Raw genomic sequence first — 54131 nt, 5'->3', positions numbered from 1 at the left:
GAGGATTGTCTGGGCAAGAAGGCGATCCGCAATTACATGCCCATGCAGATGGGCGATGTGCCCGCAACATGGGCGGATGCGACCTTGCTCAAAGAGCTGACAGGGTATCAGCCCCAAACCGATTTCCGCGACGGGATCGCGCAGTTTGTCGATTGGTTTCGCGATTACTACCGCAAATAACGGGTTTCCCCCAAGGCGGAACCGGGCCCGCGCGCGCTGCGTTGTATGGGTGAGGTCGGGCGGACAGCTTGGCCACTAACGTGCAACTACGCGGAAGGAAACCGAATGTCAGACGAAATGAACGTCACGCCCAAAGCGGATAAGGTGAAAACCGGCATCACGAAAACCAAGGCATTGGCCGATAGTTTGGCTAATGCTGTTGCCGATACCTACCGGCTTGTATTTAAAACCCATGCCTATCATTGGAATGTTGAGGGGCCGATGTTCTTCTCCATCCATCACCTGACCGAAGAGCAATATAACGATATGTTTGCTGCCGCCGATGTGGTGGCCGAACGTATTCGGGCTTTGGGGCATCTGGCGCCGATGTCGCTCTCGGCGATTATGGATATGTCGGTGATCAAGGATTTGAAGGAAACCCCGTCGGCGCAGGAAATGGTTGAGGATCTGGCGAAAGACCACACCACTGTTGCCCGCCGTTTCCACGAGCTTATCACATTGGCCGAAGAAAATGGTGACCCTGTGACCGCGGATCTGGCCACGGCACGCTCGGCCTTTCATGAGCAGGCGGCATGGATGTTGCGCGCCACGTCCAAATAGGCCGCATATAAAAAGGCCCCCGAAAGCGGGGGCCTTTCCGTGCAGGATTAAAGCGGGGGCCTTTCCGTGCAGGATTTTAGGCGTGCAGCGTTTCGGTGCTGGCAAAGAACATGGCCTGGCTAACCGCCGAGCGCACCTGATCTTCGGAGAAGGGCTTGGTGATCAGGAAGGCAGGCTCTGGCTTGTCGCCCGTTAGCAACCGTTCCGGGAAGGCAGAGATGAAGATCACCGGAATATCTGCAAATTGCGCCAGAATATCATTTACCGCGTCAATCCCGGAGGAGTTATCAGCAAGTTGGATATCTGCCAAAATCAGATCAGGCTTTTCCGAGGAAGCGAGCGTAACAGCCTCGGTGCGGGTTCGGGCGATGCCGGTCACTGTATGGCCCATTTCGCCGACGATGGCGCTGATATCCATTGCGATGATGGCCTCATCCTCGATAACCATGACACGGCCTGCAAGGGCGGCCTCCATCTCTTCCATGGCGATAGCGACAAGGTGAAGGGCCTCGTCTGTGTCAACGCCCATGATTTGGCCGACCTCGGCGGCGGTAAAGCCCTCAATAGCCTTGAGCAGCAGCGCCTCACGGGAATTCGGGGTCAGGGCGGCCATATGGGCCTGTGCGATGGCCGAAAACCGGGTGTCGGGTTCGCCGACAGGGGCCCCTGCACTGGACCAGACGATATGGAACGCGTGGAACAGGCCAACACGGGGATCGGCGCCAAGCGCCTCGGTATTTTCCAAGACCGCCTCAAGTGTGGCGGCGGCATAGCGGTCACCGGTTTCTTGGCTCCCGGTCAAAGCCCTTGCATAACGCCGCAGGAAGGGCAGCAATTTGCCTATGGTGGCGGCAAGATCGTCGCTCGCGGTATGTGGCATTTTTATCCTCATTAATATCGATGACTGTTTTTTTCCCGATTTCATGGGAACCAAACGCATCCCGCCGCGTTTGGTTCCCATATATATTGCGAAATCAGCGCCGGACCAGCGGAAAGAAGTTTTCATTATGCCTGACAGTGACCCAAAAGCCAAACTGCGCCTACAAATCGACCGGAACCTGAAGCGTGTCTATCAGGAGGCGCTGGACGAGGAGGTGCCGGACCGGTTCAAGGATCTGCTTTCGAAATTGCGTGACAAGGACAAACTGCGCGAGGCCAAATCATGAGCGGCGATTCAGAAAGTTGTGACCCGCGCGACGAGATTGTCAGTTGTTTGCCACAGATGCGGGCCTTTGCAATCAGTCTGACGCGCAATGTTCCGGCGGCGGATGACTTGGTGCAGGACACTATCGTAAAGGCTTGGACGAATTTTGATAAATTCCAGACGGGCACCAATTTGCAGGCTTGGCTGTTCACGATCCTGCGCAATACGTTCTATTCCAGCCTTCGCAAGCACAAGCGCGAGGTTTCGGACCCTGAAGGGGTGCATGCAAGTCAGCTCTCGGTGAAGCCGGACCATGACGGCAAACTTGCCTTTACCGATTTCCGCCATGCTTTTGATCAGTTGTCCGTTGAACACCGTGAGGTGCTTATTCTGGTCGGCGCCTCTGGCTTTACCACCGAGGAGGCCGCTGAAATGATGGGCGTCGCCCCCGGCACGGTCAAAAGCCGGACCAGCCGCGCCCGCAAACATCTGGCTGAATTGCTGCAACTGGGGGAAGGCGAAAGCGCTGTCATTGACGGGGTAGAGGCATTGTTGCCGCGTGGGATGGATGCTGCCTGATGCCAATGTCCGTCGCTGCGAAATGGTTTCCTGCTTCGCAGCGTCTTGGCGTGCGGCTGGCAACTTTGATGGTGGTGGCGCTTTTGCCCCTAGGCATCGTTGCCTATCTGCAAACCAGCAACCTGACCCGGGAGGCGAAAGGCCGCTCTGACGAGGCCCTGATGGGCGCAACATTGCGCGCGGCTTTGGGGGAGATCCGGGTGATCAGCCGTGCTGAAGGCCTGGTCGCCGGTGCTGCTGTGACCTTGCCCGATCTAATCAAGGACAATACCGCCTGCGTGAACCGTTTGCGCAAGCTGGCCTCTGATATGCCAGAGCTGACGCTGCTGTCTTTCGTACCGGAAAATGGTCGGATGACGTGTTCCTCGAGCGGTGAATCCTTTGACTATTCCGATGTGGCGCTGTTCAAGACGCTTATCACCGCGCGTGAACCGACGTTTACAATGACAGGCGAGGGGCCGGTTTCGCGGACCTCGGTGATCGGCGTGCTGCGCCCGATCTTTGACGCGCAGGGTGTCTATCTTGGGTACCTCGGCGCTTGGGTGCCCCATTCCCGTCTGCGCATCCTCGAGGATAAATCCGGCGAGGCGGATCAAAACGGCGTCAACTTCTGGTCGTTCAACCGCGACGGAGAGGTGCTGACCGCCAGCATGGGCTTCGACAAGGTTGATGAGACGATCCCGGCGACCAGAGATCTGGCCTCTTTCGTTGGCGAAAAGCCCAGACTCTTCACCAGCTTTTCAGGAGCCGGAGAGCGGCGGACCTATGCGACCTTACCTGTCGTGCGAAACGAGCTTTACGTGATGTCGAGCTGGATCAATCCGCCAAATGCCAATCGCAGCTTTCTGGGTGTTCGGCCGATGGTCTTTCCGATCCTGATGTGGGTGGCGGGGCTTGTGGTGTCGATCTGGGCGGCCGAGATGCTGGTGGTGCGCCATGTGCGTTCCCTCAACCGTTCCATCGCCTCTTTTGCGCATGGGATGCGCAGGCACCCCGATTTGGTGTTGAAGGATGCGCCGCTGGAATTGCGCGAAATGGCGCAGGCCTATGCGGCAATGACCGATGATATTATCCGCAACGAGGCGAGCCTTGAAGACGAGGTGCATCAAAAAGAAGTGCTGCTGCGTGAGGTGCATCACCGAGTTAAAAATAACCTGCAACTGATCGCCTCGATCATGAATATGCAAATGCGCCAAGCCCGCACGCCAGAGGCCAAGGGCCTGTTGAAAAGCCTGCAAGAGCGGGTGATGAGTTTGGCGACGATCCACCGCGGTCTTTATCAGACCACAGGTCAATCGGATGTTTATGCAAATGAATTGCTGTCCGATATCACTCGTCAGACGGTCGCGCTTGCCTCTGCTCCGGGTCGTCAGGTCAAGGTGGATACGGATTTCGATGACATCTTGCTAACGCCGGATCAGGCGGTTCCACTGTCCTTGCTGATGACCGAGGCGCTGACCAATGCGCTGAAATATGCCCGCGGGGTGGGGGGCGCTGTTCCGACGCTGTCCATTAGCATGAAGCGAGTGGATGACGGGCAGGTGGTCTTGCGCATTGTGAACAGCATTGCAGATCATGACGCGACGCGCGATGGTGAGGCGATGAACACCAGCACCGGACTTGGCGCGCAGCTGCAAATGGCTTTTGCCCAGCAGATCGGGGGCACGTTGAGCCAGGGCCAGGATGGTGATAGCTACCGGCTGGAGGTAATTTTCAGGGTGTCGGATTTGATGAAAGCGGAAAACCGTGCGGCGGCCGGGACTGATCCGTCGTGAGCGACCAGATCTTGCGCGCCGTTCACGTGACCGCAGCCCAGGCGTATCCCGCCCTTGAAGAACATTTCCTCGATGCGGAAAGCAGCATTCTGGCAAGCTTCATGGTGTTCGACCTTTCGACCCGCCTGCGGTCAAAACGCGGGCGCGCGATAGGGGCGACTTGGTTTGATCTTGTCCATCATACTTTGGCGCGCGGGGTGAATATATCCATCTCGATCAGTGATGTGGACCCGATTGGCCGCCCCAAAATGCACCGCGCCGCCATGCGCACCCGCCGCATGTTTCTGGCCGCAGCGGGGGTCAGCAACCATCCGGGCCGCTTGCAACTGAAGGTGCTGCGCCATCCCGCGCAGACAGGCAGGCTGATCCGTCTGGCGATTTGGCCCTATATCCTCAAGCGGCTTTACGGCGTGTCAAAATGGCTGAACGGATTGACCAAGGCTGAACGCAGGGCCACCCTGCGCGATATGCCGGGGATGGCAGAGGCGTTGACCCTTCGGCGGGGCAGGCTTTGGCCGCGGCTCTTTGTGCTTCCGGCGCTATATCCCTGTTTGCACCACCAAAAGCTGGCGGTGTTTGATGAAAAGCGGCTTTATATCGGCGGGCTGGACCTGAATGAGCGGCGGTTTGATACGCTTGATCACAATCAGGATGGCGACCAAACGTGGCATGATGTCCAGCTAGAGGTAGAGGGTGCAGGCGTTGCCGCCGCCGTTGCGCATCTGCGCGGCTTTCACGCCCATACAGCGGGGACAACCGCCCCCGCGCCCGAGGCCCCCCCGTTCTTGCGCACGCTGTCCACCCGTCGCCGGATCAATTGGGCACACTTTGGCCCGCATCACGCGGTCGATGAGCTTCATAAGGCCCATTTGGATGAAATCGCGCGGGCGGAACGGCTGATCTATATCGAAACCCAATATTTTCGGGACCGCGCGCTGTCACGTGCCTTGGCGCGTCGGGCCCGTTCGGCACCGGATTTGCGGGTGATCCTTGTTCTGCCCGCCGCCCCTGATGATGTCGCATTTGAGGGCAAGCGCGGGTTCGATGCGCGCTTTGGGGCATACCTGCAGGCACGCGCTTTGCGCCGTTTGACGCGCGCATTTGGCAATCGTGTGTTGGTGACCTCACCAGCGCAAAGGCGGCAGGCGGCTGGGGACGGCCCCGACCGATTGCACGGCGCGCCCTTGATCTACGTGCATTCCAAGGTTTCGCTGTTCGATGACCGCGCGGCGATTGTTGCCTCTGCCAACTTGAACCGCCGCAGCCTGTTTTGGGATACCGAGGCGGGGGTCAGGCTGGACGCGCCAAAAGATGTGGCGGCCCTGACGGGCCCGCTGTTGCGCCATTGGTGGCCGGAGGGTGCGATCCCGCAGAGCGAGACACCCCGCGCGCTTTATGACCGTTGGCGCACCGCGATCTGGGCCAATGCCCGGCGTGCGCCGTCTGACCGTGAATGTCTGCTTTTGCCGCATGATATCGCACGGGCCGAGGCGTTCGGAAAACCGGTCCCGATACTGCCCGAAGAAATGGTGTGATTCCGTGGGGTTTCGGGGGTGCAAGCGGGAACCAGAGCCATATCCACGCGTTATCCCTGTATAGAAGGCCAGCGCAGTGCAGGCCGTTTGCAAGGAGGAAGACCCGATGAATATGGATCAAATCAAAGGCAAGTGGAAGCAGATCAAAGGCGCCGCAAAAGAGCAATGGGGCGAGCTGACCGATGATGAGCTGGACCAGATTGAAGGCAATCGTGACCAGCTGGTCGGCAAGGTGCAAGAGCGCTACGGCCGCTCCAAAGAGCAGGCAGAGCAGGAAGTGGATGACTTCCTCAACAAAGCCTGATCTTGCGAGATTTGCGATCTGAATGAACGAACGGCCCCTGCGCTCCGAAAGGACGCGGGGGCCGATTTCTGTGCAAAGGGCGCTGCCCCTAGTCCGGTTCTTCCGGTGTAGGTTTTTCGGTGGCTTTCGCATTTTTGCGATACTCATCCAGCGCTTTGGTACCGAATTGGCGCAGGGCATCCCCTGCCAAGACCACTGCCGCCTCTTTTGCGGTCGTGGTGTGGCGGCGCATGGATTGCGGGCGGCTGCCCCCCGCTGGCGCAAGGATCGCGGCGGCAGCCAATTCTAGCGCGACGGTCGAGAGCTCCGCAGACAAGCTGTGCTTTTGGGGCGCGACGGGGGGGGCAGGGCTTGCTTTTGGGTCGGCAGGTTTGGGCTTTTTGAACACAGCCCAGCATATAACCGCAGCAACCCCTGCGCCGACTGCGGCGATTGTTCTGGGCCGTATCGCCAATTTTGCGGCGCGGTCCTTGGCTGAGGCAAGCACCTTTGCATCCAGCAATTGTTGTGGGTTTAGCCGTTTGGACAGGGTTGATGCCGTTTTGCCAAGGGCTTGGGTTTCTGCGGCGCGGAGGGCTTCTAACTGGTCACGGTTCATTGTGTGTCCTCCGCCTTGGTGGCTTTCACCACGGCGTCGACGTCCCCGGTCAGCCGCGCGTAAACCCGCGCGGGCAGGCCGGTCACACGCCGCAGCATTGCCTGCGCCCGCAGCAAGGCCGCTATGCCAAGGACCATCAGCGAAGCACCCGCCACGAATTGCGCCACCCAAGGCGGCAGCCCCAAGGCGATCAAGCCGCTGGCCAATGCCATCCCCAAAAGCAGGACAGACACGAGCGCAAGCAGAACCGCCAGACAACAAAAAACGGCGGCCATCGCCGCCGCCTGTTTCGCGGACCGTAGGTCCAGCCGCATCAATCCTGCCTCGGCCGCAAAGATGCGGCCAAGGTGAGATGCTGCCTGACTGAGCAATTCACTGACAGGCGGTTGATCTTCTTCAGGGGGCATTACGCGTCCTTTGGTGCCGCATCATCGGTTTTACCTTCGCTGCGCAGAACGCGGGTCAGGGCGTAGCCCGCCAGTGCGACTCCGGTCACAAAGAGGGCGGGGTGGTCCTTGGCAAAGGTCTTGGTGCGCGCGGCGATATCGCTGAACGAGGTGTCGCGCAGTGCTGCGGTGGCTTGTTCCACGTTCTGGGCAAGCACGGCGCGGGCTTGTTCAACATGGTCTTGCGCTTCGGTTGCACCTGCCTCGGCCATCTCCTTGGCTTTTTTGGTGGCGGTGTCCACCGCGTCCTTGCCTTGAGCGGCGATCTCTTCGGCGGTGGCTTTGCCGCTTTTGATCATGTCGGATGCAGTTTGATCATGTTTGGTCATTTCAGTCTCCGTTGTTGATGTTATGCGCGGGGCAGGGAGTTGAATAGGGCTGTAAACCTATTTCTGCGCCCGCGGCCCGAAAAAAAACCAGATGATAAAGCCGAGAACCGGCGCAAAGATCACCAATAGAGCCCATAAAACCTTGCGGCCCATGGTGGCATTTGACCCCGCGATTGCCAATAATGCCCAGACGTCCAGCACCAGAATAATCAATCCGCCGATGCCGGAAAATTCGAACATGTTCAGCTCTGTCATTTGGATCTCCTGTGGGTTTTCAGGAAATAAACGTCTTTGGGTGCGTCTTGGTTCCCAGTGGTGGCGGCAGAATTTATCGGGAACCGCCGAGCTAAAGGTTGCGTTTGTTCGGTATCTGACGACGAAACCTTTTGCACCTGAAGGAGATGACACATGCTAGGTTGGGCCCTTACTTTTCTGATTGTTGCGCTTATTGCGGCGGCCCTTGGATTTGGTGGTATCGCAGGCGCTTCTGCCGGGATTGCCAAGATTCTGTTCTTTATCTTTATCGTTCTGTTTGTGGTGGCAATGATCGCGCGCGCGTTGAAGGGGCGTCCTCCGCTCTGACTGAAACCGCTGCTTTGACCTGATCTTACGTGCGCCCCGTTCCTTGAGTTCGGGGCGTTTTGCATGTGTCGGACCCCCTGCAGCGCGCGCATGGTTTCGCAAATCTTAATGGATCCGGCACAGGGTGTCGTGCAAACCCTATGACCGGAGCAATGCCCATGTCTGACCAATCCGCACGCTTGTCGCTACCCTATCTGGCACCCTCGCAGGCCCAAAAACATGTGACCCATAACGAAGCCTTGCAGATCCTTGATTTGCTGGTGCAACCGACCGTTCAGGCCTTTGGCGCGATCACGCCGCCAGTGTCGCCGTTAGTCGGCCAGGTCTGGGCGCTGGGTGCGGCACCGACCGGGGATTGGGCTGGCCAGCCAGAGACGCTTGCGGCCTGGAACGGTGATGCATGGCTGTTTCTGACCCCGCAAGAGGGATGGCAGTTCCTGGACATCACCGATGGTAGCCTTTGGCGTTTTGGTACGGCTGGCTGGGCACGTCTTGCCCCGGCAGAGCTGGTGAACCTGACAGGTGTTGGCATCAACGCAGGCTACGATTCCACAAACCGGCTTTCAGTCTCATCTGCCGCTACGCTTTTGACGCATGAAGGCGCGGGGCATCAGCTCAAGATCAACAAGTCGGGTGCCTCTGATACTGCCAGCCTGTTGTTTCAAACCGATTGGTCCGGCCGCGCCGAGATGGGCACGGCAGGGAACGATGATTTTTCGATCAAGGTCAGCCCTGATGGCGCAAGCTGGACCAATGCGCTGAGCATTGCAGCCGATACCGGTTTGTTGACCGGTGAGGCGATCACCGAAACGGCAACGGATGCCCGCGCAGGCCGCCTGCTTACGGTTGGCAATTTCGGGCTTGGGTCTGTTAGCCTGCCGATTGTTGCGGATGTCGACGCCGTGGCGATACCAAGCGGGACCTATGGCACTGATGGCACCACAACCGGCACTGTGCCTGCGGGCGGGCCCGACGGGATTTTGCATCATACCACATTGGCTGCGGGCACCGCGACCCAGCGCTGGCAAAGCGCGCTGAGCGATACGATGTATCACCGCAGCTATCGCAGCGGCGCATGGACTTCTTGGGCCAAGATCTATGATGCAACGAATACCACGGTGGACAGCAACGGTTTTATCAAGGCCGCCTCTCCGATCCTGCGTTTGCATAATGATCATATCGAGGATCCGGTCGAGCCGGTTCCAGCCGTATTCACCCGCGTGGGCAAGGGGCATTACACCCTTTCAGGGGTGCAAGAGCTTGCTGATCAGGGCTGGCAGATCGAGGTGCCACAGGATGAGAACGGCAACCGGTTGGTTTTTGTGCAAACATCCTATGATGCGCAGAGCCAGACCCTAGAGGTAAAGACCAGCACCGTGGTTTGGAAATCGGGCTGGGCAGCAGGTAAGCCGGTGGATATTCCGCAGGGCCGCTGGATCGATCTGCGTTTTGCCTATGCCCCGGCGGCTTGATCCCTAGGCGCAATAGATTTTGTCCCCGCCCCGCAGATGATGCCGGGCGGGGTTTTACTATGCACGGGCAATGTTAGCCCTTTGGCATCGTCAGGCTTAGCATTCGACCGCTTTTCTTATAGCGCACTTCTGTCGTGGTAATCGCGGCAACAGTGCCCCCATCCACACGGTCACCAACGCGGACTTTCTGGTAGCGCCCCGAGGAGGTGCGAACGAGCGCATACCGCTTTTTCTTGGAGCCATAGACCCCGATGAGGTTGGTCTTTGACAGGTTGATTGCATTTTTGAAGGTGGCTTGCTTGGCCACGCTTGCGCGTGTCGGGATGCGGGGGGCGGCAGAGGCTTTTACCTCGGGCTCGGCTGCTTCTTCGGGATCAGCGCTGCGTTGTTGTGCCGCCTGATTGCGCGAGGTTTCGCGGGCGGCGGCAGAAACAGCAGCAGCAATCGCCCCCGAAAAATCGCTCGGCCGCGCTGCGGGCCGCGGTGACATGGCGACCCTGATCAGGTCATCTTGGGGGCGCGCGCTGGCCATGAGGGACGCGCCGGATGCGGACTCGCGGGCAATTTCGGCGGCGGTCAGCACGGGTTCCGGGCGGACTGGCGGCCGCAGGGATGCAAACTGCAAGAGGTCAGGCCCGGCATCTGTCAAGGCGGCGTCATCTTCGGGCTGGGCGGGCTCTGCGGCAGGAACAACGTCAAGTGCTGCGGGGCGGCCACGGGGCTTGCGGTCTTCGGCGTTCTGGTCCGGACGGAATGTGCCATCCGCCACTGGCGGCGTCAGGCTTGGAGCGGCGGTTTCTTCGGGCGCGGGCGCGGGCGCGGGCTCTGGCGTCGCGCGGGTCGGTGGCACAACTGGCGGGCGTGCCGCAATCAGCCAGAAGCCTTCGGGCATGATCACGCCATTGGCGGTGGCAAGGATACCACCGTTTTCATCAAACGTGTATTCGGTCCCGAAGGGCGGTGGCGGCATCGCCGGATCAGGTGCCCCATCAGGGCGCGCACGAGGAAGCGGTCTGGCGACAGGATCAAATGCCGGAGGCCGTAGATCTGTGCCTGCAAGCATGATCTCGTCTTGTGGGCCGCGCCCCGGGCCTTCGGCTTGAACCTCGACATCGCTTGCGGGGACATCAGGGCCAGGTTCGGGCACATCGGCAGGCTGAGGTGCCGCCTCGACGGGGGCAGTTGGTTCGCTTGGCTCGGGCGCTTCGGCGATCAGGGTTTGCTCTGCCTCTGATGTGTTGCGGGACAAATAAACCGAGGACCAGGCCGCGATCGAGGCCAGTACAGCTAGCAAGATCACTGTCAGGATCAGCCCGAGGAAACGCGGCTTGCCACGACGAATCGCCAGTTTCGCCCCCATCTCCCCCATGCTCGCATCGCCCGAGGCTGCTGTGCGCGGCACATCAGGGGGATTTTCCGAAACCTTGGATTTGAAGCGCGACAAGGCCTCTGCCTTGGTGGGAACGCTTGAAATTGTTGCGGCTGCGGCGGCCTTTTTGCCGGATTTTTCTTTTGGCAGCTCCGGCTTGGCACCCTGTGCAAAAGGCGAGGTGCCGTTCAGTGGCTTTGGGGCCACTTTCGGAGCATCGGGCGTGGCTGTGATTTTGGGGGTATCCGTTTTCGCGGAAGCCTTTGGCAAAACCGGTGCCGCGGGGCCGATGGCCGCCGACAAATGTTTGATTTCGGCCGTAGGCTGCATCGGCCCTTGGACCGGACGAGAGGCTTGCGGCGTTGTTTCCGCAGGTGCGGGTTTTGATGGCTCTGTCTTTAATGCCTCTGGCTTGGCCTCATTTGGTTTTGACACCGTCGGCTCAACGGGTTTTGGCGCTTCGGGTTCAGCCTTTGCGGGATCTGTCTTGGGCAGCTCCGGCTTGGCCACATCTTTTGGGGCCTCGTCGGGTTTGGTGGTGGGCTCGTCTTTTGGCTCTGGTGTCGGCTTTGGCGGCTCTACCGCTTCATCTGGTTGGCTTGGCGACGGGCGCGCGTCGGGGGCCTCCGGTTCTGGAGGCTTCTCGCTGGGGCTGGCTGGCGCTGGTTCGGATGCCTCAACCTTGGCGGGAGGTGCCTCAGTCGGGGCAGGATCTGGCGCTGGCCTTGCCTCGGTTGGTGTTGCCTTTGGGGGCTCTGGGTCTGCGCTGGCCTTTGGCGCGACTGGTGCAGCAGCAGCGGCCGCTGCGGTGATGGCACGCTCACGATCGGCCTCGGCCATGGCGGCACGGGCTTTTTCGCGTTCCTTATAGGCCAGCTTGGCCTTTTCGGCCTCTTCGACCAGTCGCTTAGCCTCGGCCTGGGCCAGTTCCTGTGCGCGCAATTCCCGTTCGGCCTTGGCCGCTTCGATTTTGTGCAGGGCGTCTTCATCGGCTTTAAGTGTGGCCTCTGCCTCACTGCTTGTGGCCGAGATAGGGGCCTGATCGCGCGCAACCTCTTCACCCGTAGGTAAAAGCGTTGTGGAGAGCGCGGTTGGGCCGAACCACGGCTCTCCGCTGAACTGCCCGTCGCCGGGGGTTGTCACAAAGGACACCGGGTTGAAACGGTGGGCGGTGGCAAATGCTTCGGCCTCATCCAGCGTTTCGCGCGCGACGACGGCGACCTGCACCTCGGGGCCTGTGCCGGACCAGTCAAAGACCAGATCACCAACATCGTAGGGGGTTAGCCCTTCAAGGCCCGCACGGATCTGTTCTTCACGCGCGGCTTTATCGGGGCCGGGGGCCGCAACCGTGGTGTAGAGTATCTGTGACGGGGGCAAGACCAGTTTGGTTGTGATCCCATGTGGCGCAAGCCCCACAGCCGAGGATCGCAGATAGCCTAAAGCCGCCCCAAGATCGGGGTTGTCGAAATCGACGGAGCCCACCTCCGTCCAGCCACGCGCGGTGCGGTGCAGCAGGCTTGCGGCGTCATCGGTAATATTCAGGGCAAAGTTTGGTTTCATTGCACGGATCTAGCACAAAAGGAAAAGCTGCGGGTAGCCCCGCCTCTAGGTTACCCCATTCCTACAGCAGGTTTCTGCTGAGTGAAAGAAAAAGCCCCCGGTTTCGACATAAAATAAGCCCAAATCCGCCTAGAATTCGGGTATTGGTTATGCAATCAGTCCAATGTTCGACACAAACCCTTGGAGAACCCGCAATGCGATCCCACAACATTCTGATCTTTACAGCGCTTTTGGCATTTGCCGTGCCAACGCTATCCGTGCCGCTTCATGCGCAAGAGGTTTCGGCAGGGCAGGCCGCGCAAATCTCGGTTACCGGCGAAGGTGTGGTGATGGCAGCGCCCGATATGGCAACGGTTACCCTTGGGGTGACAAGCTCGGATAAAACCGCAAAAGCGGCGATGGATGCGAATAGCGTGGCACTTGCCGCTGTGTTGGAAAACCTCAAGGCGGCGGGGATTAAATCGGCTGATATGCAGACTTCGGGGCTGTCATTGCAGCCCGAATGGGACAGCAACAGCGCAGGCAATGGCAGAACCATCGGCGGCTATACCGCGCGCAACCGGCTGACGGTGCGGGTGCGTGTGCTTGACAAGCTTGGTGCGGTGCTGGACGCGGCGGTCAAGGACGGGGCGAATACGCTGGACGGGGTGGAGTTTGGCGTGGCAGAGCCGGGCCCGCTGCTTGATGCTGCCCGTGTGCGGGCCGTCACCAATGCCCGCAAGCGTGCCGAAGTCATCACTGGGGCGGCCGGCGTGCGCCTTGGCCAGATTGCCGCGATCACAGAGGGGGGCGGCTATTCCCAAGCTCCGCGCGGCGCCATGTTTGCCCGTGCCGAGATGGACAGCGTTCCGGTCGAGGCCGGAGAGATCAGCTTTGCCGTCAACGTCAATATTTCGTGGTATCTGACGCAATAAGGCGTCAGTGATGCCCCTGCCGCGTAAATTCGCGGCAGGGGCAATGTGTTAGCCTTTGGCCAAAGCCTGTTCCAGATCCGCGATGATATCGGCAGGATCCTCGATCCCGATGGACAGGCGCACGGTGTCAGGCGAGGCACCTGCCGCAACCAGCTGTTCTGGTGAAAGCTGGCGGTGCGTGGTCGATGCCGGATGGATGACAAGGCTGCGCGTGTCGCCCAGGTTTGCGACATGGCTGAACAGCTCCAGATCAGAGACAAGCTTCACGCAGGCCTCATATCCGGCCTTGAGTGACACGGTAAACAGCCCGCCTGCACCCTTGGGGCAAACGCTTGCCACCCGCGCCTTATAGGGGGAGCTGTCAAGCCCGGCATAGGTAACCTTGGCAACCTTGGGGTGCTTTTCCAGCCATTCCGCCACTTTTTGCGCGTTTTCCACATGGCGCGCCATGCGCAGGGAAAGTGTTTCAATCCCCATCAGCGTGTAATGCGCCGCTTGCGGGTTCATCGTCATGCCCAGATCGCGCAGGCCGATGGCGATGGAATGGAAGGTGAAGGCCATAGCGCCCAAGGCCTCATGGAACTTCATCCCGTGATAGGCGGGTTCCGGCTCTGACAGGCTGGGGAATTTACCCGATGCCGACCAGTCAAACGTGCCGCCATCAACAACACAGCCGCCCATAACGGTGCCATTGCCGGTCAGGTATTTCGTGGTGGAATGGACAACCAGCGTGGCCCCCAGCGCAAGCGGGCTGCACAGATAGGGGGTGGCGGTGGTGTTATCGACGATCAGGGGCAGGCCAACCTTGTTCGCCACAGCAGCCACTGCCGGAATATCGGTGATGTATCCACCGGGATTGGCAATGCTTTCACAAAAAATCGCGCGGGTGTTGTCATCCACGGCGGCTTCCAATGCCTCCAGATCGTCGAAATCCACGAATTTCGCAGACCAGCCGAATTTGCGGATCGTATTGGTGAACTGCTGGATCGTGCCGCCATAAAGCCGGGTAGAGGCAACAACGTTGCAGCCCGGCTGCATTAGCGGAAACAGCGCCATCAGTTGCGCCGCATGACCGGAAGAGCAGCAAACAGCGCCCACGCCGCCCTCAAGCGCCGCAATACGTTCAGCAAGGGCGGAAACAGTCGGGTTTGTCAGGCGCGAATAGATGTTGCCAACCTCGGACAGGTTGAACAGGGCCGCCGCATGATCGGCATCGCGAAACACATAGGCGGTGGTCTGATAGATCGGGATCTGGCGGGCCCCTGTTGCCGGATCAGGTCGCGCGCCTGCGTGGATTTGTAATGTATCAAAGCCGAGTTTTGTTGCGTCTGACATTGAGGTCTCCCGTTTCAAGCTGCCAAGATGGTTGGCGCGACGTTATGCTAAAGCGGCAAACAGCACAATTGGGGGTTTTTTGGGTGGTAAATGCCTGCAATCGGCGGGAAAGGGCCTGCTGGAAAAACCAGTGTTTGCCAGACTTCCGGTGCGAAGCTAGTGAGGCGCAACCGAAAATGAAGGAGTGTCCCATGCCGCCCATGCCCCGTCGTGCTGTCCTGTTCGGACTTGTCGCCACGCTGTCTGCTTGTGGCGGGGGGCAAAGCGAAGGTCATGGCAAGCCGGATATTGATGGATTCAGCCCACAGCTGCATGTGAACGAGACGCCGGAACTGCGCCGCTTGATCAATAAATATGCCGACCTCTATGAAGTACCGCGCAGCCTTGTGCACCGCGTTATCATCCGCGAAAGCCATCACCGCCCCGGTGCGCGCAACGGCCCCTATTACGGTTTGATGCAGATCTTGCCGCAAACCGCCCGTGGCATGGGGTATAAGGGCGCGGATCAAGGGTTGCTCGATGCGGAGACCAACCTGAAATATGCGGTGAAATACCTGCGTGGCGCATGGCTTTTGGCGGATGGCAGTCAGGATACAGCGGTGAAATGGTATGCGCGGGGCTATTACTATGAGGCCAAGCGCCGTGGCATGTTGGTCGAAACCGGCCTGCGCAGTTAGGCCCCTTCCCAATTTTGCGCAAGCGCCCTATAACTCCGGCAATCAAAACGCCAGTATCGGAGCGTCCCTATGCGTAAGGCCAGCCTGACCCGCGACACCAATGAAACCAAGATTAAAGTGGCAATCAATCTGGATGGCAGCGGGCAATCCGACATCCAGACCGGTGTCGGCTTTTTTGACCATATGCTGGACCAGCTGGCGCGCCATTCGATGATTGATATCACGGTCATGGCCTCGGGCGACCTGCATATCGATGATCACCACACGGTTGAGGATTGCGGCATTGCCTTGGGCCAGGCCCTTGTGCAGGCGCTGGGCGACAAGCGCGGCATCCGGCGTTACGGGCATTTCTCGCTGGCAATGGATGATACACAGGTTCGTTGCGCGCTGGACCTTTCGGCACGGCCGTTTCTAGTGTGGAACATGCCCTTTCCGACCGACAAGATCGGCACATTTGATACCGAGCTGGTGCGAGAGTTCTTTCAGGCGCTGTCCACCCATGGCGGCATCACCCTGCATGTCGACATGATCCACGGGTTCAACAGTCACCACATCGCCGAGGCCGGTTTCAAGGCCGTGGCCCGCGCGCTGCGTGAGGCGGTGGAACCCGATCCACGTCGCGCCGATATGATCCCCTCGACCAAAGGTATGCTGTAAATGCTGACGGTTCTTGTCGATTACGATTCCGGCAATCTGCATTCCGCCGAAAAAGCGTTTCAGCGCATGGCGCGCGAGGTTGACGCGGGTGAGGTGTTGGTGTCTTCGCGCGCCGAGGATGTCGCCCGCGCAGACCGGATCGTGTTGCCCGGTGACGGGGCTTTCCCCGCCTGCCGCCGCGCTTTGGATGGTTATGATGGCCTCTTTGATGCCATTGAAGATGGTGTGACCCGCCGCGCTGTGCCTTTTCTGGGCATTTGCGTGGGCATGCAGATGATGGCAACCACGGGCCGAGAATATGAGGATACTGCCGGTTTTGACTGGATCGGCGGCGAGGTGGTGCAGATCACGCCAGATGATCCCGCGCTAAAAGTGCCGCATATGGGCTGGAACGATCTGATTGTGAACCACCCACATCCGGTGCTGGAGGGCGTGGAAACTGGCGATCACACCTATTTCGTGCATTCCTTCCATTTCCGTGTGGCAAACCCCGCGCACCGTTTGGCGCATGTGGATTATGGTGATGAGATCACGGCCATCATCGGGCGCGACAATATGGTCGGCATGCAGTTCCACCCTGAAAAGAGCCAGACCAACGGGCTGCGCCTGATCAGCAACTTCCTGCGCTGGGCGCCTTAGCCCGCCGCAAACGTCCATCAAGCACCAGCAGCCCCAGCGCGATCAACCCCATGCCCGCCATATGGCGCGGGGCCAGCGTCTCGCCCAGCACCAATACCGCCAGCCCGATAGCGCTGACCGGGATCAAGAAGGTCACCAGCGCAAGGTTCACCGCCCCAGCACTTGCCAATAGCCGGAAATAAATCTGATAGGCTAGGGCCGTGGACAAAAGAGCCAAGCCCAAGATCGCCGCAACAGGAACCGCGCCGGGTAGGGGCAGCGCCCAAGGGCGATCCACCAGCAACACTAAAGGCAGCATCATCAGGCTTGAGGCTGTCAACATCCCAAAGGCGGTGGCAAGCGGTGGCACACCCATCCGCTTGAACCGCCGCCCCCAAACGCTTGCCAGCGCATAGCAAAGCGCGGCCCCAAGACAGGCCATTTGTGCCAGCACCGTGGCCGAACCCGCCGCAAGTGCCGCGCCACCCATCATCACCAGAACGCCGGCAAAGCCAAGCGCCAGCCCCAGCGATTTGGCCGGGCTTAGCCGTTCATCGGATGTCCAGATATGCGCCACCACCAGCGTAAACAGCGGCGTGGTGGCGTTCAGCACGGCGGCAAGCGCGCTGCCAATCTCTCCCTGTGCCAGCACGAAAAACGTAAATGGCAGGGCATTATTCACCGCGCCCATGACCAAAAGCGCGCGCCACACCGGCCAACCCTTGGGAAAGGCGGTGCCCGTTGCCAACAGCACAAACCCCAAGGCCACGGCGGCCAATGACACCCGCAACAGCACAATCGTAAAGGCAGGCAGATGCCCCACCGCAAGCTGCACAAAAAAGAACGACCCGCCCCAAAGCAGGGACAGCGCCGCCAGCAGCAACCAGTCAAAGCCGCTCATCTTCATCGTTTGGGTCATTGGCGCACCTCCTGCCCGCAGCTAACAGCAAAAGGGCCCCGCCCGCGACCCGTTTCTTGCGGCTATTTTGCGCGCATAGCGGGCAACTGTGACGCTGTGTCCCGCTCAATAGGGCCGCCGCATCTTGGCAAGCGTGCGTCGCTGTGCCAAACACCCGCTAACTTACAAACACCGGAGCGCGTGATGATCCTTTACCCCGCAATCGACCTCAAAGATGGCCAGTGTGTGCGTCTTCTGCGTGGCGAAATGGAGGCGGCAACCGTATTTGGCGATGATCCCGCAGCCCAAGCCAAAGCGTTTGAGGATGCCGGCTGTGAGTGGCTTCACCTTGTGGACCTGAACGGCGCATTTGCTGGCGCGCCCGTCAATGCGGCGGCGGTCGAGGCGATTTTGGCCAATGTGACCGTGCCTTGCCAACTTGGCGGCGGCATCCGCGATATGGCGACGATTGAAGCGTGGCTGTCCAAAGGGCTTGCGCGGGTGATCCTTGGCACGGTGGCAGTTGAGAACCCCGCGTTGGTCCGAGAGGCCGCCATGGCCTTTCCCGGCAAGGTTGCCGTTGGCATCGATGCGCGCAATGGCCGTGTGGCGACCAAGGGTTGGGCAAATGAGACGGATGTGATGGTGACCGACCTCGCGCGCAGCTTTGAAGATGCGGGCGTGGCGGCGATCATCTATACCGACATCGACCGGGACGGCGCGATGCAGGGCCCCAATATCCAAGCGACCGAGGCGCTTGCCCGTGCGATTAACATTCCGGTGATTGCCTCGGGCGGGGTGTCGTCGATGGCGGATCTGACGGCCTTGCGCGATACGCAGGTGATTTCGGGCGCAATCTCGGGCCGTGCGCTTTATGATGGTGCGATTGATCTTGCAACGGCGCTTGAGACGCTGAAACTTTAAACCCGAAGGCGAAAAACCCATGCTAAAAACCCGCATTATCCCCTGTCTTGATGTCGCGGATGGTCGCGTGGTCAAAGGCGTGAACTTTGTCGGGCTGCGTGATGCGGGCGATCCGGTTGCGGCGGCGCGCGCCTATGATGCGGCGGGCGCGGATGAGCTGTGTTTTTTGGATATCCACGCCACCCATGAAAATCGTGGTACGATGTTCGATCTGGTGACGCGTACGGCGGAACAGTGCTTTATGCCGCTGACGGTTGGCGGCGGGGTGCGCACGCATCAAGATGTGCGTGCGCTGTTGCTGGCGGGGGCAGATAAGGTGTCGTTCAACTCGGCGGCGGTGGCCAACCCCGATGTAGTGGCCGAGGCGGCGGACCGTTTTGGGTCACAATGCATCGTGGTGGCGATTGATGCCAAAACCGTATCCCCCGGCAAATGGGAGATTTTCACCCATGGCGGTCGCCAAGCCACCGGCATCGACGCGGTGGAATTTGCGCGCACGGTCGCGGCCAAAGGCGCGGGAGAAATCTTGCTGACCTCGATGGATCGGGACGGCACGCGGGCGGGGTTCAACCTGCCCCTGACGCGCGCCATCTCGGATGCGGTTTCGGTGCCGGTGATTGCCAGTGGCGGCGTCGGCAATCTTGATCACTTGGTCGAAGGGGTGACCCAAGGTGGCGCCTCCGCCGTGCTTGCCGCCTCGATTTTTCACTTTGGTGATTATACCATCGGAGAGGCCAAGGCCCATATGGCCGCCGCTGGCATCCCCATGCGTTTGACCTGACAGGAGCCCGCAAATGACCGCGCTGAACCGCCTTGCCGCCACTATAGCCGCCCGCAAGGGGGCCGACCCCGACAGTTCATGGACCGCCAAGCTGCTGGCCAAAGGCCCCGAGAAATGCGCCGAGAAATTTGGCGAGGAAGCGGTGGAGGCGATTATCGAAGCCGTCAAGGGCGACCGCGCCCGCCTGACATCGGAGGCGGCGGATGTGATCTATCACCTGCTGGTTATGTTGGCGGCGCGTGATGTCACGCTGGCCGATGTCGAAGCAGAGCTGGCCCGCCGCGAAGGCACATCCGGCATCGCCGAAAAAGCCGCGCGTTAGAGCCCAAGTCGGGGCCATTCAATCGCAGGGCAGCGGTTTTGCACCATGGTGGCATTGGCACCGCGCGCCAATTCTGCACCCTTATCGCTGTGTACGCCCAGTTGCAGCCAGACGGTGCGCAGATACGGCAGATGGGCGGCGGCTTCTGTCACCACGGCTTCTACGGCTTCGGATTTGCGAAACACATCCACCATATCCACCGCAGTATTGGACGGAATATCGGCAAGGCAGGCATAGACGCGCTGACCTTGCAGTTCCTTGCCCGCATGGCCGGGATTGACCGGGATAACCCGTTTCCCCTTTGAGAGCAGAAACCGCATCACGCTGTAGCTGGGGCGGTCAGGGTTCATCGACGCGCCGACCATCGCGATCACGCGGGTCTCTTGCAAGATTTGTTTTAGCTGTGCATCCGAAGGCATCGTCGTCTCCCTTTTGTCAAAAAAAACGCCCGTACCAAAAGGCCGGGCGCAAGTCGTGGAACGAGGGACAGTAAAACCGCATCAGGTGTTCCGGCCTGTTGCTCTGTTACTGATATGGGCACCCTCGCCGCAAATAGAAGCCTGCTCGCGGTTTTGTGACTATGCGTTGCGATTGCCCGCGGCATAAAGCGCCACCGCCGCCGCGTTGGACACGTTGAGCGAGCCAAAAGCACCGGCCGCAGGAATGCGCACCAAAACATCGCATGTCTCACGGGTTTTCTGGCGCAGGCCCGGCCCTTCGGCGCCCAGAACCAAGGCTACGGGGCGTGTGCCCGCTTGGGTCAGGCCCACGGCAAGCTCGGTTTCGGTCTCGCCTGCAAGGCCGATCAGGAAATAGCCCATGGCGCGCAGCTCTTCCATCGCGTCGGAAAGATTGCCGACACGCAAATAGGGCTGACGTTCCAGCGCGCCACTGGCAGTCTTGGCCAGCGCACCAGTTTCGGGGGCCGAGTGGCGGTGCGGTGCGATCACGGCCCGCGCGCCAAACACCTCGGCCGAGCGCAAAACAGCGCCCACATTATGCGGGTCCGTCACCCGGTCCAACACCACCACCAGCGGCGCACCTTCGCCCGAGATGGCGATATCGGCCAGATTGCCCCAGTTCAGCGGCTTGGCTTGCAACGCGGCCCCTTGGTGAACAGAGCCTTCGTCAAGCGGCACATCGAATTTACGTGGCTCGACGATCTCGGGCGTGATGCCGCCCTTGTCGATCGCCTCGGCCAGCTTGTCAGCTGCGTTTTTGGTCAGCACCAGCCGCAGCTTTTCGCGCGCAGGGTTCATCAGCGCATCGCGCACGGCATGCAGCCCAAACAGCCAAACGGTTTCATTCGCGGCCTGCCGTTTGGCGCGTTCCTTGTCGATAACCCAGTCGGGTTTTTGCGTTGCCATGTGATTTAACCTCTGCGCGCGGATTTGACGCCAAGAATGGGCAATGGGGCGCGTCGGTGCAAGGGGAAAACCGGGCTTGGGGTGCTTTGCATGATTTGGCAGAAAAATGGTCGCTTTGCGCTTGACGCCCCCAAGGTGGGGCATTATTGACCCCGCTTAGTGGGCGATAGGCCGCAAGGTGTGGCAGGGGACTGTAACTCCCTCGAGGCGACTCACGCCAGGTTCGATTCCTGGATCGCCCACCATCTTTCCGCTCGGGAAGGATGACATAAAAAAGGCCGACGGTTGATCCCGTCGGCCTTTTTGTTTTTGTGCTGATATGGGCGGTCTTTGGGCAATGGCGGGCAAAACAGGGGCTTGGTCTTGCAGGGGGCTGCGCTGGTGTGCAAGATGCTGCCAAACAAGATACCGACATATAAAGGATACCCCCTATGATGCGCACCCGTGCTGCCGTTGCTCTGGCCCCCGGTAAACCGTTGGAGGTGATGGAGGTCAATCTTGAAGGGCCCAAGGCCGGCGAGGTTTTGGTTGAGATCAAAGCCACGGGCCTGTGTCACACCGATGAATTTACCCGCTCGGGCGACGACCCCGAGGGCATCTTTCCCGCGATTCTGGGCCATGAGGGCGCGGGCATTGTGCTGGAGGTTGGCGAGGGTGTGACCACTTTGGAAGTGGGCGATCACGTTATCCCGCTTTACACACCCGAATGCCGCGAATGCGAATATTGCCTTTCGGGCAAGACCAACCTGTGCCAGAAAATCCGCATCACCCAAGGGCGGGGGCAATTGCCCGATGGCACGACGCGGTTCTCGATGCTGGATGGGACGCCGATCCACCACTATATGGGCTGCTCTACCTTTGCCAATCACACTGTTATCCCTGAAATCGCACTGGCCAAAGTGCGCAAGGACGCGCCGTTTGATAAAATCTGCTATATCGGCTGTGGGGTTACTACGGGCATCGGCGCGGTGATCAACACCGCCAAGGTTGAGATCGGCGCGCGATGTGTGGTCTTCGGTCTGGGCGGAATCGGGTTGAACGTGATCCAAGGCCTGCGGATGGCGGGGGCGGATCAGATCGTCGGTGTTGATCTGAACGACAGCAAAGAAGAGGTTGGCCGCTATTTCGGCATGACCGATTTCGTCAACCCAACCAAGGTCGAGGGCGATATGGTCGCGCATCTGGTGGAGCTGACCAAGGGAGGCGCGGATTACACTTTCGATGCCACTGGCAACACCAAGGTCATGCGCACAGCGCTGGAGGCCGCGCATAAGGGCTGGGGCGAAAGCATCATCATCGGGGTGGCCGCAGCAGGGGCCGAAATTTCGACCCGTCCGTTCCAGTTGGTTACGGGCCGCGTTTGGCGCGGGACGGCCTTTGGCGGTGCCAAGGGGCGTACGGATGTGCCGAAGATCGTCGATTGGTATATGAACGGCAAGATCGAGATTGACCCGATGATCACCCATAAGCTGACGCTGGACCAGATTAACGAAGGGTTCGAGTTGATGCACAAGGGTGATTGTATCCGCGCTGTGGTGGAATTCTAAGCAGCGCTGAATGCTTGTGATTATGTGTTTGGAGAGGCCCCCGTGTGGGGCCCCCTTTTTTGGGATTGTGTGACGGATGAGTAACGCAGGTTTGGCAGGCAAGACGACGGGTATCTGGGGCCGCGCGGCGCGTGGTTCGGCGTGGATCGCGATGTCCTTTGTGGCCGCGCAGGGGTTCCGGCTGATATCAAACCTGATCCTGACCCGGCTGCTGTTCCCCGAGGCCTTCGGCATCATGGCGCTGGTGACGGTGTTGCTGGTCGGGCTGATGCTGTTTTCCGATATGGGCGTTGGCCCCGCGATTATGCAAAGCCAGCGCGGCGATGAGCCGGATTTCCTCAACACCGCATGGACCATCCAGATTTTGCGGGGCGGGATCTTGTGGGTTCTGGCCTGCGGCTTGGCCTATCCGGCGGCACTATTTTATGACCAGCCGTTGATCGGGCAGATCTTGCCGGTGGCAAGCTTGGCGCTTGTCTTTGCCGGGTTTGAGCCGACGCGCATCCACACCGCCAACCGCCATCTGCTGTTGGGGCGGGTGACGGTGCTTGACCTGATCTCTACCCTGCTGGGCATCGCGGTGATGCTGGTGCTGGCCTATATCACGCGTTCGGTCTGGTCGCTGGCCTTGGGCAGCGTGGCGACGGCGGCCCTGCGTCTGGTCTTGATGACGGCATTTATGCCGGGAGATCGGAACCGCCTGCGTTGGGAAAAAATGGCCGGATCGGAGCTGTTGCATTTCGGTTTTTGGATCTTTCTATCTTCGGTTTGCGGCTTTCTGGTTTCGCAGGGGGATAAGGCGGTTCTGGGCAAGTTCCTGTCGATCGAGGGGCTTGGCATCTATAACATCGGGGCGTTTCTGGCGATGTTCCCGATCATGCTTGGCTCTACGGTCACCGCGCGCGTGTTGATCCCGATTTACCGAGAGCATACCGAGGTGGACCCGGTGGCCCTTGCGCGGCTTGTGCGGTTGCGGCGGATTGTGACAGGCGGGCTGATCTTGGGCCTTGCGGTTCTGGCGCTTGCGGGGCCGTTCATTGTGAACCTGCTGTATGACGTGCGCTATAGCGCGGCGGGTGGCGTTATGGTTGCGATTTGCTCGGTGCAGATGATTGTGGTGATCTTCCTGACCTATGATCAGGCGGCACTGGCGCGGGGCGATAGTCGCGGGTTCTTTGTCGTCAGCGCGGCCAAGGCGGGGCTGCAAACGGCGGGCTTTGTGATCGGTGCGCTTTACTTTGGCTTGGCAGGGGCGATGCTGGGGCAGGCGGTGGCGATGTTGATCTATATGCCTGTAATCGCGCGGCTGGCGTGGCGGCACGGGGTATGGGATGCCGCCCATGATGTGATCTTTCTGGCGGTGGCGTTGATATTAGGCGCGCTTGCGGTTTGGGTGAACTGGCCACAGATAGAATTGCTGTTCCCGGGTTCGGGTGGTGGCTTCTACGGGCCGTAAGCTTGTCCTTGATATGATCATAAAAATTGGCTGACTTCGTGCTGCAACCTCGCTAGATTGCACAATATTGCCATGCGGGGAAAATCTGTTGGAAAAGCTGCCGACCCATGAAATCACGTATCGCCGGATCCGCGATATGGTGCTGTTTGGCGAACTGGCCCCCGGCCAGCCGGTCACGATCCAAGGTTTGGTCGAGGTTCTGGAAACCGGCATCACCCCTGTCCGAGAGGCGATCCGCCGGCTAACCGCCGAGGGCGCGCTGGAATTCAAGGGAAACCGCCGTGTCAGTGTGCCAGAGCTGACGGCGGCACATCTGGCAGAGCTGGCCTTTGCCCGCGCTGCATTAGAGCCGCATCTGGCCGGATTGGCCGCAAAATATGTGACCAGCGCTGATATCGACGCGTTGGAGGTCATGGACGCCGCCGTCAATCACGCCATCCAGCAAGGCGATATCCGCATCTATCTGGAACAGAACTACCGTTTCCACACAGCACTTTATGCCCATTCCGGCGCAGGTATCCTATGCGCGATGGTGCAGGGGCTTTGGCTGCGCGTCGGGCCATCCTTGCGGATCGTTTGCGGGCGGCAGGGCACGTTGAACCTGCCCGACAAGCACGCCGAGGCGATCTCTGCCCTGCGTCAAGGCCAGCCCGATAAGGTTGCTGCGGCCATTCACGATGACATTGTTCAAGGTCAGGATCAGATCGCCGCCGCACTGGTCGAGGGGGCATAACCGGTCTTGAAATTCATTGACTATCAAAAATATGATCATATTATGACGACAATCAATTTGGGTTCATCCTGTCCCCCTCTCACGCGTTAAATCCGGCGCCCTTTTGTAAGGAGTTTGCAATGCCTGCGATCACAAACCACATGCCAACGAAAGAGCTTCAGGCGCTGGATGCGGCACATCACATCCACCCGTTTACCGACGCGAATGAACTGGCAGAGTCCGGAGCGCGCATCATCACCCGCGCAGAAGGCGTGACCCTGACCGATAGCGAAGGCAATCAGATTATGGATGCGATGTCCGGCCTTTGGTGCGTCAACATCGGCTATGGCCGCCAAGAGTTGGTCGATGCTGCCGCCCGCCAGATGCAAGAGCTGCCGTTTTACAATACCTTCTTCATGACCAGCCATGTGCCCGTAATCGCGCTAAGCGCCAAGCTGGCAGAGCTGGCGCCGGGCACGCTGAACCATGTGTTTTATTCTAGCTCCGGCTCGGAAGCGAATGACACCAATATCCGTATTGTGCGCCACTATTGGGCCTCGAAGGGCAAGCCGGAAAAGACGGTGATGATCGCGCGCAAGAACGGCTATCACGGCTCTACCCTTGGTGGCGGCAGCCTTGGTGGCATGGCCCCGATGCACAGTCAGGGCGTGCCGGTTATCCCCGGCATCGTCCATATCGACCAACCGCATTGGTGGAACGAGGGCGGCGATATGACGCCAGAGGAATTCGGGTTGGAACGTGCGCGCCAGCTTGAAGCAAAAATCCTTGAGCTTGGCGAAGACAATGTCGCGGCCTTTATCGGCGAGCCTATTCAGGGCGCGGGCGGTGTGGTCATTCCGCCCAGCACCTATTGGCCGGAAATCCAGCGGATTTGCGACAAATATGAAATTTTGCTGATCGCGGATGAGGTGATCTGCGGTTTTGGCCGGACCGGAAGCTGGTTCGGGTCGCAAACCATGGGCATTCGTCCCGATATCATGACGATCGCCAAGGGGCTTACCTCGGGCTATATTCCGATGGGCGGCTCGTTGGTGAGCGATGAGATCGCCAATACATTGGCAGCCGCGGGTGATTTCAACCACGGTTACACCTATTCGGGCCATCCGGTTGCGGCGGCCGTAGCGCTTGAAAACCTGCGGATCCTGCAAGAGGAGAAACTGGTAGAACGGGTGCACGATGATGTCGGGCCGTATCTGGCAAAGCAATGGGCGACATTGCTTGATCATCCGCTGGTAGGAGAGGCGAATTCGGTAGGGTTGATGGGCACGCTGGCGCTGACACCGGGCAAGGCAAAGCGCGCCAAATTTGCGGGTAAAGAGGGCGCGGTTGGCCTGCGGTGCCGGACCCGCTGTTTCGCCAATGGTCTGGTGATGCGCCATGTTGGCGACCGCATGATCATCGCGCCGCCGCTGGTGATCACCCATGCCGAGATCGACACGCTGGTTGAGCGGGCGCGCAAGTCACTGGATGAAACCTATGAAGGACTGCTCAAGGACGGGTTGTTCAAGGCGGCTTGAGCCTTTAGGATATGAAAAAGGCCCGGGCAGCGATTGCCCGGGCCTTTTTTTATGCGGTGATCCCGGGATCAGAAGCTGTAGTTGCGGCCTGCGTTTGCGACAACGCGGCTTTGTTTGCCCAGCCATACATCGCGGTGTTCGATCAGCGCGGCACGGTCTTTGGCGGACAGGCCTTTGCTTGCAGTGAACCAGTTCAGGACGCGGCGAAAGAGGGATACTTTGGTCATGTGACAACTCTCCTATATCGGAAAAGCAATGCCCTTCCGGTTGCGGGTGTTTGTGGCCCGTATTGATGAAATCCTTGGCTGGGGTGCCGTTTGCCAACCCCGCGCCGTTGTGGCCTACCTAGCAGATGTGCGCATGGGCGAGGAGCGGCATTATCGCATTGCCGCAATGCGCCGCTCGCATGACGCCGCTGCTTGGTAAATCCCTTCAATGACGTTCAATCATAAAGAAAGCGACGGTGGGGTGCTTTACCTAGGGTGGTGATGCGCAGTAGAAACACAAGCAAATGGTCCAAGGAGTGCTGTCCATGACGTTTTCACGCAAAATCAAAATCGCGCCATCCATTCTGTCTGCCGACTTTGCCAATTTCGGCGCGGAATGCCGCGCGATTGAGGCAGAGGGCGCGGATTGGGTGCATGTCGATGTGATGGACGGGCATTTTGTCCCGAATATCACCTTTGGCCCCGCAACCTGTGCCGCCATTCGTCCTCATATCAAAGGGGTGATGGATGTTCACCTGATGATCGCGCCGGTCGACAGCTATATCGATGCCTTTGCCGCCGCCGGTGCCGATGTGATTTCTGCACACCTTGAGGCGGGGCCGCATATCCACCGCACCTTGCAGGCCATTCGGGGTGCCGGTGCCAAGGCTGGCCTCGCGATCAACCCCGGTACGCCGGTGGAGGCGGTGGAATATCTGCTTGATATGGTGGACCTGGTTTGCGTGATGACCGTGAACCCCGGCTTTGGCGGTCAGAAATTCATCCATAGCCAGATCGACAAGGTTGCGCGCTTGCGCCGCATGATCGGTGACCGGCCTATCCATATTGAAATCGATGGCGGGGTGACGACGGAAACGGCACCTTTGGTCGCTGCGGCGGGCGCCGATGTGTTGGTTGCGGGGTCGGCCGTGTTCAAGGGCGGCTCGGTTGATAATCCGGCACCTTACGGGACAAATATCGCCGCCATTCGGGCCGCAGCGGAGGGCGCTTTGTGATCGCTGTTATCTTTGATCTTGACGGCACGCTGATTGATAGCGCGCCCGATATTGTGGCCAATACCAATGCCGTTTTGCAGGAATTGGGCCTTGGGGTGCTGCCGCCCGCCCAGATAAAAGGATTTATCGGCAAGGGTGTGGGGCATCTGCTGCATTGTGTGCTGGAGGCTTCGGGGCAGGTGCCAGACGGGCCGCTTCATGCCCCGATGCAGGCGCGTTTTAACCAACGCTATGAGACCGCTTTTGAGATGACGGTGATCTATCCCGGCGTGGTAAAGGCGCTGGATCAGCTGGTGGAGATGGGCTGCGCCTTGGGCATCTGCACCAATAAGCCGATCGCCCCGACCCATGCGGTGTTGCGCCATCTCGGGTTGGCTGAATATTTCCCCGTGGTCTATGGCGGCGATAGCCTTGCGGTGCGCAAGCCTGACCCAGCGCCGCTTTTGGCTGCGGTCAAGGATTTGGGCCGCGACCGCGTAATCTATGTCGGTGATAGCGAGGTGGATGCGGCGACGGCCGATGCGGCCAAGCTGCCCTTCCTGATCTACACCGAAGGGTACCGCAAAACGCCTGTGCATGATTTGCCCCATGACGCGGCCTTCAACGATTTTCGCCAACTTCCGGGCTTGGTTGGCAACCTGATGAAGGGGTGACCCCGCCCATATGCGGACCGGTGAAAATACGGGCTACAGCTTTGGTTTTCTTCGCGTTAGGCTGGGGCAAATCATAGGGGGCCCAGTATGGATTTATCAGAGGTGAACGCGCGCGGCTTGGTGCTGTTGGGATGTGGCAAGATGGGCTCTGCGATGCTGGAAGGCTGGCTGGCGCAGGGGGTGCGCGCGGCTTCGGTATGGGTTCAGGACCCGCACCCAAGCGCATGGTTGCAATCGACCGGCGTGCAGTTGAACGCGGGCTTGCCGCCCGATCCGGCGATCGTTCTGGTGGCGGTCAAGCCACAGATGATGGCGGATGCCCTGCCCAGCCTTGCGGCCTTGGGTAATGGCGCGACGCTTTTCGTTTCGGTCGCGGCGGGCACGACTATTGGTTATTATGAGCAGGTCTTGGGCGCGCAAACGCCGATCATCCGCGCGATGCCAAATACACCTGCGGCCGTTGCGCGCGGGATTACGGCGATCTGCGGCAATCCTGTGGCCACAGCGGCGCATCTCGATTTGGCCGAGGCATTGCTGCAAGCGGTCGGCAAGGTGGTGCGGCTGGAGGATGAGCAGCAGATCGACGCGGTTACCGGCCTGTCGGGTTCTGGGCCAGCCTATGTGTTCCATATGATCGAGGCGATGGCCAAGGCGGGCGAAGGCGTGGGCCTTGCACCCGATCTGGCGATGGAGTTGGCGCGGGCCACTGTTTGCGGCGCGGGTGAACTGGCCCATCAATCGCCTGAATCCGCGGAACAGTTGCGGGTGAATGTGACCTCGCCCAATGGCACCACGGCGGCGGGGCTGGAGGTGCTGATGGCGCAGCTTCCCGACCTGATGGCGCGCACCGTCAAGGCCGCCACCACCCGCGCGCAGGAGCTGGGGAAATGATCAACTTTGATGATTTCGCCAAGCTCGATATCCGCGCCGGCACCATTACCCGCGCCGAACCCTACCCGGAGGCGCGCAAGCCCGCGATCAAGCTTTGGGTCGATTTCGGCGGGGAGCTGGGCGAGAAGCGCTCTTCGGCACAGTTGACGGCGCATTACACGCCCGAAGGTTTGGTTGGGCGTCAGGTGATGGCCGTGGTCAATTTTCCGCCGCGCCAGATTGGCAAGGTCATGTCCGAGGTGCTTGTCCTAGGGGTGCCAGATGAAAACGGTGAGGTGGTCTTGGTCACCCCCGATCACGACGTACCAAACGGAGGGAGACTGTTTTGAAACCTGAGATCCTGATAACCCGCCCCATGCCCGGCAAGGTCGTGGCCGAAGCGCTGCGCTATTTCTCACTGACGATCCGTGAGGATGTGACGCCGATGACGCATCAGGCCTGCGTTGACAGCCTGCATCAATATGATGCCGTGCTGGCCACTTTGGGCGACCCCTATAATGCGCAGGTTTTTGATGAAAACCACGCGCCCCGTTGCAGGCTGTTGGCGAATTTCGGTGTGGGCTATAATCATATTGATGTTGCTGCTGCCAAGCGGGCAGGGGTGGTGGTTACCAATACCCCCGGTGCGGTGACCGATGCCACCGCCGATATCGCGCTGACTTTGATGCTGATGACGGCCCGCCGCGCCGGAGAGGCCGAGCGGATGGTACGCGCCGGCCTTTGGGAGGGCTGGCACCCCACGCAATTACTGGGCGCGCATATGTCGGGCAAAAGCATTGGCGTGATCGGCATGGGGCGCATCGGCAAGGCCATTGCCAAACGTGCGCATTACGGTTTTGGCATGCAGGTGCGGTTCTTCAACCGTTCCCCCGTGGCCAACCCCGGCATGCCTTCCGAGCAGGTGGATATGGAAGAGGCGCTGGCGGCAGATTTCGTGGTCATTGCGGTGCCCGGCGGGCCGGAAACGCGGCATCTGATCAATGCAGAGGCGCTGTCCCAGATGAAGCCGCATGCGTTCCTGATCAATATCGCGCGCGGGGATATCGTCGATGAGGCCGCTTTGATCGATGCCTTGCAAAATGAGGTTATCGCGGGTGCGGGTCTTGATGTCTATGAGCATGAGCCGGTGGTCGCGCCTGCCTTGATGTTGATGGAAAACGTGACCCTGCTGCCGCATCTTGGCACCGCCGCCCTTGAGGTACGAGAGGCAATGGGCTTGATGGCCGTCGAAAACCTGCATGCGTTTTTCGAAGGCAAACCGTTGCCAAATCAGGTCTAGCAATGGTTTCGGGCGTGCGACCGTGATCATTTCGCGTGGACGGGGGTATGTCTTTGTGCATATCCCCAAAACGGGCGGTACGGCACTGACCATGGCGCTGGAAGACCGCGCGATGAAGGATGATTTCCTGATCGGCGACACGCCCAAGGCACGGCGGCGCAGGGGGCGGCTGAAAGGGCTCTCGTCTAAGGGGCGGATGTGGAAACATGCAACCTTGGCAGATATGGAGGGGGGTGGTCACAGCACAAGAGCTGGCCGGGCTTTTCACCCTGGCCCTTGTGCGCACCCCTTGAGACAGGGCGGTAAGTTATTACCATTGGCTGCAAGCGCAAAGCTTTGAGCATCCGGCGGTTGACTTGGCGCAAGTTATTGATTTTATTGTGTTACTGAACCATCCTCAAACCTGCGCTGTTTTCGAAACTGGCCCGCAAGCGTCTATATGCGCGATGCCAAGGGCCAAGAACATTGCCGCCTATACCTGCGGTTGGAGCATCTGGACCAAGATATCGCGCTCTTTGAGGCACATCTGGGATTTTCGCTGACCCCGCTGGCGTGTGGAAATGCATCACAGCGGGCGCGCGATTGGCGGCGGTATTATTCCGATGCCGACGCCGCCCTTCTGGCCTATTATTGTGCCGAGGATATCGCCCGTTTCGGGTATGGATTTGAGGATGCGTTAGGGCGCGCGGGGTAGGTTGCGCGCCCTTGTGTTGGCATCAGGCCGCGTGTTTCTTTGGCGCGAAACGGGTATAGAAACTCTCCCCCTTCGCCGCCATATCACGCAGCAAGGCAGGCGCCTTGAAGCGATCGCCAAAGCGTGCGGTCAGATCATCGCAAATCGCCACCGCGCGGGCCGCGCCGATCATGTCGAGCCAAGACAGCGGCCCACCGGACCACGGTGCAAACCCCCAGCCCAGAATAGCACCGACATCGCCCTCGCGGATATCCATCAGCACGCCGTCTTCCAACGCGCGCACGGCCTCAAGCACTTGTGCCATCAGCAAACGGTGCTGGACCTCGGTTAGCTCTGGCTGTGCATCGGCCACGGGATAGGCGGTGGCCAAGCCATCCCAAAGGCCGGCCCGCTTGCCCTTTTCGTCATAGGCGTAAAAGCCCGCACCCGCCTTTTTGCCCAAGCGCCCCTCATTGGCCATGGCAAACAGCACCGTATCCACCGCACCATCAGGATAGGCATCGCCCATGGCAAGTTTGGTCGCCTTGGCGATTTTTACACCCAGATCAATCGAGGTTTCATCCACCAGTTGCAGCGGCCCCAAAGGCATGCCGACCAGTTTCGCGGCGTTTTCAACCAAAACCGGTTCGACCCCTTCGGCAACCATGCGGATGCCCTCGTTGATATAGGGGATGATGCAGCGGTTGGCATAAAAGAAGCGCGCGTCATTGACGACAATCGGGGTCTTGCGGATTTGGCGTACGAAATCCAGCGCCTTGGCAACCGCGCGGTCGCCGGTGGCCTTGCCGCGAATGATCTCCACCAGCAGCATCTTGTCGACGGGCGAAAAGAAGTGGATGCCGATGAATTGCTCCGGCCGCGCGCTGGCATGGGCCAGATCGGTGATCGGCAGGGTGGAGGTATTGGTGGCAAAGATGCAATCCGCGCCCACGACCGCCTCGACCTTTTTGGTGACCTCGGCCTTGACCTTCATGTCCTCAAACACCGCCTCTACGATCAGATCACACCCGGCAAGGGCGGCATAATCGGTGGTGGCGGTGATGCGGGCCAGAACCTCGGCCTTTTTCGCCTCGGTCACCTTTTTGCGCGAGATCCCCTTGTCGAGGATGCCCTCGGAATAGGATTTTCCGCGATCGGCGGCCTCTTGGGCGGCGTCGATCAGCACCACCTCGATCCCCGCATTGGCCGAGACATAGGCGATCCCCGCCCCCATCATGCCCGCACCGATAATGCCGACTTTTTGCACCCTCTGATCCGGTTCGGCCGGGCGGTTTGCGCCTTTTTCCAGCGCCTCTTTGTTGATGAACAGGCTGCGGATCATCGCGGAGGACGAGGGGTTCATTAGCACATTGGTGAACCAGCGCGCCTCGATCTTTAGCGCGGTGTCAAAGGGCACCAGTGCGCCCTCATAAACCGCCGAGAGCAGCGCCTTGGCGGCGGGGTAGACCCCCATGGTTTTACCATGCACCATCGCCGAGGCCCCGACAAAGGTCATGAACCCCGCCGGGTGATAGGGCGCGCCGCCGGGCATCTTATAGCCCTTGGCATCCCATGGTTTCACCAGATCGGCATCCTTGGCCCCCAGTACCCATTCCTTGGCGCGGGTCAAAAGATCCTCTGGGGCGACGACCTCATCGACGATGCTAGCCGCCTTGGCCGCTTTGGGGGTCGAGAGCTTCCCCTCAAGCAAGAACGGTGCGGCCATCATCGCGCCCATCTTGCGCACAAGCCGCGTGGTGCCGCCCGCGCCGGGGAAAATGCCGACCATGATCTCGGGCAGGCCGATCTTGGCCTTGGGGTTATCGGCGGCAATGATGCGGTGACAGGCCAGCGGCAGCTCCAGCCCGATGCCAAGCGCCGTGCCGGGCAGGGCGGCCACAATCGGCTTGCCACCCTTGAGGGTCTTGGGGTCCATGCCCGCGCGTTCAATCTTGCGCAGGATGGTATGCATGCCCATCACGCCCTCAAACACCGCCTTGGCAGGGTTGTCGCCACCGTCTTCCTTCATCTTGGCGATGGCGTTCAGGTCCATCCCGCCGGCGAAATCCTTTTTCGCGCTGGTGATGATGATGCCCTTCACATTCGCATCGGCAAGGGCGGTATCGACCATATCATTCAATGTCATAAACGCCTCTTGCGTCATGACATTCATGGATTTTCCAACAGTGTCCCATGTGATGGTGGCCACAGCATCCGCATCAACGGCATAGGTGAAATCGGTCATTTCAAGGGTCCTTCTTTCAGGAATATTGCTGCAGAGCAAGGCTTAGACCCGCTCGATAATCGTGGCGGCCCCCATGCCGGAGGCGATGCACAGCGTGGCAAGCCCGACCTGTTTGTCCTGACGCTCCAGCTCATCCAAAAGGGTGCCGATGATGATCGCGCCGGTCGCCCCCAGCGGGTGCCCCATGGCGATGGAGCCGCCGTTGACGTTAACCACACCCGGATCCACATCAAACGCCTGCTGGAACCGCAGGACCACGGCGGCAAAGGCCTCATTCACCTCGAACAGATCAATATCACCGATGGTCATCCCGTGATCGGCAAGGATCTTTTGGGTCACGGGCACCGGCCCCGTCAGCATGATCGTCGGATCGGTGCCGATCTTGGCGGTGGCACGAATGCGGGCGCGGGGTTTGAGGCCATGCGCGCGGCCAAACTCGGCATTGCCGATCAAGACCGCCGCCGCACCATCCACGATCCCTGAGGAGTTGCCCGCATGGTGGATATGGTTCACCCGCTCCAGATGCGGGTATTTCATCATCGCGATCTTGTCGAAACCGGGCATCACCTCACCCATATCCTTGAAGGCGGGCTTAAGGGCCGACAGCGTGGCCATATCGGTGCCGGGGCGCATATATTCATCTTGGTCAAGAATGATCAGCCCGTTCTGGTCGGTCACGGCCACGATGGATTTATCGAACCGCCCCTCTTTCCACGCCTGCACCGCGCGCCGCTGGCTTTCTACCGCCAGGGCATCGGCCGCCTCACGGGTAAAGCCGTATTCGGTGGCGATGATATCGGCGGAAATCCCTTGCGGCACGAAATAGGTTTTCATCGCAAGGCTCGGGTCCACGGCAATCGCCGCCCCGTCAGAGCCCATTGCAACACGGCCCATCATCTCTACCCCGCCGGCGATATAGGCCTGACCCGCACCGCCCTTGATCTGGTTGGCGGCAAGGTTCACGGCCTCCATCCCCGAGGCACAAAACCGGTTGATCGCAAGGCCGGGGATGCTCTGGTCCAGATCGGACGCCAGCACCGCCGAGCGCGCGAGACAGCCGCCCTGTTCGCCCACTTGGGTCACATTGCCCCAGATCACATCCTCGACCGCGTGGCCCTCCAGCCCGTTGCGGGATTTGACCGCGTTCAGGATATTGGCCGAGAGTGCCACCGATGTCACCTCATGCAGGCTGCCATCTTTGCGGCCCTTCCCACGGGGGGTGCGGATTGCGTCATAGATATAAGCTTCGGTCATGTTTTATCTCCGAATGGTCGAAAGGCTGCATCGAAACGGTGCGGCCAGATAAGAGAGGTCTTAGGCCCGATCCGACGGGTTGCCGGGCATCAGGTCATAGGGTGCCTTCCAGCCGGGCAGGGCGGCGATCCGGTCCAGCCAGCGGTCGATATGCGGCCAGTCCTTGCGGTCAAAGCCGAAGGGTTCCGGGTAATAGAAAAAGCCACAGCACGACAGATCGGCAATTGTAACCTGATCCCCGACCATCCAGGCGGCCCCGCCAAGGTGCTTGTCAAGCACGGCATATGCCGATTTTAACCGCGCTTGCTGAAAGGAGATCACCGCCTCGGGGCGCTTTTCAGGCGGTATGAAGTTTAGCAAAAACCGGGTGGAGCCAATGACGCCGGATAATTTGTGATTGTCCCAGAACATCCAGCGCAAAATCTCGCGCCGTTCCGCGGCCGAGCGCCCGCCCAGCTTGCCGGTTTTGGAGCTGATATAATCGAGGATAACACCCGATTGGGTCAGCGTCACATCCCCGTCCACCAATACCGGCACTTCGCCCATTTCGTTGATCTCGCGAAACTCGGGGGTGCGGGATTCACCGTTGAAAAAGTCGACGTAAACCGGCTCCCAGTCCATATCTGCAAATGTGAGGGCGAGCGCGGCCTTATAGGCGGGCCCGCTTTCCCCGAAACAATAGAGTTTGGCATTCATGACGTCCGGCTCCTGTTGATTGGCAAGGCGGAGGCTTTCCGACTGCCCGTATTGGGTGGATCAGGTGGTGCGCTACTTCTTACGCGCTTCCAGCTCTGAGTTGAACAGCCGTAAACGGTGGGTCAGGTTGTCCTCATCGATCACCGAGGTGAAATTTTCGAATAAAAACGACAGCGCCTCGCCCTCATCCAGCCCCGCCTCATTCGCGAATTTCCGCAGGCGGCGGTAACCGTCCTCGGTCATGGCGCAGGGAAAGCGGCGGGTGAGGCGAAAGCGTTTGGGCATTATGGTCTCCGGCAATTACGAGATCTGGGGCGGGCCAAGTGGTCCACCGCCTGTTTCGCGGTATCTTACCCTAGAACGCATCCGCCGCCAGCGCCATCACAGGATCGGCGCCGCTTTCGATACGGGCCAGATGCATGCCGGTGGCGGGCAAATGGCGGGCCATATAGTAACGCCCCGTGGCGATTTTGGTTTCCAGAAACGCCTTGTCGCCGCTGCCAGCCGCAAGCCCGTCAAGTGCGGCCTTACCCATCCGCGCCCACATCAGGCCAAGGCAGACATGGCCCATCATATGCATGAAATCATAGGATCCGGCCAAGGCGTTATTGGGATTCTTGACGCCGTTTTGCATGAAATACATCGCCGCCGCCTGCAAATCCTTGGAGGCCGCCTTCAGCGGATCGGTGAAAGGTTTCATCTGCGCATCGTCTTGATGCTCTTTGATGAAAGTTTTAATAATCTCAAAGAAGGCCATGACATGTTTGCCACCGTCCTGCGCCAGTTTGCGGCCGACAAGGTCCAGCGCCTGAATGCCGTTCGCGCCTTCATAGATCTGGGCAATACGGGCATCGCGGACAAACTGGCTCATGCCGTTTTCCTCGATATAGCCGTGACCGCCCCAGATTTGCTGGGCCTGTACCGCCATCTCAAAACCCTTGTCGGTCTGGAACCCTTTGATGACCGGGGTCATCAGCGAGATCAGCCCCTCGGCCTCGGCATCCCCCATGCGCACCGAACGGTCAATCAGATGCGCCCCCCAGAAGGTAAAGGCGCGCGCCCCTTCGACAAAGGATTTCTGGTCCATCAGGGCGCGGCGGATATCGGGATGCACGATCAGCGGATCGGCGGCCCCATCGGGGTTTTTCGTACCCGTCACATCACGGCCCTGAAGCCGCTCACGGGCATAGACCACCGCGTTCTGATAGGCCGCCTCAGCCACGGCATAGCCCTGCAGGCCCACACCCAGACGCGCCTCGTTCATCATGGTGAACATGGCCTTCATACCCTTGTGCAAATCGCCCAAAAGCCAGCCTTTTGCCCCGTCGTAATTCATCACACAGGTGGCATTGCCGTGAATGCCCATCTTATGCTCGATGGATCCAACCGTGACGCCGTTGCGTTCGCCAAGAGAGCCATCCTCATTGACCAGAAACTTTGGCACGATGAACAGGCTGATGCCCTTTGTGCTTTCGCCGCCGCCGGGGGCTTTGGCCAGTACCAGATGGATGATGTTATCGGCCAGATCATGTTCGCCCGCCGAGATGAAGATCTTTTGGCCGGTGATCGCATAAGAGCCGTCGTCTTGTGGTTCGGCCTTGGTGCGCATCATGCCCAGATCGGTGCCTGCATGCGGCTCGGTCAGGTTCATGGTTCCGGTCCATTCACAGCTGACCATCTTGGGCAGATACATCGCCTTTTGCGCATCGGTCCCATGGGTGTGGATCGCGGAATAGGCGCCGTGGGTCAGGCCTTGATACATATTGAAGGCCATATTGGCGGAGACGAAAATCTCCCCCACTGCGGTGCCCATCAAGTAAGGCAGGCCCTGACCGCCGTATTCGGGATCACAGTCCAGCGCGGTCCAGCCGCCATCCTTCATCGCGGCAAAGGCGGCGTCAAACCCCTTGGGCGTCCGCACGGTACCGTTTTCCAACACGCAGCCCTCGGCATCGCCCGAGGCGTTCAGCGGGGCCAGCACATCACGCGCCACCTTGCCCGCCTCTTCCAGCACAGCAGAGGTGAAATCAGCCTCCAGATCCTCATATCCGGGGACACCTGTCGTGGTGACTTTCAGCACGTCTTGCAGCACGAACTGGATATCCTGAACGGGGGCGTTAAAGATGGGCATCGGAATCTCCCTTAAAGTAATGGCGGTTAAGCTGCGGATTTTTTGTCAGCCGTGGCATAGGCCTTGAACTGTTCTGCATTGTCAGCAAGCTCGCTCTTCAGCTCTGCGATAGCTTCAGTCAACTCTTCGCGCTGCTGTTCCATCTGGGCCAAACGGTCTTGGGCCAGCGTATAGGTTTGCATGAATTGCGTGCGCTCTGATCCTTCAAGGTCATACATGTCCAGCAATTGCCGGATATCTTCCAGACTGAAGCCAAACCGTTTGCCACGCAAGAGCAGCTCCAGGCGCACGCAGTCGCGGCGGGTGTACAGACGCTTGGTGCCTTCGCGCGTAGGAAAGATCAGCTCTTTCGTCTCATAAAAGCGCAAGGCGCGGGGCGTCACATTGAACTTATCGCACATTTCGCGGATGGTCATAGGTGTATCAGTCATCATTCTTCTTTCATCTGCCTAAAAGGATCGATTCCTCCTTCCTTTAGGTCACATGGGCAGCGTTGAGAATATGTTACCAGATGAATTGACGTAAGCGTCACCGTAACGTGACGTCAAAGACAACAATGACGTGGTGTCAGCCGGTTTTGGGTGCCTAAATCTCTGATGTGGCGGTGTCGCGCAGGGCGCGCAGGTCTGCGATGGTCACGTCAAGCTCGGCGTGTTGGCGCTCAAGGGCGGCCAACTGACGGTCGGCAAGGGCGACCCATGCCTCCAACTGCGGTTTGGTGCCCTGTTGGCGGTAGATCATCAACCACTGGCGGATTTCCTCAAGGCTGAAGCCAAAGCGGCGGCCACGCAGAATCAGGGTCATCCGTGCCACCTCACGCGGGCCGTACCAGCGGGCGCGGCCTTCCTTTTCGGGGGCGAGCAGTTCGATATACTCATAATACCGCAAGGTGCGCGGCGTTACATCAAACCTGGCGCACATTTCCTTGAAGCTCAGCTGGATCTCAGACATTGACGCATTCCCCCTAGGGCGAAGTTTAGGCTTTAGCGGGGCGTGTTGCAATCACCGGGCTTGCAGCTTGTGCCACAATGGGGAACATGTAAGGCAGCAAGGGAAAAGCCAATTATGACTGAGAGCAAGCAAGAGGTCCGCGACTTCATCGAGGCGCTGCCGCATCTGAAAGCACTGGGGATGGTGTTGGAGGCGCTGGAAGACGGGGTGGCGGTGGTTGCCATGCCCTATGACGCCCGTTTTATCGGGGACCCGGCGACGGGGGTTATCCACGGCGGTGCGGTTTCTGCCTTGATGGATACGGCCTCGGGGGCGGCGGTGATGTGCCATCCCAGCCAGCCTGCGTCCACCGCGACGATTGATCTGCGGATTGACTACATGCGTCCCGCCACGCCGGGCCAACGGATTACGGCGCGGGCGGAATGCTATCACATCACCCGCTCGGTCGCCTTTGTGCGGGTCATCACCACGGATGAGGATAAATCCCGCCCCGTGGCCACCGCAACCGGCGCCTTCACGATCGAGCGTGCGAAGGGAGACAATAAATGACCCGCAAACCTACGCCCGAGCCGGTACAAATCGTCAAGGGACGCCGCGATGCCGCCCTTGGCCGTTTGGTTGATGGCGTGCCCTATATCCAGTTCCTCGGTATTCAGTTTGACCGCCGCGGAGACGAGCTGACAGCCGTGCTGCCATTTTCCGAAAAGCTGATCGGCAACCCCTCGCTGCCAGCCATTCATGGTGGTGTTACGGCCGCCTTTCTGGAAGTCGCAGCGATTATCGAGCTGAGCTGGTCAACCCAGTGGGAACAGATGGAGGATGGCACCTTGGACCCTGCGGCCGGCGGGTTGATGGCACTGCCCAAAACCATTGATTTCTCGGTCGACTACCTGCGTTCGGGGTTGCCACGGGATTCCTACGCCCGCGCGCGGATTAATCGTTCCGGTCGGCGATATGCCTCGGTGCATGTAGAGGCGTGGCAGGACAATCGCAGCCGGTTGTTTGCGCAGGCAACGGGGCACTTCCTGATGCCGTTGCGCGCTGACGAACCATAGGTCCAAGGCGGATGCAGGTGATAACCCATGCCCGCGTCATGCGGGTTGCCGTGCCGATTGTGCTGGCGAATGTCACCGTGCCATTGCTGGGGGCGGTCGATACGGCCGTGGTTGGGCAGATCGGGCTGGCGGCACCTATCGGGGCAGTGGGGCTGGGGGCGATCATCCTGTCGTCGGTCTATTGGATCTTTGGCTTTTTGCGGATGGGCACCACGGGGCTGACCTCACAAGCGCTTGGTGCGGGCAATACCGCCGAGGTGACGGCGATCTTGTTGCGTGCGCTGATGATCGGCGGGGCGGCGGGGGTGTTCTTTATCCTTGTGCAATGGCCGCTGTTTCATGGCGCGCTTTGGCTTTCACCCGGGAGTATGGATGTCGAAAGCCTGACGCAAAGCTATCTGCAGCTGCGGATTTGGGGCGCGCCGGCCACGATTGCGCTTTATGCCGTGACCGGCTGGCTGATCGCGACCGAACGCACAAAGGCGGTGCTGATCTTGCAGATCTGGATCAACGGGGTGAATATCGCGCTGGACCTGTGGTTTGTGCTTGGCCTTGGTTGGGGCGTTGAAGGGGTGGCGATTGCCACGCTGATTGCGGAATGGACGGGCCTTACCTTTGGTCTTTGGCTGTGCCGCAGCGCCTTTGGGGCCGCCCTCGCCCCCGCCATGGCGCGGCTTCGCGATAGCGCGGCCTTGCGGCATATGGCGTCGGTGAATGGCGATATCATGATCCGGTCCATCTTGTTGCAAATCAGCTTTACCAGCTTTCTGTTTCTTGGCGCGGGCCTTGGGGATGTAACCTTGGCCGCCAATCAGGTGCTGATGCAGTTCTTGACGATTGCGGCGTTTTTCCTTGACGGTTTTGCCTTTGCTGCCGAGGCGCTGGTGGGTCAGGCTGTTGGCGCGCGCTCGGTCAAGGCGGCGCGGCGGGCCTCATTGGTCAGTTCGCAATGGGGGGTGGGATCGGTTCTGGCGCTGTCGCTGGTCTATCTTGTGACCGGTCCCGCCCTGATCGATGTGATGACCACCGCCCCCGAAGTACGCCTTGTAGCGCGCGAGTTCTTGCCGTGGCTGGTGCTGGCACCGGTTCTGGGCGTGGCGGCTTGGATGCTGGACGGCATTTTTATCGGTGCCACCCTGACGCGGGAAATGCGCCAGGCGATGCTGGTTTCGGTTGCCGCTTACGGGGTGGCGCTGGCGGTTTTGGTGCCGCTTTGGGGCAATCACGGACTGTGGGCGGCGCTGATGGTGCTTAATATCGTGCGGGGCGTTACGATGTGGCGCAAATGGCCATTGGTCGAAGAAAAGGCCGTTGGGGGTTAAATTCTGTAGCGAACCGTGGCAAAAGGCCGCAAAATGAAAAAGAGCAGTCGTATTTCGCCCGAACGCAACAGGGTGGGCCGTTCAAGCTGCCAGATGGAACGTTAACAGAAAAGGAAGTTGCGATGACGTCAGTTCAAGACGACCCAGACAACACTCCCGAAATTGAGCCCATTCCCGAACCGGAAGGCGTGACTGAAATTATCGAAACCGATTTTGAGATCGGTCAGGATAACGTCGCCGGTGAACGCTTTTTCGCGTTTGATATCCATAATCCGGTCTTCCCGCTCTCGGCACTTATGATCGTCTTGTTCACCGTGTGCACGATCATCTTTCAGACAGAGCTGGAGCCGGTATTCACCTCGCTGCGCAATACGCTGACGACCAATCTTGACTGGTTCTTCATCGCATCGGGCAATGTGTTTGTGCTGCTGTGCCTCTATTTGATCGTATCGCCTTTGGGTAAAGTTCGTTTGGGTGGTCCGCTGGCCACGCCGGATTACGGCTATGCAGGTTGGTTCGCGATGCTGTTTGCGGCGGGCATGGGCATTGGCCTGATGTTCTACGGTGTATCAGAGCCGATGTCGCATTACTCCAGCGCATTCGGCGGTGTGACCATCGGCGAGGATGGCCTGCGCACCGACTGGGCGCCGCTTGGCGGGGCTGCGGGCGATGTCGACGGCGCGCGCCGTCTGGGCATGGCCGCGACCATCTTCCACTGGGGCCTGCACCCTTGGGCGATCTATGCGGTTGTGGCACTGGCCCTATCGCTTTTCGCCTATAACAAGGGCCTTCCATTGACCTTGCGTAGCTGCTTTTACCCGATCTTCGGGGAAAAGGTTTGGGGCTGGCCGGGGCACCTTGTGGATGTACTTGCGGTCTTTGCAACCATCTTCGGTCTTGCGACGTCCCTTGGGATTGGCGCGCAGCAAGCGGCAGCCGGGCTTGATTTCCTCTTTGGCTTTGGCACCTCGAACGGGATGCTGATCTTCCTGATCATCTTCATCACGCTGATCGCAATTGGCTCTGTTGTTCGCGGTCTTGATGGCGGGGTGAAAATCCTGTCAGAGTTGAATATCGGCCTTGCAGCCATTTTGCTGCTGTTCATCATCATCGTTGGCCCGACAATGCAGATCATCAAGGACTTCTTCAGTAACCTTGGTGCCTACCTGCAATATCTGCCCGCACTTTCCAACCCGATCGGCCGTGAGGATGCGAACTTCACCTCGGGCTGGACGGCGTTCTATTGGGCTTGGTGGATCAGCTGGTCACCTTTCGTTGGCATGTTTATCGCCCGCGTCAGCCGTGGCCGGACCGTGCGTGAGTTCCTGATTGCCGTGTTGATCGTGCCGACCATTCTGTCGGTGCTGTGGATGACGGCGCTTGGGGGTACGGGGATTTCGCAACTGGTGAACGACGGGTTTACCGGCGTGCAGGATGCAGCCCTTGAGCTGAAGCTGTTCCAGATGTTGACCCAACTGCCGCTGACGGGGATTACTTCGGTCATCGGGATTGTGCTTGTGATCGTGTTCTTCGTCACTTCCTCTGACAGTGGCAGCCTTGTGATCGATACGATTGCAGCCGGGGGCAAAGTGAATGCACCCTTGCCACAGCGTATCTTTTGGGCGTCGTTTGAGGGGCTGGTTGCGATAGCATTGCTTGTGGGCGGCGGTCTTGCGGCCTTGCAGGCCATGGCGGTTTCCACCGGCTTGCCGTTCACCTTCGTGCTTTTGGCAGCATGCTACGCGATCGTAAAAGGGCTTCAGGCAGAAGTGAAAGCCTGATCCTTACGGGATAAAGCAAGAAACGGCGCGGGGGGATCCTCCGCGCCGTTTTGCATTGGGGGGTTAGCGGCGCAGCAATCCGAAGGCCGCCGAGGCGCCCCAGCCCGCGGCAACCGCCAGAACCAGCGACAAGAGCCCGTAGATCAGCGGTTGTTCATGGGCGAGGTTGTGGATCCAGCGCTCAAACCCGTCTTTGTTGACGGTGATAATCTCTTCGTGTTTGTCGACCACATTGCCGTCACGGGTGATGAACAGACGCACCTTATACTCCCCCTCAACCAGATTGGCGGGCAGGGCAACATCGGCGCGAAACAGCGTGGATTGCAAAAGATCGACAGAGCTTTCGGCAAGGCTGTAATCGAGGTTCTCTTTGCGTATCCGGATCAGCGCATCCAGAAATACCGGCGCATCGGCGGCCTCGGCTGCGGTGCCAACAGCGCGGATCGCGCTGGGAATTGTGATTTGATGGCGCAGATCCTCGGTCGCTGACAGGGCCTCGGACAGCGGGGCAGAGGAGGCGATAGCATAAAAGCTGGGCGCACGGCCGATGGTCACCGAATCCACATTCATCCAGATGCCAAACCGCCGCTCCTTGCGCCGCACCGTCAGCGGGCCAGAGGGGCCTTGGACAGTGGCAATCACCTGCAACGGCGAACCGCTGGGAATAGGCACCTCCCGCCGTACCGCGCCATAGATCAAAATCTCGGAGCCGGTGAAATTGGCCGTGATCGCCACAAGGTTCTGGCTTAGGCCGGCGACGATCGTCTCACCGGTACCCACGGGGTCGTCGGCGGCCTGCAACGGCAGCGACATCGCAAACAGGCACAAGAGCGCGTGCAGCTTCATGGGAACCTCCCCGGCGCGATGGAGTATAGCTCATCCGGGGTAAGAAGCAGGCCAAGAGCTATGCGCAGGCACACGGCCAGCACCATCAGCGCCAGCAAAATGCGCAATTGTTCAGCCCGTAGCATCAACCCGATCCGCGATCCGATCTGCGCGCCAACAACCCCGCCGAGGATCAGCAGCAGGGCCAGCACCATATCAACCGTCTGGCTGGTGACGGCATGCATGACGGTGGTAAAGGCGGTCACGAAAAGCACCTGAAACAGCGAGGTGCCGACGACGACCTTGGTGGGCATACCCAGTAGGTAAATCATGGCAGGCACCATGATAAAACCGCCGCCAACGCCCATGATCGCCGATAAAAACCCGACCGCAGCCCCTGCCACCAAGGGCGGAATGACCGAAATATACAGCCCTGAGGCCCGAAATTTCATCTTCAGCGGCAGCTTGTGGACCGAATAATGCACGTGGGAACGCCGGATCGGGGCATTAGGTTTGCGGGCGCGCAGCAAGGCGCCAAGGCTTTCCTTGAACATCATGGCACCGATCAGACCCAAAAACAGCACATAGGAAAGCTGCACAAAAAGGTCGATCTGGCCCAAGGTCGTGAGCCATGCAAATACCCAAATCCCAAGCGCAGACCCCGCCAGACCACCGGCAAGCAGCACCATCCCCATGCGGAAATCCACGGCCTTGCGTTTGAGCTGCGCCAACACCCCCGAGACAGAGGAGGCAACCACAAGGTTCGCCCCCGTCGCCACGGCAACGGCCGGCGGGATACCCATAAAAAACAGCAATGGCGTGATGATAAAACCACCGCCAACCCCGAACATACCTGACAACACCCCAACAATCCCGCCCAAGCCAAACAGGACGAGAGCGTTTACGGATAGTTCTGCGATTGGCAGGTAAAGCTGCATATCATGCTCGGGCAGAGGTGGCAGGGGCGGCGTTACGGGCGCGCGGCGAAGGGCGGGTCAGTAGTTTCCAAGGATTGCGCTGCTTAGGGGGGGATGTCAAACCCCCGTGCAAATGAATTGTTGCTTTGATCCGGCGTGTCGGATTTTTGCCCACGCAAATACAATCGCGGGTTCATCGCTCTTTGATATAGGGCTCTCCGCCGGCGCGGGGCGGGGTGGCCTTGCCGATAAAGCCTGCAAGGATCACCACGGTCAGCACATAAGGCAGGGCTTGCATGAATTGCGCGGGCAAAGTGATGACGCCGAACTCGATGCTTGGGAAACGGTTGCCGACTGCCTCCAGAAACCCGAAAAGCAGGGTCGCACCCAAGGCATACCACGGCCGCCATTTGGCAAAGATCAACGCAGCCAAGGCGATATAACCGCGCCCCGCCGTCATCTCTTTGCCAAAGCCTGCCGCCAGCCCCAGCGCAAGATAGGCCCCCGCTAAACCGCAAAGCACACCGCAAATCGCCACCGCCGCATAGCGGATGCCGGTGACAGACACCCCTGCGGTATCCACCGCCGCCGGGTTTTCCCCCACGGCGCGCAGCCGCAGGCCGAACCGCGTACGGTACAACAGCCAAGCCGAGGCGGGCACACAGGCGATGGCAATATAGACCAGCGCGCTGTGGCCGGAGATCATCTCGGCATAGATTGGCCCGATGAAGGGTAGCGGTGCAATTACATCGGCAAAAGGCAGTGTGATTGGGCCAAAACGGGCATCGCCAGTCAGCGCCGGTGTCCGCCCCCCTAGGCCAAACCAATTCTGCCCCAGCAGAACAGTCAGGCCAGAGGCCAGAAAGTTGATCGCAACGCCGGAAATAAGCTGGTTGCCGCGAAAGGTGATCGCCGCCAGCCCGTGTATCCCCGCCATCAAAAGCGAGGCAAAGATACCGGCCAGAACGCCCAGCCAGACCGAGCCGGTCACCGCCGCCACCGACCCTGACAGAAAGGCCGCCGCAAGCATCTTGCCCTCTAGCCCGATGTCAAACACACCGGCGCGTTCCGAAAACAGGCCCGCAAGGCAGGCAAACAGCAAAGGTGTTGCCAGCCGGATAGAGCTGTCCAAAATCTGGATGAGGGTTGCGAAATCCATCACGCTTTCCCCTTTTGAAACAACAAAAACAGACCGGCCACCGGACGGCGCACCATATCATCCAATGCCCCCGTAAACAGGATCACCAGCGCCTGAATAACGATAATCAGCTCTCGCGGGATGCTGGTCCAAAGCGCAAGCTCTGCCCCGCCTTGATAGAGGAACCCGAACAAAAGCGCGGCCAAAAGCACGCCGACCGGGTGACTGCGCCCCATCAAGGCCACGGCGATGCCGATGAACCCGGCCCCCTCGACCGAGTTCAAGAGCAATCGGCCTGCCTCCCCCATCACGGTGTTGATCGCCATCATCCCCGATAAGCCACCGGAAATCAGCATGGCATACATCGTCATGCGAACGGGGTTTATCCCCGCGTAAACGCTGGCCTTTTCTGATTTCCCAAAGGCACGTAGCTGATAGCCGAGCCGCGTACGCCACATCAGCAACCAGACACCCACACATGATGCCAGCGCGATCAGCAGGCTGATATTGGCGGGGTTGCGATTGTTGAAGGGGATGCCTACCAGCGCCAGAATGTCGTTCAGCCGCGGTAGGCGCATCGCATCGCCAAACCGTGCCGAGGCGCTATCCAGCGCGCCCTCGGGCCGCAGCACATTGACCAACAAATAGACCAGAAGGGCCGAGGCGATGAAGTTGAACATGATGGTGGTAATCACCACATGGCTGCCGCGCTTGGCCTGCAAATAGGCCGGAATAGCCGCCCAAGCCGCGCCAAACAGTGCCGAGGCAAAAACCGCCGCAATCAGCGCCAGCGACCAATGCGGCCAAGGGATGAAAAGGCAGGCCAGCGCCACGCCAAGCCCGCCAAGGGTGGCTTGCCCCTCACCGCCGATATTGAACAAGCCTGCTTGAAATGCGACCGAAACAGCAAGGCCGGTAAAGATGAAATTGGTCGCGTAATACAGCGTATATCCCCAGCCATAGGTAGAGCCGAGCGCCCCCGTGACCATCAGTTTCATCGCGGCGACAGGGTCCTCGCCAATCGCAAGGATAACGAGGCCCGAGATGATGAAGGCAATCAGCAGGCTGATCAGCGGCACCAAAATCGCATCGGCCCATTTCGGCATTGCGGTCATTTTACCACCCCAGCCATCAACAGGCCTAATTCGCGTTCATTCGTGATCTTCGGGTCCCGTTCCCCCATGATCCGCCCGTCAAACATCACGGCGATCCGGTCTGACAGGCTCATGATCTCGTCCAGCTCGACCGAAACCAAAAGCACCGCTTTGCCGGCATCACGCAGGGCGACGATTTGTTTGTGGATGAATTCAATCGCGCCGATATCAACCCCGCGCGTCGGCTGCCCGACAAGCAACAACTCGGGGTTGCGGTCCATCTCCCGGGCGACGACCAGCTTTTGCTGGTTCCCGCCGGAAAAGTTCTTTGAGGCCAGTGTCGGGATCGGCGGGCGCACGTCATAGCGCTCCATCTTGTCGACGGTATCGGCGCGGATGGCATCATTGTCCATCAGCAAGCCAGAGCGTTGATACTCCGGCGCGTGGTGATAGCCGAAGGCCACGTTTTCCCATGCAGAGAAATCCATGATCAGGCCCAGATGCTGCCGGTCCTCGGGCACATGGGCAATGCCACGCGCGCGGCGGGATTGACCATCGGCCGTGGCATTGAGCGCGATCTCTTGCCCGTTCAGCCGCACGGTGCCCTCGCCGCGCGCGATGCCGGCAAGAACTTCCAGAAGCTCGGATTGGCCGTTGCCCGCAACACCGGCAATACCCAAAATCTCTCCGGCTCGGATGGTCAGGGACACGCCTTTTAGGCGTTCCACACCGGCATCATCGCGCACCCGCAGGCCTTCCACCTCCAACACCATCTCGCCGGGCGTGGCGGGCGCCTTTTCGACCGAAAGTAAAACCTTGCGCCCGACCATCAGCTCTGCCAGCTCCTCCGGTGAGGTGTCGGCGGTTTTCACGGTGGCGGTCATCTGGCCGCGGCGCATAACGGAAACCGTGTCGGTGATCTCCATGATCTCGCGCAGTTTGTGGGTGATCAGGATCACGGTTTTCCCCTGATCTCTCAACCCGTTGAGGATGCGAAACAACTGGTCTGCCTCGGCAGGGGTCAGCACGCCTGTAGGCTCATCCAGAATCAGAATATCGGCTTGGCGGTACAGCGCCTTGAGGATTTCCACGCGCTGTTGGTGGCCAACGGAAAGATCCTCGACCACGGCATCAGGATCGACGTCAAGCTCATATTCCCGCGCCAGATCGGCCAGCGATTTGCGCGCCTTAGCCATGGCCCCGCGCAAAAGCGCACCGCCCTCGGCCCCCAAAATCACATTTTCCAAAACTGTAAAATTTTGCACCAGTTTGAAGTGCTGGAACACCATCCCGATACCTGCGCGAATGGCGCTTTGGCTGTCAGGGATGGGGGTGAGATTGCCCGAGATATAAATTTCTCCGGCGTCGGCCTTGTAGAAGCCGTAAAGGATTGACATCAAAGTCGATTTTCCGGCCCCGTTTTCCCCGATAATACCGTGGATGGACCCTTTTGCGACCTGGATCGAGATGTCCTTATTGGCCTGCACCGGCCCGAAAGCCTTTGATATCCCGCGCAGCTCAATGGCGAGAGAGGCCGAAGCTGGGGCGGCAATTTCCTGCCGCCCCGAGGATTCCACTGCTGCCATTCTTAGAACGAAACGGCGGGGCAGGTATTGTCGGTGTAGTAGTCGTGGACGATCAGCTCACCCGATGCGATTTTGGCGGCGGCGGCATCCACGGCGGTCATCATGTCCTCGGAGATCAGGTCTTTGTTGTTTTCGTCCAGCGCATAGCCGACACCTTGGGCCGCAAGGTTCATATTGACCGCGCCGGTTTCCACTGCGTCACCAGCCTTGAAGGCTTCATAAACCGCGTTATCAACCCGCTTGAGCATGGATGTCAGAACCTTGCCGGGGTGCAGGTGATTTTGGTTGCTGTCAACGCCGATGGACAGGATGTCAGCATCCGCTGCCGCTTGCAAAACACCCATGCCGGTGCCGCCCGCTGCTGCAAAAATCACATCCGCGCCTTGGCTGATCTGCGATTTCGCCAATTCGCCGCCCTTTACCGGGTCATTCCATGCCGCACCGGTGTTGCCGGTCATATTGGCGATGACGGTCGCATCGGGTATCACGGCCTTCACGCCTTGCGCATAGCCGCAGCCGAACTGGCGGATCAACGGGATATCCATGCCGCCGATAAAGCCGACAGTGTTGGACTCGGATGCCATCGCCGCCAGCATCCCCACAAGGTATGAACCCTCATGTTCGGCAAACATCACAGAGCGCACATTGGGTTGTTCGACCACGCCATCGATCAGCACGAATTTGGTGTCGGGAAAATCCGGGGCGACGGTGTTCAACGTCTCAATGTTCGAAAAGGACATGACGACGATCGGATTGGCACCGGTTTCGGCCATGCGACGTACGAATTGTTCACGCTGTGCTTCGGATTGCATCTCCAGCTCTTTATAAGAGCCGCCGGTTTCCTTGGCCCAACGCTGCGCGCCCTCATAGGCGGATTCGTTGAAGGATTTGTCGAATTTGCCTCCGAGGTCGAAGATCAGTGCCGGATCGGCCAAAGCCGCGCCTGCAGTCAGGGCGATGGTCGCAGTGGCCGCGGCGAAATGTTTCATGAGGCTCATTTGTCGTCTCCCGTTTGGATTCTTTGCCATCCCCAGAATCCTTTGCGGACGGGGGGATGGGCTATGATTAAATTTGGGCGCGATTGGGGTGGGGGGTCAATAGGAATATGACGCTAGCACGCGCTAATTGGGCGTGCAGCCAAGTTTAGGCAGGCTTTGGTGCGCAGAGTTAGGCAGATGGCGCAAGGGAAAGGCGCATCACCAATGCATCTATGCGCGCGCCGTGGGGGGCCTCGAAGTAGCGCGGCCTGCGGCCGACCTCGGCGTAGCCCAGCGAAAGATAAAGTGCGATTGCGGCGTTGTTATCTTCGGCCACCTCCAGAAAGGCGGTATCGGCAGCTGGTCGGGCAGCGTCGTGGAAGGCCGTCATCAAGCTGCGCGCATGGCCCTTGCGCCTGAAATCCGGGGCCACAGCAAGCGTCAGAACCTCTGCCTCACCGGCCAAAGCGCGACCCATCACAAAGCCGCGCGCATCACCGCGGATAAAGGTGCCGGGGCTTTCGATAAGTGCGGCAAAAGCTTGGGCAGACCACGGTGGCGGTGTGGTGAAGCTGCGGGCGTGAAGTATGGCCAGATCGTCGGGGGTCATCTAGGCGTCCAGAATGACGGGCGGCGGATCGCTGGGCGGGGCGGCATCGGCTGCGCGAAGGTAGAACGGCGCGGGCAGGGGGGCGCCCTTTGCTACCTTTTGCGCACCGACAAAGGCCAGCGCGCGGATCCGCGCAAGCGGGTCGGGGCAGATGATCGCGCGGTCCGTCTCTGGCCAGTCGCCGATGGGCTGCACGTTCGGCGCGGGCCAGAAATCGGCATCTTCGGGCTTTGCCTCGCGGATCGGGCCAAGCGGCGCGCCTGCGTCAAAGTCCTGCACATAAAGCGCGTTGCGAGTGGCCGGTGTTGCCACGCGGATGCGGGTGGTTTGCCCATTGGCGAGGGCTTCGGTGCTGGTCACCCCAACGGCGGGCACACCCAGCCCGAGGGCAAGACCGCGCGCCGCAGCGACAGAAATTCGGATGCCGGTGAAATTTCCGGGGCCGACGCCCACGGCCAGCGCGCCGAGATCACGCCAGTTTCGCCCGACCGAGGTTAGCATTTCCTCAATAAGGGGCATTAGGCGTTCGGCTTGGCCTTTGGCCATAGGCTCGCGTGCTTCGGCGATGATTTCACCGCGCCATAGCAAAGCGGCCGCGCAATGCGCGGCCGATGTATCAAAGGCCAGAAGGGGTCGATCAAGCGGCAACGGGCCGCACCTCCAGCACCTCGGGGATGTAATGGCGCAGCAGGTTTTCAATGCCCATTTTCAGCGTCAGCGTAGAGGAAGGGCATCCCGCGCAAGCGCCCTGCATATGCAGGTAAACAACGCCGCGTTCAAAGCCGTGAAAGGTGATGTCGCCACCATCTTGGGCCACGGCAGGGCGTACCCGCGTGTCCAGAAGCTCTTTGATCTGGGCCACGATGTCGCCATCCTCGCCGCTATGCTCGGCATGGCCAGAGGCGGCTTGCTCACCCTCAATCACGGCGGCGCCGGATTGGTAGTGTTCCATAATCGCGCCCAGAATTGCGGGCTTGATATGGTTCCAATCGGCAGCATCCGTCTTGGTCACGGTCACAAAGTCATTGCCAAAGAAAACGCCAGCAACATCACCCGCCGCAAAGATGCGCCGTGCGAGAGGGGATTTTTCGGCAGCCTCAGCAGAAGGAAAGTCTGCGGTTCCCATATCCAGCACGGTTTGGCCGGGAAGGAACTTTAATGTCGCCGGGTTCGGCGTGGATTCGGTCTGGATGAACATTTTATATCTCCGACAGTTCCAGTCAGATATGCGCCCTAAACCCCGACAAGTCAAGGTTTAGAACGTTTCTAAATTCGGGCGTGCGCCAAGCTTTAGCTTCCGCGGTAGGTCGAATAGGCAAAAGGCGAAATGAGCAGCGGCACATGGTAATGGGCGTCGGCATCCGGCACGCCAAAGCGGATCGGGATTTCATCCAGAAACAACACGCCGTCACCGGCCTGCCCGCTGGCACGCAGATAATCACCGGCGCAAAAGACCAGCTCATATTCGCCAACCGTCAGCGCGGCCCCTGCCAGCATTGGCGCATTGGTGCGACCGTCTTCATTGGTAACGGTTTCGGTGACCTTTGCATGGCCTTCGCCGGAGACACGGTAAAGCGTGATTTTCACCCCCGCAGCAGGTTTGCCCCGCGCGGTATCGAGCACATGCGTCGTCAGTTTGCCTGCCGCCATTATTGTTCTCCCTTAAAATTACGCTGTAATTGTGCAGGATTGTCGCGCTGGTTACGATCTCTTATTTGTGTTAAAAGTCTTTCATAATTTATTTGTGAATAACGGGAGACTATTCGCTTTATACTAACACACAGAATTGGAAGAATGAGGCGTTTTGTGAACAGATATCCGCGCAATATGACAGGTTACGGGGCCAACCCGCCTGATGCTCAATGGCCAAAGGGCGCGAAGATTGCAGTCTCCTTGGTGCTGAATTACGAAGAAGGTGGTGAGAACAACATTCTGCACGGCGATGCCGGGTCAGAGGCGTTCCTGTCCGATGTTGCCGGAGCGGCGCCCTGGCCGGGCAAGCGCCATTGGAACATGGAATCGATCTATGATTATGGCGCACGGGCTGGGTTCTGGCGGTTGCACCGTTTGTTCACCTCACGCGATATTCCCGTAACAATTTACGGCGTGGCCACGGCCCTTGCGCGCAACCCAGAGCAGGTCGCTGCGATGAAGGCGGCCGATTGGGAAATCGCCTCGCACGGGTTGAAATGGGTCGAACACAAAGACATGCCCGAGGATGAGGAACGTGCCGCGATCACAGAGGCCGTTCGCCTGCACACCGAGGTTGTCGGCACCCGCCCACGCGGTTGGTACACGGGCCGTTGCTCGGTCAATACCGTGCGTCTGGTCGCCGAAGAGGGCGGCTTTGACTGGATCGCGGACACTTATGACGACGACCTGCCGCATTGGATGGAATTTGGCGACCGTGACCAGCTTATCATCCCCTATACCCTAGAGGCGAACGACATGCGTTTCGCCACGGCACCGGGCTATATCGAGGGGCAGCAGTTCTTTCAGTACCTCAAGGACAGCTTCGACGTGCTTTACGCCGAGGGTGAGGCGGGGGCGGCCAAGATGTTTTCCATCGGGCTGCATTGCCGGTTGATCGGGCGTCCGGGCAAAATCGCGGGGCTGATGCGCTTCCTCGATTATGCCCAAGGGCATGAGGGCGTGTGGTTCCCGCGCCGGATGGATATCGCCGATCATTGGGCGGCCATCCATCCGCACCAGCGCTTTGAGCGCCCCAGCGAAATGGATGCGCAGAGCTTCGTCGCCAAATTCGGCACCATCTTCGAACATTCCCCCTGGATCGCCGAACGCGCGCATGGGTTGGAGCTGGGCCCCGCGCATGACAGTGCGGTGGGTGTGCATAATGCGTTGTGCCGGATGTTCCGCTCTGCGTCATATGAGGAACGTCTGGGCGTTTTGATGGCCCACCCCGACCTTGCAGGCAAGCTGGCCGCAGCCAAGTGCCTGACCGCAGAAAGCACCGCCGAACAGGCGAGCGCCGCGCTCGATTCGCTGACGGATGCGGAACGCGAAACCTTTCAGGCGCTCAATACCGAATATGTCGCCAAACACGGCTTTCCTTTTATCATTGCCGTGCGTGACAATACCAAAGACAGCATCCTTGCCGCGTTCAAAACCCGTATCGGCCATGACACGCAAACCGAATTCACCACCGCCTGCGCCCAGGTTGAACGTATCGCGGAACTGCGCCTGAAGGACATCCTGCCATGACCGGATATTTTGCCCCCAAAGGTGGTTTGCCACCGCAAACCCAATTGATGACCGGCCGCGCGGTGTTTACCGATGCCTATGCCTTTATCCCGCAAGGGGTGTTTTCCGATATCGTCACCAGCTTTTTGCCGGGCTGGGAGAAAACGCGCCTCTGGATCATCGCGCGCCCGATGACCGGCTTTTCGGAAACCTTCAGCCAATATGTGATGGAGGTCGCACCGGGCGGCGGTTCTGACCTGCCAGAGAATGACGACGCTGTACAATCGGTCTTGTTCATGACCGAAGGGGGTGCGGATCTGACCGTTGAGGGTAAATCTTACGCGCTGACCTCGGGCAGCTATGCCTATATTCCGGCGGGCAGCAAATGGGCGTTGCACAACACCGGCGCTGGGAACGCGTGTTTCCACTGGATCCGCAAGATTTATGAGCCCGCACCGGGCGTTGACCGGCCTGATGTGCTGGTGCTGAACGACAAGGACATCACCCCCACCCCGATGCCCGACACCAACGGTGCTTGGGCCACGACCCGCTTTGTCGACCCCAATGATTTGCGCCATGATATGCATGTGACCGTGGTCACTTTTCAGCCCGGCGGCGTTATCCCCTTTGAGGAAACCCATGTGATGGAGCACGGGCTTTATGTGCTGGAGGGCAAGGCTGTCTATAAGCTCAACCAAGATTGGGTGGAGGTTGAGGAAGGTGATTTCATGTGGCTGCGCGCCTTTTGCCCGCAGGCCTGTTACGCCGCAGGGCCCGGCCCGTTCCGCTACCTGCTTTACAAAGACGTGAACCGCCACGCCAATTTGCGCGGGCCACTGAACCCGCGCTGAAATCAACTGTTGCCCCCCCATGAAGGGGGGCGCGCCCGGCTGATCCGTCAATAATCATAGGTCCGCATGACAAAAACCATTCAGACAGAGCCCTTGACCGCCGCCGCTTTTGCCCCCTTCGGAGAGGTGTTGGAGGCCACGGGCACACCGGATAAGATTATCAATCAAGGGATGTGTGACCGTTTTCATGACCGCGCGCAGCTTGATTTTGCAGAGGCCCGCGCGGGCATTTCCATTTTTCACGCCCAACCGCGCAGCTTTCCATATACGCTGGATCTGGTGGAACGCCATCCTGATGGCTCCCAAGCTTTCCTGCCGATGACCGAGCATCCGTTTCTTGTGATCGTGGCCACCGGCCCCGATGCCACCCCGCGTGCGTTTTTGACCAATGGCGCGCAGGGCATCAACCTGCACCGCGGCGTCTGGCACGGGGTTCTGACCCCGCTTCACGCCCCCGGCCTTTTCGCCGTGGTTGACCGGATCGGGACAACGCCAAACCTTGAAGAGCATTATTTTGACGTGCCGTGGATCGTGACCGGCCCGGTATCTGCTGCTGTTGC

At 59.6% G+C, this 54131-nt stretch carries 61 protein-coding genes, 1 tRNA gene and 1 pseudogene (2 of these 63 cut by a window edge); 35 read left to right on the top strand and 28 right to left on the bottom strand.

Features of this window, described 5'->3' with window-relative positions; translation table 11 throughout:
• Window positions 1-180, top strand: partial view of a GDP-mannose 4,6-dehydratase gene (locus EOK75_RS15695; protein ID WP_137195009.1) — the 3' portion only. The gene continues 852 nt to the left of window position 1, outside the view; the window shows 180 of its 1032 coding nt (coding positions 853-1032); its start codon lies off the left edge, out of view; the stop codon is at window positions 178-180.
• A gap of 105 nt (window positions 181-285) precedes the next feature.
• Complete coding sequence (locus EOK75_RS15690; RefSeq protein WP_137195008.1) at window positions 286-780, top strand: Dps family protein; 495 nt, start codon at window positions 286-288, stop codon at window positions 778-780.
• 76 nt (window positions 781-856) lie between these two features.
• Here EOK75_RS15690 and EOK75_RS15685 read toward each other — a convergent pair whose 3' ends face one another.
• Entirely contained in the window at window positions 857-1660 is an 804-nt protein-coding gene (locus tag EOK75_RS15685) for a response regulator (protein ID WP_137195007.1), read from the bottom strand.
• A gap of 127 nt (window positions 1661-1787) precedes the next feature.
• Between EOK75_RS15685 and EOK75_RS15680 the strand changes: the two genes are divergently transcribed.
• The 5 genes from EOK75_RS15680 to EOK75_RS15660 all read left to right on the top strand — a co-directional run bounded on the left by EOK75_RS15680 (window position 1788) and on the right by EOK75_RS15660 (window position 6117).
• A complete protein-coding gene (locus EOK75_RS15680) occupies window positions 1788-1946 on the top strand; it encodes a NepR family anti-sigma factor (protein WP_137195006.1) in 159 nt (52 codons plus the stop codon).
• Window positions 1943-2503: an RNA polymerase sigma factor gene (locus tag EOK75_RS15675; protein ID WP_137195005.1), complete on the top strand. Its 561-nt coding sequence runs from the start codon at window positions 1943-1945 to the stop codon at window positions 2501-2503. Before EOK75_RS15680 ends, EOK75_RS15675 begins: the two co-directional genes overlap by 4 nt.
• Complete coding sequence (locus EOK75_RS15670; RefSeq protein WP_137195004.1) at window positions 2503-4278, top strand: sensor histidine kinase; 1776 nt, start codon at window positions 2503-2505, stop codon at window positions 4276-4278. Before EOK75_RS15675 ends, EOK75_RS15670 begins: the two co-directional genes overlap by 1 nt.
• On the top strand, window positions 4275-5813 hold the full coding sequence (locus EOK75_RS15665) for a phospholipase D-like domain-containing protein (protein WP_137195003.1): 1539 nt from the start codon (window positions 4275-4277) through the stop codon (window positions 5811-5813). The genes EOK75_RS15670 and EOK75_RS15665 overlap by 4 nt, the downstream gene beginning before the upstream one ends.
• A gap of 106 nt (window positions 5814-5919) precedes the next feature.
• The gene (locus EOK75_RS15660) at window positions 5920-6117 is read left to right on the top strand and encodes a CsbD family protein (RefSeq protein ID WP_137195002.1); all 198 of its coding nucleotides are present in this window, start codon (window positions 5920-5922) and stop codon (window positions 6115-6117) included.
• An 88-nt stretch (window positions 6118-6205) separates the two neighbouring features.
• On the opposite strand, the gene EOK75_RS15655 is transcribed toward EOK75_RS15660, so the two are convergent.
• From EOK75_RS15655 to EOK75_RS15640, 4 genes are read right to left on the bottom strand one after another with little or no spacing between them, the layout of a single operon-like run.
• Window positions 6206-6715, bottom strand: a complete 510-nt coding sequence (locus EOK75_RS15655; RefSeq protein ID WP_137195001.1) for a hypothetical protein — start codon at window positions 6713-6715, stop codon at window positions 6206-6208.
• Window positions 6712-7122 (bottom strand): phage holin family protein, encoded by a 411-nt coding sequence (locus tag EOK75_RS15650; protein ID WP_137195000.1) that lies wholly within the window; start codon window positions 7120-7122, stop codon window positions 6712-6714. The genes EOK75_RS15655 and EOK75_RS15650 overlap by 4 nt, the downstream gene beginning before the upstream one ends.
• Window positions 7122-7490, bottom strand: coding sequence for a hypothetical protein (locus EOK75_RS15645; RefSeq protein WP_137194999.1), 369 nt, complete (start codon window positions 7488-7490; stop codon window positions 7122-7124). Before EOK75_RS15645 ends, EOK75_RS15650 begins: the two co-directional genes overlap by 1 nt.
• Window positions 7491-7547: 57 nt before the next feature.
• Window positions 7548-7745, bottom strand: a complete 198-nt coding sequence (locus EOK75_RS15640; RefSeq protein WP_240794125.1) for a PLD nuclease N-terminal domain-containing protein — start codon at window positions 7743-7745, stop codon at window positions 7548-7550.
• A gap of 153 nt (window positions 7746-7898) precedes the next feature.
• Here EOK75_RS15640 and EOK75_RS15635 point away from each other — a divergent pair, with 153 nt between their 5' ends.
• Both EOK75_RS15635 and EOK75_RS15630 read left to right on the top strand, forming a co-directional pair.
• On the top strand, window positions 7899-8072 hold the full coding sequence (locus tag EOK75_RS15635) for a DUF1328 domain-containing protein (RefSeq protein WP_137194998.1): 174 nt from the start codon (window positions 7899-7901) through the stop codon (window positions 8070-8072).
• Window positions 8073-8230: 158 nt separating this feature from the next.
• Window positions 8231-9544: a DUF2793 domain-containing protein gene (locus EOK75_RS15630; RefSeq protein WP_137194997.1), complete on the top strand. Its 1314-nt coding sequence runs from the start codon at window positions 8231-8233 to the stop codon at window positions 9542-9544.
• Between the two features lie 73 nt (window positions 9545-9617).
• Here EOK75_RS15630 and EOK75_RS15625 read toward each other — a convergent pair whose 3' ends face one another.
• Window positions 9618-12473, bottom strand: coding sequence for a hypothetical protein (locus EOK75_RS15625; protein WP_137194996.1), 2856 nt, complete (start codon window positions 12471-12473; stop codon window positions 9618-9620).
• A gap of 194 nt (window positions 12474-12667) precedes the next feature.
• On the opposite strand from EOK75_RS15625, the gene EOK75_RS15620 reads away from it, so the two are divergent.
• A complete protein-coding gene (locus tag EOK75_RS15620) occupies window positions 12668-13387 on the top strand; it encodes an SIMPL domain-containing protein (RefSeq protein ID WP_240794124.1) in 720 nt (239 codons plus the stop codon).
• A gap of 48 nt (window positions 13388-13435) precedes the next feature.
• Here the strand turns inward: EOK75_RS15620 and EOK75_RS15615 are convergent, their stop codons facing one another.
• Window positions 13436-14722 (bottom strand): O-acetylhomoserine aminocarboxypropyltransferase/cysteine synthase family protein, encoded by a 1287-nt coding sequence (locus EOK75_RS15615; protein ID WP_137194995.1) that lies wholly within the window; start codon window positions 14720-14722, stop codon window positions 13436-13438.
• Between the two features lie 191 nt (window positions 14723-14913).
• Between EOK75_RS15615 and EOK75_RS15610 the strand changes: the two genes are divergently transcribed.
• The 3 genes from EOK75_RS15610 to hisH all read left to right on the top strand — a co-directional run bounded on the left by EOK75_RS15610 (window position 14914) and on the right by hisH (window position 16695).
• Window positions 14914-15399, top strand: a complete 486-nt coding sequence (locus tag EOK75_RS15610; RefSeq protein WP_137194994.1) for a lytic transglycosylase domain-containing protein — start codon at window positions 14914-14916, stop codon at window positions 15397-15399.
• 69 nt (window positions 15400-15468) lie between these two features.
• A complete protein-coding gene (hisB, locus tag EOK75_RS15605) occupies window positions 15469-16056 on the top strand; it encodes an imidazoleglycerol-phosphate dehydratase HisB (protein WP_137194993.1) in 588 nt (195 codons plus the stop codon).
• Window positions 16057-16695 (top strand): imidazole glycerol phosphate synthase subunit HisH, encoded by a 639-nt coding sequence (hisH, locus tag EOK75_RS15600; protein ID WP_137194992.1) that lies wholly within the window; start codon window positions 16057-16059, stop codon window positions 16693-16695. It abuts the gene before it with no gap.
• Here hisH and EOK75_RS15595 read toward each other — a convergent pair.
• On the bottom strand, window positions 16667-17593 hold the full coding sequence (locus tag EOK75_RS15595; RefSeq protein ID WP_240794123.1) for a DMT family transporter: 927 nt from the start codon (window positions 17591-17593) through the stop codon (window positions 16667-16669). The two genes, hisH and EOK75_RS15595, sit on opposite strands and share 29 nt — an antisense overlap.
• Before the next feature lie 183 nt (window positions 17594-17776).
• Here EOK75_RS15595 and hisA point away from each other — a divergent pair, with 183 nt between their 5' ends.
• The 3 genes from hisA to EOK75_RS15580 are packed head-to-tail and all read left to right on the top strand — an operon-like array spanning window position 17777 to window position 19599.
• Window positions 17777-18496: a 1-(5-phosphoribosyl)-5-[(5-phosphoribosylamino)methylideneamino]imidazole-4-carboxamide isomerase gene (hisA, locus tag EOK75_RS15590; RefSeq protein WP_137194991.1), complete on the top strand. Its 720-nt coding sequence runs from the start codon at window positions 17777-17779 to the stop codon at window positions 18494-18496.
• Between the two features lie 19 nt (window positions 18497-18515).
• On the top strand, window positions 18516-19277 hold the full coding sequence (gene hisF / locus EOK75_RS15585; RefSeq protein WP_137194990.1) for an imidazole glycerol phosphate synthase subunit HisF: 762 nt from the start codon (window positions 18516-18518) through the stop codon (window positions 19275-19277).
• A gap of 13 nt (window positions 19278-19290) precedes the next feature.
• Window positions 19291-19599 (top strand): phosphoribosyl-ATP diphosphatase, encoded by a 309-nt coding sequence (locus tag EOK75_RS15580; RefSeq protein ID WP_137194989.1) that lies wholly within the window; start codon window positions 19291-19293, stop codon window positions 19597-19599.
• On the opposite strand, the gene EOK75_RS15575 is transcribed toward EOK75_RS15580, so the two are convergent.
• Both EOK75_RS15575 and rlmB read right to left on the bottom strand, forming a co-directional pair.
• On the bottom strand, window positions 19596-20018 hold the full coding sequence (locus tag EOK75_RS15575) for a CoA-binding protein (protein ID WP_137194988.1): 423 nt from the start codon (window positions 20016-20018) through the stop codon (window positions 19596-19598). The two genes, EOK75_RS15580 and EOK75_RS15575, sit on opposite strands and share 4 nt — an antisense overlap.
• Window positions 20019-20177: 159 nt before the next feature.
• The gene (gene rlmB / locus EOK75_RS15570) at window positions 20178-20966 is read right to left on the bottom strand and encodes a 23S rRNA (guanosine(2251)-2'-O)-methyltransferase RlmB (protein WP_137194987.1); all 789 of its coding nucleotides are present in this window, start codon (window positions 20964-20966) and stop codon (window positions 20178-20180) included.
• 161 nt (window positions 20967-21127) lie between these two features.
• On the opposite strand from rlmB, the gene EOK75_RS15565 reads away from it, so the two are divergent.
• The 5 genes from EOK75_RS15565 (at window position 21128) to EOK75_RS15545 (ending at window position 26219) form a co-directional block, all read left to right on the top strand.
• Window positions 21128-21211 (top strand) — tRNA-Tyr (locus tag EOK75_RS15565).
• A 189-nt stretch (window positions 21212-21400) separates the two neighbouring features.
• The gene (locus EOK75_RS15560) at window positions 21401-22513 is read left to right on the top strand and encodes an S-(hydroxymethyl)glutathione dehydrogenase/class III alcohol dehydrogenase (RefSeq protein ID WP_137195821.1); all 1113 of its coding nucleotides are present in this window, start codon (window positions 21401-21403) and stop codon (window positions 22511-22513) included.
• Window positions 22514-22589: 76 nt separating this feature from the next.
• Window positions 22590-23969, top strand: a complete 1380-nt coding sequence (locus EOK75_RS15555; RefSeq protein ID WP_137194986.1) for an oligosaccharide flippase family protein — start codon at window positions 22590-22592, stop codon at window positions 23967-23969.
• A gap of 88 nt (window positions 23970-24057) precedes the next feature.
• Window positions 24058-24702: a GntR family transcriptional regulator gene (locus tag EOK75_RS15550; RefSeq protein ID WP_240794122.1), complete on the top strand. Its 645-nt coding sequence runs from the start codon at window positions 24058-24060 to the stop codon at window positions 24700-24702.
• A gap of 119 nt (window positions 24703-24821) precedes the next feature.
• The gene (locus EOK75_RS15545; protein WP_137194985.1) at window positions 24822-26219 is read left to right on the top strand and encodes an aspartate aminotransferase family protein; all 1398 of its coding nucleotides are present in this window, start codon (window positions 24822-24824) and stop codon (window positions 26217-26219) included.
• A 68-nt stretch (window positions 26220-26287) separates the two neighbouring features.
• Here EOK75_RS15545 and EOK75_RS20895 read toward each other — a convergent pair whose 3' ends face one another.
• Window positions 26288-26446 carry a hypothetical protein gene (locus EOK75_RS20895; RefSeq protein WP_168199265.1) on the bottom strand — a complete coding sequence of 53 codons (159 nt, stop codon included), beginning with the start codon at window positions 26444-26446 and terminating at the stop codon, window positions 26288-26290.
• A gap of 28 nt (window positions 26447-26474) precedes the next feature.
• Here EOK75_RS20895 and EOK75_RS20890 point away from each other — a divergent pair, with 28 nt between their 5' ends.
• The 7 genes and pseudogenes from EOK75_RS20890 to EOK75_RS15515 all read left to right on the top strand — a co-directional run bounded on the left by EOK75_RS20890 (window position 26475) and on the right by EOK75_RS15515 (window position 30958).
• Window positions 26475-26645 carry a hypothetical protein gene (locus tag EOK75_RS20890; protein ID WP_168199264.1) on the top strand — a complete coding sequence of 57 codons (171 nt, stop codon included), beginning with the start codon at window positions 26475-26477 and terminating at the stop codon, window positions 26643-26645.
• A 106-nt stretch (window positions 26646-26751) separates the two neighbouring features.
• Window positions 26752-27441: a ribulose-phosphate 3-epimerase gene (gene rpe, locus EOK75_RS15540; protein WP_137194984.1), complete on the top strand. Its 690-nt coding sequence runs from the start codon at window positions 26752-26754 to the stop codon at window positions 27439-27441.
• Window positions 27438-28094, top strand: a complete 657-nt coding sequence (gene gph / locus EOK75_RS15535) for a phosphoglycolate phosphatase (RefSeq protein WP_137194983.1) — start codon at window positions 27438-27440, stop codon at window positions 28092-28094. The genes rpe and gph overlap by 4 nt, the downstream gene beginning before the upstream one ends.
• A gap of 87 nt (window positions 28095-28181) precedes the next feature.
• Entirely contained in the window at window positions 28182-28985 is an 804-nt protein-coding gene (gene proC / locus EOK75_RS15530; RefSeq protein ID WP_137194982.1) for a pyrroline-5-carboxylate reductase, read from the top strand.
• Entirely contained in the window at window positions 28982-29314 is a 333-nt protein-coding gene (locus tag EOK75_RS15525) for a tRNA-binding protein (RefSeq protein WP_137194981.1), read from the top strand. Before proC ends, EOK75_RS15525 begins: the two co-directional genes overlap by 4 nt.
• Window positions 29315-29340: 26 nt before the next feature.
• Window positions 29341-30264 (top strand): 2-hydroxyacid dehydrogenase, encoded by a 924-nt coding sequence (locus tag EOK75_RS15520; protein WP_137195819.1) that lies wholly within the window; start codon window positions 29341-29343, stop codon window positions 30262-30264.
• 22 nt (window positions 30265-30286) lie between these two features.
• A pseudogene (locus EOK75_RS15515) lies at window positions 30287-30958 on the top strand (sulfotransferase family 2 domain-containing protein).
• A 22-nt stretch (window positions 30959-30980) separates the two neighbouring features.
• Here EOK75_RS15515 and EOK75_RS15510 read toward each other — a convergent pair.
• The 7 genes from EOK75_RS15510 to EOK75_RS15480 form a co-directional block, all read right to left on the bottom strand.
• Window positions 30981-33182 carry a 3-hydroxyacyl-CoA dehydrogenase NAD-binding domain-containing protein gene (locus EOK75_RS15510; protein WP_137194980.1) on the bottom strand — a complete coding sequence of 734 codons (2202 nt, stop codon included), beginning with the start codon at window positions 33180-33182 and terminating at the stop codon, window positions 30981-30983.
• A 42-nt stretch (window positions 33183-33224) separates the two neighbouring features.
• Entirely contained in the window at window positions 33225-34436 is a 1212-nt protein-coding gene (locus tag EOK75_RS15505; protein ID WP_137194979.1) for an acetyl-CoA C-acetyltransferase, read from the bottom strand.
• Window positions 34437-34496: 60 nt separating this feature from the next.
• Window positions 34497-35132 (bottom strand): glutathione S-transferase family protein, encoded by a 636-nt coding sequence (locus EOK75_RS15500; protein WP_137194978.1) that lies wholly within the window; start codon window positions 35130-35132, stop codon window positions 34497-34499.
• A 72-nt stretch (window positions 35133-35204) separates the two neighbouring features.
• On the bottom strand, window positions 35205-35417 hold the full coding sequence (locus EOK75_RS15495) for a hypothetical protein (protein ID WP_050525563.1): 213 nt from the start codon (window positions 35415-35417) through the stop codon (window positions 35205-35207).
• A 70-nt stretch (window positions 35418-35487) separates the two neighbouring features.
• Complete coding sequence (locus EOK75_RS15490) at window positions 35488-37263, bottom strand: acyl-CoA dehydrogenase C-terminal domain-containing protein (protein WP_137194977.1); 1776 nt, start codon at window positions 37261-37263, stop codon at window positions 35488-35490.
• Between the two features lie 26 nt (window positions 37264-37289).
• Entirely contained in the window at window positions 37290-37694 is a 405-nt protein-coding gene (locus EOK75_RS15485) for a MerR family transcriptional regulator (RefSeq protein WP_137194976.1), read from the bottom strand.
• 154 nt (window positions 37695-37848) lie between these two features.
• Window positions 37849-38214, bottom strand: a complete 366-nt coding sequence (locus EOK75_RS15480) for a MerR family transcriptional regulator (RefSeq protein ID WP_137194975.1) — start codon at window positions 38212-38214, stop codon at window positions 37849-37851.
• A gap of 114 nt (window positions 38215-38328) precedes the next feature.
• Between EOK75_RS15480 and EOK75_RS15475 the strand changes: the two genes are divergently transcribed.
• The 4 genes from EOK75_RS15475 to EOK75_RS15460 all read left to right on the top strand — a co-directional run bounded on the left by EOK75_RS15475 (window position 38329) and on the right by EOK75_RS15460 (window position 42372).
• Complete coding sequence (locus EOK75_RS15475) at window positions 38329-38763, top strand: PaaI family thioesterase (protein WP_137194974.1); 435 nt, start codon at window positions 38329-38331, stop codon at window positions 38761-38763.
• Window positions 38760-39269 (top strand): PaaI family thioesterase, encoded by a 510-nt coding sequence (locus EOK75_RS15470; RefSeq protein ID WP_137194973.1) that lies wholly within the window; start codon window positions 38760-38762, stop codon window positions 39267-39269. Before EOK75_RS15475 ends, EOK75_RS15470 begins: the two co-directional genes overlap by 4 nt.
• Window positions 39270-39280: 11 nt before the next feature.
• Complete coding sequence (locus EOK75_RS15465) at window positions 39281-40591, top strand: MATE family efflux transporter (RefSeq protein WP_137194972.1); 1311 nt, start codon at window positions 39281-39283, stop codon at window positions 40589-40591.
• A gap of 122 nt (window positions 40592-40713) precedes the next feature.
• The gene (locus tag EOK75_RS15460) at window positions 40714-42372 is read left to right on the top strand and encodes a BCCT family transporter (protein WP_137194971.1); all 1659 of its coding nucleotides are present in this window, start codon (window positions 40714-40716) and stop codon (window positions 42370-42372) included.
• A gap of 63 nt (window positions 42373-42435) precedes the next feature.
• On the opposite strand, the gene EOK75_RS15455 is transcribed toward EOK75_RS15460, so the two are convergent.
• The 10 genes from EOK75_RS15455 to uraH all read right to left on the bottom strand — a co-directional run bounded on the left by EOK75_RS15455 (window position 42436) and on the right by uraH (window position 51169).
• Window positions 42436-43218 (bottom strand): TIGR02186 family protein, encoded by a 783-nt coding sequence (locus tag EOK75_RS15455; RefSeq protein ID WP_420821951.1) that lies wholly within the window; start codon window positions 43216-43218, stop codon window positions 42436-42438.
• Complete coding sequence (locus tag EOK75_RS15450; protein WP_137194970.1) at window positions 43215-44135, bottom strand: sulfite exporter TauE/SafE family protein; 921 nt, start codon at window positions 44133-44135, stop codon at window positions 43215-43217. Before EOK75_RS15450 ends, EOK75_RS15455 begins: the two co-directional genes overlap by 4 nt.
• Before the next feature lie 172 nt (window positions 44136-44307).
• Window positions 44308-45273, bottom strand: a complete 966-nt coding sequence (locus EOK75_RS15445) for an ABC transporter permease (protein WP_168199263.1) — start codon at window positions 45271-45273, stop codon at window positions 44308-44310.
• Complete coding sequence (locus EOK75_RS15440) at window positions 45273-46367, bottom strand: ABC transporter permease (RefSeq protein ID WP_137194968.1); 1095 nt, start codon at window positions 46365-46367, stop codon at window positions 45273-45275. Before EOK75_RS15440 ends, EOK75_RS15445 begins: the two co-directional genes overlap by 1 nt.
• Window positions 46364-47932 (bottom strand): ABC transporter ATP-binding protein, encoded by a 1569-nt coding sequence (locus EOK75_RS15435; protein ID WP_137194967.1) that lies wholly within the window; start codon window positions 47930-47932, stop codon window positions 46364-46366. The genes EOK75_RS15440 and EOK75_RS15435 overlap by 4 nt, the downstream gene beginning before the upstream one ends.
• A 2-nt stretch (window positions 47933-47934) precedes the next feature.
• On the bottom strand, window positions 47935-48930 hold the full coding sequence (locus tag EOK75_RS15430) for a BMP family lipoprotein (RefSeq protein ID WP_137194966.1): 996 nt from the start codon (window positions 48928-48930) through the stop codon (window positions 47935-47937).
• A gap of 169 nt (window positions 48931-49099) precedes the next feature.
• Window positions 49100-49519 (bottom strand): GNAT family N-acetyltransferase, encoded by a 420-nt coding sequence (locus tag EOK75_RS15425; RefSeq protein WP_137194965.1) that lies wholly within the window; start codon window positions 49517-49519, stop codon window positions 49100-49102.
• The gene (gene tsaB, locus EOK75_RS15420) at window positions 49520-50167 is read right to left on the bottom strand and encodes a tRNA (adenosine(37)-N6)-threonylcarbamoyltransferase complex dimerization subunit type 1 TsaB (RefSeq protein WP_137194964.1); all 648 of its coding nucleotides are present in this window, start codon (window positions 50165-50167) and stop codon (window positions 49520-49522) included. It abuts the gene before it with no gap.
• Window positions 50157-50717, bottom strand: coding sequence for a NifU family protein (locus tag EOK75_RS15415; RefSeq protein ID WP_137194963.1), 561 nt, complete (start codon window positions 50715-50717; stop codon window positions 50157-50159). The genes tsaB and EOK75_RS15415 overlap by 11 nt, the downstream gene beginning before the upstream one ends.
• A gap of 92 nt (window positions 50718-50809) precedes the next feature.
• On the bottom strand, window positions 50810-51169 hold the full coding sequence (gene uraH, locus EOK75_RS15410; protein WP_137194962.1) for a hydroxyisourate hydrolase: 360 nt from the start codon (window positions 51167-51169) through the stop codon (window positions 50810-50812).
• Between the two features lie 156 nt (window positions 51170-51325).
• Between uraH and puuE the strand changes: the two genes are divergently transcribed.
• The 3 genes from puuE to EOK75_RS15395 all read left to right on the top strand — a co-directional run.
• Window positions 51326-52741 carry an allantoinase PuuE gene (gene puuE / locus EOK75_RS15405; RefSeq protein ID WP_137194961.1) on the top strand — a complete coding sequence of 472 codons (1416 nt, stop codon included), beginning with the start codon at window positions 51326-51328 and terminating at the stop codon, window positions 52739-52741.
• Entirely contained in the window at window positions 52738-53571 is an 834-nt protein-coding gene (locus EOK75_RS15400; RefSeq protein WP_137194960.1) for a bifunctional allantoicase/(S)-ureidoglycine aminohydrolase, read from the top strand. The genes puuE and EOK75_RS15400 overlap by 4 nt, the downstream gene beginning before the upstream one ends.
• Window positions 53572-53637: 66 nt before the next feature.
• Window positions 53638-54131, top strand: the 5' portion of a protein-coding gene (locus EOK75_RS15395) for an ureidoglycolate lyase (RefSeq protein ID WP_137194959.1). Its footprint extends 13 nt past the window's final position; 494 of the gene's 507 nt are visible here — the first part of the coding sequence; the start codon lies at window positions 53638-53640; its stop codon lies off the right edge, out of view.

The organism is Pseudorhodobacter turbinis (genome assembly GCF_005234135.1).
Classification (GTDB): Bacteria; Pseudomonadota; Alphaproteobacteria; order Rhodobacterales; family Rhodobacteraceae; genus Pseudorhodobacter; species Pseudorhodobacter turbinis.
The sequence above is the reverse complement of the archived record's forward strand: the minus strand, read 5'-3'. Positions and strand labels throughout refer to the sequence as shown.

What these genes read in the sequence shown, in the direction of transcription:
- EOK75_RS15555 (WP_137194986.1), top strand. Translation starts at nt 22,590, where the DNA reads ATGAGTAACGCAGGTTTGGCAGGCAAGACGACGGGTATCTGGGGCCGC.
- EOK75_RS15455 (WP_420821951.1), bottom strand. Translation starts at nt 43,218, where the DNA reads ATGAAGCTGCACGCGCTCTTGTGCCTGTTTGCGATGTCGCTGCCGTTG.
- EOK75_RS15630 (WP_137194997.1), top strand. Translation starts at nt 8,231, where the DNA reads ATGTCTGACCAATCCGCACGCTTGTCGCTACCCTATCTGGCACCCTCG.
- EOK75_RS20895 (WP_168199265.1), bottom strand. Translation starts at nt 26,446, where the DNA reads ATGACCAAAGTATCCCTCTTTCGCCGCGTCCTGAACTGGTTCACTGCA.
- EOK75_RS15450 (WP_137194970.1), bottom strand. Translation starts at nt 44,135, where the DNA reads ATGCAGCTTTACCTGCCAATCGCAGAACTATCCGTAAACGCTCTCGTC.
- EOK75_RS15525 (WP_137194981.1), top strand. Translation starts at nt 28,982, where the DNA reads ATGATCAACTTTGATGATTTCGCCAAGCTCGATATCCGCGCCGGCACC.
- EOK75_RS15575 (WP_137194988.1), bottom strand. Translation starts at nt 20,018, where the DNA reads ATGCCTTCGGATGCACAGCTAAAACAAATCTTGCAAGAGACCCGCGTG.
- hisA (WP_137194991.1), top strand. Translation starts at nt 17,777, where the DNA reads ATGATCCTTTACCCCGCAATCGACCTCAAAGATGGCCAGTGTGTGCGT.
- EOK75_RS15650 (WP_137195000.1), bottom strand. Translation starts at nt 7,122, where the DNA reads ATGCCCCCTGAAGAAGATCAACCGCCTGTCAGTGAATTGCTCAGTCAG.
- rlmB (WP_137194987.1), bottom strand. Translation starts at nt 20,966, where the DNA reads ATGGCAACGCAAAAACCCGACTGGGTTATCGACAAGGAACGCGCCAAA.
- EOK75_RS15640 (WP_240794125.1), bottom strand. Translation starts at nt 7,745, where the DNA reads ATGACAGAGCTGAACATGTTCGAATTTTCCGGCATCGGCGGATTGATT.
- EOK75_RS15400 (WP_137194960.1), top strand. Translation starts at nt 52,738, where the DNA reads ATGACCGGATATTTTGCCCCCAAAGGTGGTTTGCCACCGCAAACCCAA.
- EOK75_RS15440 (WP_137194968.1), bottom strand. Translation starts at nt 46,367, where the DNA reads ATGACCGCAATGCCGAAATGGGCCGATGCGATTTTGGTGCCGCTGATC.
- EOK75_RS15615 (WP_137194995.1), bottom strand. Translation starts at nt 14,722, where the DNA reads ATGTCAGACGCAACAAAACTCGGCTTTGATACATTACAAATCCACGCA.
- EOK75_RS15435 (WP_137194967.1), bottom strand. Translation starts at nt 47,932, where the DNA reads ATGGCAGCAGTGGAATCCTCGGGGCGGCAGGAAATTGCCGCCCCAGCT.
- EOK75_RS15480 (WP_137194975.1), bottom strand. Translation starts at nt 38,214, where the DNA reads ATGTCTGAGATCCAGCTGAGCTTCAAGGAAATGTGCGCCAGGTTTGAT.
- proC (WP_137194982.1), top strand. Translation starts at nt 28,182, where the DNA reads ATGGATTTATCAGAGGTGAACGCGCGCGGCTTGGTGCTGTTGGGATGT.
- EOK75_RS15675 (WP_137195005.1), top strand. Translation starts at nt 1,943, where the DNA reads ATGAGCGGCGATTCAGAAAGTTGTGACCCGCGCGACGAGATTGTCAGT.
- EOK75_RS15685 (WP_137195007.1), bottom strand. Translation starts at nt 1,660, where the DNA reads ATGCCACATACCGCGAGCGACGATCTTGCCGCCACCATAGGCAAATTG.
- hisH (WP_137194992.1), top strand. Translation starts at nt 16,057, where the DNA reads ATGCTGACGGTTCTTGTCGATTACGATTCCGGCAATCTGCATTCCGCC.
- EOK75_RS15505 (WP_137194979.1), bottom strand. Translation starts at nt 34,436, where the DNA reads ATGACCGAAGCTTATATCTATGACGCAATCCGCACCCCCCGTGGGAAG.
- EOK75_RS15680 (WP_137195006.1), top strand. Translation starts at nt 1,788, where the DNA reads ATGCCTGACAGTGACCCAAAAGCCAAACTGCGCCTACAAATCGACCGG.
- EOK75_RS15465 (WP_137194972.1), top strand. Translation starts at nt 39,281, where the DNA reads ATGCAGGTGATAACCCATGCCCGCGTCATGCGGGTTGCCGTGCCGATT.
- EOK75_RS15495 (WP_050525563.1), bottom strand. Translation starts at nt 35,417, where the DNA reads ATGCCCAAACGCTTTCGCCTCACCCGCCGCTTTCCCTGCGCCATGACC.
- EOK75_RS15595 (WP_240794123.1), bottom strand. Translation starts at nt 17,593, where the DNA reads ATGACCCAAACGATGAAGATGAGCGGCTTTGACTGGTTGCTGCTGGCG.
- EOK75_RS20890 (WP_168199264.1), top strand. Translation starts at nt 26,475, where the DNA reads ATGCCCTTCCGGTTGCGGGTGTTTGTGGCCCGTATTGATGAAATCCTT.
- EOK75_RS15645 (WP_137194999.1), bottom strand. Translation starts at nt 7,490, where the DNA reads ATGACCAAACATGATCAAACTGCATCCGACATGATCAAAAGCGGCAAA.
- EOK75_RS15620 (WP_240794124.1), top strand. Translation starts at nt 12,668, where the DNA reads ATGCGATCCCACAACATTCTGATCTTTACAGCGCTTTTGGCATTTGCC.
- EOK75_RS15610 (WP_137194994.1), top strand. Translation starts at nt 14,914, where the DNA reads ATGCCGCCCATGCCCCGTCGTGCTGTCCTGTTCGGACTTGTCGCCACG.
- uraH (WP_137194962.1), bottom strand. Translation starts at nt 51,169, where the DNA reads ATGGCGGCAGGCAAACTGACGACGCATGTGCTCGATACCGCGCGGGGC.
- EOK75_RS15560 (WP_137195821.1), top strand. Translation starts at nt 21,401, where the DNA reads ATGCGCACCCGTGCTGCCGTTGCTCTGGCCCCCGGTAAACCGTTGGAG.
- EOK75_RS15475 (WP_137194974.1), top strand. Translation starts at nt 38,329, where the DNA reads ATGACTGAGAGCAAGCAAGAGGTCCGCGACTTCATCGAGGCGCTGCCG.
- EOK75_RS15635 (WP_137194998.1), top strand. Translation starts at nt 7,899, where the DNA reads ATGCTAGGTTGGGCCCTTACTTTTCTGATTGTTGCGCTTATTGCGGCG.
- EOK75_RS15425 (WP_137194965.1), bottom strand. Translation starts at nt 49,519, where the DNA reads ATGACCCCCGACGATCTGGCCATACTTCACGCCCGCAGCTTCACCACA.
- rpe (WP_137194984.1), top strand. Translation starts at nt 26,752, where the DNA reads ATGACGTTTTCACGCAAAATCAAAATCGCGCCATCCATTCTGTCTGCC.
- EOK75_RS15510 (WP_137194980.1), bottom strand. Translation starts at nt 33,182, where the DNA reads ATGACCGATTTCACCTATGCCGTTGATGCGGATGCTGTGGCCACCATC.
- hisF (WP_137194990.1), top strand. Translation starts at nt 18,516, where the DNA reads ATGCTAAAAACCCGCATTATCCCCTGTCTTGATGTCGCGGATGGTCGC.
- EOK75_RS15430 (WP_137194966.1), bottom strand. Translation starts at nt 48,930, where the DNA reads ATGAGCCTCATGAAACATTTCGCCGCGGCCACTGCGACCATCGCCCTG.
- EOK75_RS15660 (WP_137195002.1), top strand. Translation starts at nt 5,920, where the DNA reads ATGAATATGGATCAAATCAAAGGCAAGTGGAAGCAGATCAAAGGCGCC.
- EOK75_RS15625 (WP_137194996.1), bottom strand. Translation starts at nt 12,473, where the DNA reads ATGAAACCAAACTTTGCCCTGAATATTACCGATGACGCCGCAAGCCTG.
- EOK75_RS15445 (WP_168199263.1), bottom strand. Translation starts at nt 45,273, where the DNA reads ATGGATTTCGCAACCCTCATCCAGATTTTGGACAGCTCTATCCGGCTG.
- EOK75_RS15580 (WP_137194989.1), top strand. Translation starts at nt 19,291, where the DNA reads ATGACCGCGCTGAACCGCCTTGCCGCCACTATAGCCGCCCGCAAGGGG.
- EOK75_RS15485 (WP_137194976.1), bottom strand. Translation starts at nt 37,694, where the DNA reads ATGACTGATACACCTATGACCATCCGCGAAATGTGCGATAAGTTCAAT.
- hisB (WP_137194993.1), top strand. Translation starts at nt 15,469, where the DNA reads ATGCGTAAGGCCAGCCTGACCCGCGACACCAATGAAACCAAGATTAAA.
- EOK75_RS15460 (WP_137194971.1), top strand. Translation starts at nt 40,714, where the DNA reads ATGACGTCAGTTCAAGACGACCCAGACAACACTCCCGAAATTGAGCCC.
- EOK75_RS15670 (WP_137195004.1), top strand. Translation starts at nt 2,503, where the DNA reads ATGCCAATGTCCGTCGCTGCGAAATGGTTTCCTGCTTCGCAGCGTCTT.
- EOK75_RS15470 (WP_137194973.1), top strand. Translation starts at nt 38,760, where the DNA reads ATGACCCGCAAACCTACGCCCGAGCCGGTACAAATCGTCAAGGGACGC.
- EOK75_RS15500 (WP_137194978.1), bottom strand. Translation starts at nt 35,132, where the DNA reads ATGAATGCCAAACTCTATTGTTTCGGGGAAAGCGGGCCCGCCTATAAG.
- EOK75_RS15490 (WP_137194977.1), bottom strand. Translation starts at nt 37,263, where the DNA reads ATGCCCATCTTTAACGCCCCCGTTCAGGATATCCAGTTCGTGCTGCAA.
- EOK75_RS15520 (WP_137195819.1), top strand. Translation starts at nt 29,341, where the DNA reads ATGCCCGGCAAGGTCGTGGCCGAAGCGCTGCGCTATTTCTCACTGACG.
- EOK75_RS15415 (WP_137194963.1), bottom strand. Translation starts at nt 50,717, where the DNA reads ATGTTCATCCAGACCGAATCCACGCCGAACCCGGCGACATTAAAGTTC.
- EOK75_RS15655 (WP_137195001.1), bottom strand. Translation starts at nt 6,715, where the DNA reads ATGAACCGTGACCAGTTAGAAGCCCTCCGCGCCGCAGAAACCCAAGCC.
- EOK75_RS15545 (WP_137194985.1), top strand. Translation starts at nt 24,822, where the DNA reads ATGCCTGCGATCACAAACCACATGCCAACGAAAGAGCTTCAGGCGCTG.
- EOK75_RS15690 (WP_137195008.1), top strand. Translation starts at nt 286, where the DNA reads ATGTCAGACGAAATGAACGTCACGCCCAAAGCGGATAAGGTGAAAACC.